Genomic DNA, 56,056 nt, shown 5'->3' on the forward strand with positions numbered 1-56,056 from the left:
GATTTGAATATGTTCCCGCAATGTATTTCAATCGCTTCGTTCAATAAATTTGAGGTGACGTTTTTTTAAAAAATATAAGTTAAATAAGTTTAAAGGAGTGTCAATAAACGTCAGCACGAACTTTCAGAAGAATACAATATAGATAACGTCAATGATCGCCAGCAGCGACCAAAGAACAATGTAGAGCATGAAATGCTCGCGGATGTTATTGATAAGGTAATTTACCAGTCTGCGCATCATGCCCCTCTCGCTAAACAGGCTCCGGTTATTCGGAGCCTGTAGAGGTATTATCGGTTAAAGCGCGAGAGCGCGAAGGGCTTGAGATCAAACGAAGGCGCGATCCCCTGCGCAAACTGGGCGGCGATTTCACCTAACACAGAGGCAAATTTAAACCCGTGACCGCTGAGCCCGGTTACGAGCAGGGTGTTGTCGTGTCCCGGCAGGGTGTCGATGATAAAATCTTCATCCGGGGTGTTGTCGTAGGTGCACGCTGCGCCGTAAAGCAACCCGCCTACGCCCGGCAGGATATTACGCAGGAACGTGAAGGCTTCGGAACCATCCTGCGGATAAGCGCCGTACGGCTTGCGTTCTTCCGCAGAGGAAATTACCTGTCCGCCGTTATGTTTGCCAATCTTGAGCGCGTCTTTTTCCGAGGGGAAACCATAGAACTGGTCGCCGTTGGGTAACTCGCCTGTAAACGCCGGGAATTTGTTCTGACTGCTGTAACGCCCGTCAGACTGGAACCAGGAGAAGACTTTTCGCACCGGCTGGATGGGCAGGTCCGGCAGCAGTTTCGTCACCCACGTTCCCGCACTCACCAGCAGGCGCGTGGCGGTATATTCACCTTCAGCGGTGGTGACGGTTGAACCCTCTGCATGGTGGGTGATGCCCGTGACCGGACAGTTGAACAACTGCGCGCAGCCCGCTTTGGCGGCGAGATCAATCCAGGTCTTAATGGCCGTTTCGCTGTGCAGCACGCCAGAGTTGGCTTCAAACAACCCAATGTAGTCGTCAGGGACAGAAATTTCCGGCCAGCGCGCCATGATGCCGTTCGCATCCAGGCGCTCGACGTCCAGGCGGTAGGCTTTCGCGCTCTCCTCGACGGTCGCCAGAAAGGTGGAGCTGGCTGGCCCCAGGTTAACGACCCCGGTGCGCTCAAAAATGCGATCTTCGGTGAGTGTGGCCAGCTCATCCCACAGCGTCTGAGCCCGAAGCACCAGCGGTACATAACGTTCACCTTCACCGTAAGCGTGACGGATCAGACGGGTATCGCCGTGATGGCTTCCTTCAGAGTGGGGGGGAAGGTGGGCGTCAATCATCAGCACTTTCAGACCCGCCTGCGTGGCGTAATAACCGGCGGCAGATCCTACGGAGCCGCTTCCGATAATGATTAAATCGTATTTCATAGGCTTCTCTTTACTAACGCTTTGTTAGCAGAGTAATTAACTATGTGGGCTTATACAAGAACGAAATAAATAAGGCACCGCGAGGGTGCCTGTTGAGTGAAAAGGGGCATAAGGTCAATGCCGTTTATACTCATTTTCCTGATAGTCGCCAGATTCTATTTTTGCGATGCCTGCTTCTAAAATAGAGATAAACTGACGGGCGACGTCTGTTGTAAGCCACAGCGTCTGTCCAACTTCCGCTTCATCACGGTTTTGCTGATTTGGGGTCTGGTAGTGCAAACGCAGCATCAGCGCATCGTAGCTGTCTACGGTGCTGATATCCCAGCCAACAAGCGGATGGGTCTGGATGACTTCACTATTCTTTTCCATTATAACCCCCTTAATGCGTGTTAGAAGACAACGACTTTGAGGTTCAATGCATGTTTTTCTGAAAGCAATTTCAGTATATCAATTAATAAGGGTTCAGAAGGAAAAAATAAACGGGTAGCAACACATTTTTATGCTTTTTAGGATTGTTCGAACAATAAAACGCCATCTTGTTCACGATTTTCTAAGAAGATGCTGAAATATTTTGAACTTTCAGGAGACGAAACGAAAAAAAGCCGGGGCGACCCGGCAAAAAAACACAATGAGGGAGCAAATTTTAATCAGTGATGAACCAGTCGTCGGCGCTTTCCCATGTTTCCTGCAAAATTTCGCTGATGCGTTCTTTGTCTTCTTTCGCGCCGCCGATGACGGAAAGATGGTTTGCTGTCGCATAACGTACCGTTACGGCGCCATCGTTTTCAGGAAAAGTGCTGTTAATACGTCGGGATAGTTCACCCGCCAGAGCGTCGAGTGCGCCAGCAGGCAGGACGGTGGATTTGGCTATGGTGACTTCGATACGCATAAATGCCCCCTGTGTAATATACTGTTTATTTATACAGTTATATTGTCGCTTTGACAACAGGGGGCGCGATTTTTTTAGCGTTTTACCGTCCAGTTTACGGTTTCACCGGCCAGGAAGGGGATCAGCGTATCGTCGGTGAGCGCAATCGACGCTTCAACCTGGCTTTCTTTGCGCTCAAGCTCAATGAACGTGTCATTAACCGGCAGACCGTAGAAACGCGGGCCGTTAAGGGAGCAGAAAGCTTCGAAATGGGCTAACGCATTCATCTCTTCAAACACGGTTGCGTAACTTGCCAGGGCGGTCGGGGCGTTAAAGCAGCCTGCACAGCCGCAGCTCGCCTCTTTACGGTGACGGGCATGCGGGGCGGAATCCGTGCCGAGGAACGCGCGTGGAAAGCCGCTGGCGACCAGCTCACGTAGCGCCTGCTGGTGGATGTTGCGCTTGAGGATCGGCAGACAATACAGATGTGGACGAACGCCGCCCACCAGCATGTGGTTACGGTTAAACATCAGGTGCTGCGGGGTGATGGTGGCGGCAATCAGCTCGTTTCCATCCCGGACATACTCTGCGGCATCTTTAGTCGTAATGTGTTCAAACACCACTTTCAGCCCCGGAAGACGCTGGCGCAGCGGTTCCATGACCGTTTCGATAAAACGTGCTTCGCGATCGAAAATATCAATGTCAGCGTGGGTCACTTCCCCGTGCACCAGCAGCGGCATGCCCAGTTTTTGCATACGCTCCAGAACGGGCATGATGGCATCAATGCTGGTCACTCCATGGCTGGAGTTGGTGGTGGCATTCGCCGGGTAGAGCTTCGCGGCGGTGAATACACCTTCGTTAAACCCGCGCTCAACTTCATTCGGATCCAGCGAGTCCGTCAGGTAGCAGGTCATCAATGGGGTAAAATCGTGTCCGGCCGGAACGGCGTCAAGGATACGCTGGCGATAGGCAATCGCGGCCTCGACGGTAGTGACTGGCGGAACCAGGTTAGGCATAACAATCGCACGGCCATAAATTTCGCTGGTATACGGCACGACGGTTTTCAGCATGTCGCCATCACGAAGATGGATATGCCAGTCGTCTGGGCGGCGGATTTTGAGAACCTGGGATTGTACAGTCATGGAAGCTCCGGCTTGAAAGAGATCAGTCATTAGAGGGCTGTTTTTGCCGGACACAAATCATAAGCGGAAACGTTTTCGTTTGCACACTATTCCGTTAAAAAAAACGGGCGCCTGAGCGCCCGGAGTGTTTAGTCGGTGAAAGGGATGATGATTTCACCCGGTTTCACCTCTATCCCTTTGGCATATTTTTTCGCCAGAGATTCGCCTTTGCTCTTGTCTTCGCTCAGAACATAGGCAGGCTGTTGGTTAAAGTAGTTCTGCAAGGACTGGTTGAGATACGGCATCAGCGTTTGCAGCACCGGTTTCATTTTTTCCGGCGTCACAACCGCATCGACGATTTCCATCTCTTGCAGGAATATTGCCCCTTTCTCTTTATTAAAGACCGGCAGCGCCTTGAGCTTCAGCTTGATATCCGCTTTCTGATTGCCGAAGAGCGAGGTCATATCGAGGCTGGCATCGCCGGAAAGGGTGACTTTGTTAGGCTCCTCGCGCCCAATCTGGCTGGCGAGCTTCGTCAGGACGATATGCGCGTCAGCAAGGCCGGGCACGCCGATATCTTTTGAAAAGTTATTATGTTTTTCCAGCGCCTGATTAATTTCCTGCTCACTGACGGTGTACTGCGTAAGCTGGTTACATCCCACCAGCAGACCACTGACAATTAACGCAGCGGCAATAACGATCTTTTTCATGGCGTTCCTCAACATAAAATCGGCGCATCTGTCCTGATACGCCAGTATGTCAGGGTGATCCAACAGAAACCAGCAGAAAAAACTGATAGTGAAAGAGGGTCAGGCGCCAGGCTCCAGCATCCCGCGGGTGCTGCGTTTATCACTGAACTGCCACCAGAGGGCAATCAGCGTCATAAAGCCGACCATGCCGAGCATGACCCACGGCAGCTCCGGCTGATGGAGCGCTTTTCCGGCATCAAACAGCCAGCCGCCACCGGTGTAACCCAGTGCGCCGCCAAGCGCCAGCCCGAGACGGCTGAAGCCCATGTAGCTGCCCCGGGCCCGGGCATCGGCAAGTGACGCGCTCAGCGTTTCACGGGCTGGCTCGGCAATGATTGAGCCAATATAGAAGGTGCAGATCAGCATAAACAGTTGCTGAAGCGAACTCACCAGGCCGATGGGCATCATGCTCAGCGTCATCAGCAACAGCCCGGCCATCAGACGGTGCTCAAGCCGGAAACGGCGCTCGCTCCAGCGGGCAATCGGATAAAGCAGCGTCAGTGAGAGGCAGGCCTCTATGGCATACATCCACTTCACTGCCGCTGGCGTGCCGGCAATATCGTTAACCATAATGGGCAGCATCAGCATGACCTGCACGGTGAGCATGTAGTAGCCGGTCAGGGTTAACACATAGGTGACGAAGCGTTTATCGCTCAGCACGCGGTCAAGCCCTTCCCGCACAGGCGCCTTCACCGTCGACAGCTTCCACGCGGGCAGAAACAGACCGTTAAACAGCGCGCAGAGAATAAACAACATCGCGCCGGTGGCGCAGACCAGGCGGAAATCGTATTGCAGCAGCCAGCTTCCCAGCAGGGCGCCCACCACCGCGCCAGCGCTGTCCTGCATCATCAAAATCGAGAAGAAGCGCCCCCGGTGTTGCGGACGGATAAGCTTAACCACCAGCGCGGTACGCGGTGGGTCGAAAAGGGTGCCGCCAATCCCGGAAAGGAAACAGGAGAACCACAGCAGCCAGGGTTCATGAGCGATAGCCATGGTGGCGAATCCCGCCGCACGTAACAGCATGCCGGTGACGATCATCGGTTTCGCGCCGAAGCGGTCGGCTATTGCGCCGCCAAACACGCCCAGACCCTGTTGTACAAACTGGCGTAGACCCAGCGCGATCCCGACCATCAATGCCGCCCAGCCCATTTGATCGACAAAACGAATCGATATAAGCGGAAAAACGACAAAAAAGCCGAGCACGACCAGCATGTTATCGACGAGCAGGAAATATTTACCCAGGCTCCTGGCCTGTGATACGCGGGACATTTTCCCTCCAGGGAAAATAAAAGGTGAGCACGCTAACATTCTGCGGTGTCGCCGGGCTTTTTCCCATACCCGCCGGCGACAATATTTTTTTATCAAAAAGGTGCTTTGATAGAGAGTTCTCATCGAAAAATGTGAAAAGCGATCAAAATGGTATGTCACTGTTTTCACAGAAGGCACAGGCGCAGGTATAGTAAAGCTAACAGGCAGAGCAGAAGCGACGGGAAGGAGTGGTAACGATGTTTGGCTATCGCAGTAATGTGCCAAAAGTGCGTCTGACGACGGACAGGCTGGTCGTTCGTCTGGTGCATGAGCGTGATGCCTGGCGTCTGGCGGATTATTACGCCGAGAATCGCCAGTTTTTAAAACCCTGGGAACCCGTTCGGGACGAGAGCCACTGCTACCCCTCTGGCTGGCAGGCGCGCCTCAGTATGATTGCGGAATTTCATAAACAGGGAAGTGCGTTTTATTTCGCGCTTCTCGATCCGGAAGAGAAAGAGATCGTTGGCATCGCCAATTTTTCAAACGTGGTACGCGGGTCGTTTCACGCCTGTTACCTCGGGTATTCCATCGGTCAGAAATGGCAGGGGCAGGGGCTCATGTTTGAGGCGCTGACGGCGGCGATTCGCTACATGCAGCGCACGCAACATATCCATCGCATTATGGCCAACTACATGCCGCACAATAAGCGCAGCGGCGATCTGCTGGCCCGCCTGGGGTTTGAGAAAGAGGGCTATGCCAAAGATTATCTGCTGATTGACGGCGAGTGGCGGGACCATGTGCTCACCGCGCTCACCACGCAGGAGTGGACCGCGGGTCGTTAAGGAGAAAAAATGAAATATCAGTTAAATGGCGCCGAAGCGCGCGTGGTCGGCTGCCTGCTGGAAAAGCAGGTCACCACGCCGGAACAGTATCCTCTGTCCGTGAATTCCGTCACGATGGCCTGCAACCAGAAGACGAACCGTGAGCCGGTGATGAACCTTGGCGAGCACGAGGTGCAGGATACCCTTGACGAGCTGGTGAAGCGCCACTACCTGCGCACCGTCAGCGGCTTCGGCAATCGCGTCACTAAATATGAACAGCGCTTTTGTAATTCCGAATTTGGCGATTTAAAACTCAGCGCCGCAGAAGTGGCGGTGATCACCACGCTGCTGCTGCGCGGGGCGCAGACACCGGGGGAACTGCGCACGCGCGCCTCCCGCATGTATGAGTTTCAGGATATGCAGGACGTTGAAAAGACGCTGGAGGGGCTGGCCTCACGCGAGGACGGTCCTTACGTGGTGCGTCTGCCCCGCGAGCCGGGCAAGCGTGAAAGCCGCTACATGCACCTGTTTAGCGGCGACGTTGAGCCCTCTGCGCTGGCCGTAGAATCCGACACGCCAGCATCAAACGACAGCCTGACCGCGCGCGTGGCAGCCCTGGAGGACGAGGTTGCCGGGCTGAAGCAGCGTCTTGATGCGTTACTCGCACATTTGGGAGATTAATCGTGACAACATTACGCATTGGTGTTGTGGGGCTGGGAGGGATCGCGCAAAAAGCCTGGCTGCCCGTTTTAGGCGCCGCGTCCGACTGGACGCTGCAAGGGGCGTGGTCGCCCACCCGCGAGAAAGCAGAGTGCATCTGCAAAACCTGGCGCATCCCTTATGCCGGTTCGCTACAGGATTTAGCCCGTGAATGTGATGCGGTATTTGTGCATACCTCAACCGCGACGCACTATCAGGTGGTGAGCGAGTTGCTGAACGCAGGCGTTCACGTCTGCGTGGATAAACCCCTGGCGGAAAATGTACAGGATGCTGAACAACTGATTGAGCTGGCCGCGCGTAAAAAGCTGACGCTGATGGTCGGCTTCAACCGCCGTTTTGCGCCGCTCTATCAGCAGCTTAAAGCGCAGTCCGGCTCGTTTGCTTCTCTGCGTATGGATAAGCACCGTACCGACAGCGTGGGGCCGAACGATCTGCGTTTCACGCTGCTGGATGATTATCTCCACGTCGTGGATACGGCCCTGTGGCTGAGTAATGGAAAAGCCCAGCTGCAAAGCGGCACGCTGCTGACCAACGAGCAGGGCGAGATGGTTTACGCCGAACATCATTTTGCCGTTGAGCATTTGCAGGTGACGACCAGCATGCATCGTCGGGCGGGCAGCCAGCGCGAGTCCGTGCAGGCCGTTACGGATGGCGCGCTGTATGACGTCACCGATATGCGAGAGTGGCGGGAAGAGAAGGGCAATGGCGTGGTCGCGTTACCCGTTCCCGGCTGGCAAAGCACCCTGGAGCAGCGTGGCTTCGTGGGCTGCGCGCGTCACTTCATCACCTGCGTGCAGAATCAGACGGTTCCTGAAACGTCCGGGGAGCAGGCTATTCTGGCGCAGCGCATTGTGGAACGACTCTGGCGCGAAGCCATGTCGGAATAACGCGTTGTAACATCTGCCGATAGTAATTCGTTGAAATCCGGTTAGACTAAGCGCCGCTTGTTGGCTTTGCCGGGTGGCGCTAACGCTTATCCGTCCTGGAAATCCGTAGGGTTGTGGAACTTCACGTTAATGAACTTATTAAAATCGCTGGCGGCCGTCAGCTCGATGACCATGTTTTCCCGCGTGCTTGGCTTTGCGCGCGATGCCATTGTGGCAAGGGTTTTTGGCGCCGGGATGGCGACTGACGCCTTTTTCGTCGCTTTTAAGCTGCCAAACCTGCTGCGCCGTATTTTTGCCGAAGGGGCCTTCTCACAGGCATTCGTTCCGATCCTCGCAGAATATAAAAGCAAGCAGGGCGAAGATGCCACCCGCGTCTTTGTGGCCTACGTTTCCGGATTACTGACGCTGGCGCTGGCGATCGTGACCGTCCTGGGGATGCTGGCAGCGCCCTGGGTGATCATGGTGACGGCGCCGGGTTTTGCTGACACGGCGGATAAATTTGCCCTGACCACGCAACTGCTGCGTATAACCTTCCCCTATATTCTGCTGATTTCGCTGGCGTCGCTGGTGGGTGCCATCCTGAATACCTGGAACCGCTTCTCCGTTCCGGCCTTTGCCCCCACGTTCCTCAACGTCAGCATGATTGGCTTTGCGCTGTTCGCCGCGCCGCATTTTAACCCACCGGTGCTGGCGCTGGCCTGGGCCGTGACCGTCGGCGGCGTGCTACAGCTTGCTTACCAGCTTCCGCATCTGAAAAAGATCGGCATGCTGGTTCTGCCGCGCATTAATTTCAAAGATGCGGGCGCCATGCGCGTTATTAAACAGATGGGACCGGCAATACTCGGCGTGTCCGTCAGCCAGATCTCGCTGATCATCAATACCATCTTCGCCTCTTTCCTGGTGTCGGGCTCGGTGTCCTGGATGTACTACGCCGATCGTCTGATGGAGTTTCCATCCGGGGTGCTGGGCGTGGCGCTGGGGACTATTCTGCTGCCGTCACTGTCGAAAAGTTTCGCCAGCGGCAACCACGATGAATACTGCCGCCTGATGGACTGGGGCCTGCGTCTCTGTTTTCTGCTGGCGCTGCCAAGCGCGGTGGCGCTGGGGATCCTGGCAAAACCGTTGACGGTGTCGTTGTTCCAGTATGGAAAATTCACCGCCTTTGATGCCGCCATGACCCAGCGTGCACTGGTCGCCTACTCGGTGGGGCTGATGGGGCTGATTGTCGTGAAGGTGCTTGCGCCCGGTTTCTATTCACGTCAGGACATCAAAACGCCGGTTAAGATTGCCATTGTGACGCTGATCATGACGCAGCTGATGAACCTGGCGTTTATTGGACCGCTGAAACACGCGGGGCTGTCATTGTCGATTGGTCTGGCGGCCTGTCTGAACGCCGGGCTGCTGTACTGGCAGCTGCGCAAGCAGGATATCTTCACACCGCAGCCGGGCTGGGCAGGCTTCCTGCTGCGTCTGGCGATCGCGGTAGTGGTGATGGCGGCCGCGCTGGTTGGCATGTTGTATGTCATGCCTGAGTGGGCGCAGGGCACCATGCCTTACCGCCTGATGCGTCTGATGGCCGTGGTGGTGGTCGGGGTGGTGGCGTACTTTGCCACGCTGGCGGTGCTTGGCTTCAAGGTGAAAGAGTTTACCCGCCGCACGGTATAAACGCCAAAAGGGGAGTTCACCAGAAGGTGCTCCCCGCTTCATGACGTGCCGCTACTGCGTCAAATCGAAATCTTTTTCCCGCCCGTGATACGTGCCGTGGCCGTCTGACCATCCGCACCGTACAGCCCCGGCTCTTTATAGGGCTTTAACACCTCAAGCGCCTGCTGATTACGGATAATCTGACCTTCCAGCAGCCAGCCGTTATGCTGGTTGAGATCGCGAAGATGCTGGGTTTTTTCTGTAATGGTCTGCCAGCGTTCGTTGATCTCATCATTGGCGCTGCGTTTCGCGTCTTGCTCAGCGCGTCGCTGTTTTTCCAGATAATCCAGGGTCGCCAGCAGCGAACTTTTATCTTCAGTAATGCGTTGCAACGCGCTGCCGTTGATTTGACCAGAAGAGAGGTGGTGCTGTTCGGCATCCATCACCGTTTTCAGGTCGTTCAGGACCACCGTCATCTGATCCAGTATTTCTGACAGTCGACTCATACGGTTAGTTACTCTGGAGGAAACTCTGTGCGTCCTGAATCAGCGCATCAGCGATTTTGCTGGTATCCATTTTCAGTTCGCCGTTACGGATAGCCGTTTTCAGCGCTTCAACACGTTCCATGTTGATATCGCTGCTGCCTGGCTGCATCAGCTTCGACTGGGCATCGCTCAGCGTGACGCTGGTGCTGTTAGCCGTCGACGTTTTTTCCAGACGCGTTTTTTGCGGGGCAGCCTCATTCGTTTCGCGAGGTTGTACAGTGCTAACCGGCTTCAGGGCTGATGTACGATCAATGCTCATAGTGTTGTCCTCATCGAGGGTTCGCGGCGTTTGCGCCTGACATCATCATTTGTTGAATATTTATCGGCAGTCGCCGCGAAATCTTTAAAAAGATTACAGGTTAATCAGAATATTCCCATCAGGACCGACCGTGCCGCTGACCACCTGGCCTGAGGACATTCTGACCCGGGCATTTTGCGCCACTGCGGCATTATTCAGCGCTTTTCCTTCACTGTTGATACTAAAGCCTTCGCCATTGGCGACCACCATCACCTGTTGTCCCGCTTTCACCCGCCACGCCTGGCGCAGCATGGATAGCTGTATCGCCTGTCCAGGAGCGACATCGCGCAGGCTGACCGCCTCCTGAGCCTGGTTGATATCCAGCATCGTCCGCGGTGGAAGCTGATCCAGACGGCCTCGCTTCAGCGTTACGCTGTCAGGTTGCAGCAGGCTGCCCCGGGGAATGGGAACGGCGGCGACAACATAATTGCCCGTCGCCTGAACCGCAACCTGTAAATAGCGTTTTTCATTGGCGCAACGCGCCAGCACGTTCACGTTGCCCCACAAGCGGGTGCTGCCGGTCACGCTAAATGACGGGGCTTCGCAGGAAGGGTAAAGGTTAGGCGGGGTGCGCACGGTCACGCGTACGTCATCGCTGAAACCGGCCAGCTTCTGCGCAAAGAATGCATTGAGCTGATCCTCTAACCCCTCAGCCTGCACCAGAGGGCTCAAAAGCAGTAGGGCCGCCGCCAGGCCACGTTTAAAAGTCCGCATCGCACGTTCCACCATGTCCAGAATTTAGCAAATTCTACCCGCAGTGGTTTTCCATCAACGCAACAAATAGCGACGCATTTTGCGCTTATTCCGTCGATAGGGGAGACGGGGTGAGATTTAAGCTGTGAACTGAAATTTTCTCATCAGCGGAGGAGACATGCTCGATAAACTCGACGCCGCGTTACGTTTTCAGCAGGAAGCGCTCAACTTACGCGCCCAGCGGCAGGAGATTTTAGCCGCCAATATCGCCAACGCGGATACTCCCGGGTACCAGGCGCGCGATATTGATTTTTCCAGTGAACTCAAAAAAGTGATGGAGCGTGGACGTGCCGAAGGAACGGGTGTCTCACTGGCCCTGACATCCTCACGTCATATTCCCGCTCAGGCGATGACCGCGCCAACGACCGACCTGCTTTACCGTATTCCCGATCAGCCCTCGCTTGATGGCAACACCGTCGACATGGACCGGGAGCGCACACAGTTTGCCGATAACAGCCTGCAATACCAGACAGGTCTGACGCTACTCGGCGGGCAAATTAAAGGCATGATGACCGTCCTACAGGGGGGCAATTAGTAAATGGCCTTGCTGAATATTTTTGATATCGCCGGTTCGGCATTAACGGCGCAGTCCAAACGACTGAACGTGGCCGCCAGTAACCTGGCCAACGCCGACAGCGTGACCGGCCCTGACGGGCAACCGTATCGCGCTAAACAGGTTGTCTTCCAGGTTGATGCTGCACCGGGTGCGGCAACGGGCGGCGTAAAAGTGGCGGACGTGGTTGAGAGCCAGGCACCCGACAAGCTGGTTTACGAGCCAGGCAACCCGCTCGCGGATGCCAGCGGCTACGTGAAAATGCCGAACGTGGATGTGGTCGGGGAGATGGTGAACTCTATGTCCGCGTCGCGCAGCTACCAGGCAAACGTCGAAGTGCTCAATACCGTGAAGAGCATGATGCTCAAAACACTCACTCTCGGCCAGTAAAGGAGACACGCATGTCCATCGCCGTAAACGTGAATGACCCGACAAATACCGGCGTCAACAGCACCAGCAGTGCGACCGGTTCCAGCTCTCTCACCGGGAGCAATGCCTCCGATTTACAGAGCAGCTTTCTGACCCTGCTGGTGGCGCAGCTGAAAAATCAGGACCCGACCAATCCGATGCAGAACAACGAACTGACCACGCAGCTTGCGCAGATCAGTACCGTCAGCGGCATTGAGAAACTGAACACCACGCTCGGCTCGGTCTCCGGTCAAATCGATAACAGCCAGTCCTTGCAGGCCGCCAACCTGATCGGTCATGGGGTGATGATCCCGGGGACCACGATTCTGGCGGGCACCAGCACTACCGATGGCACGTCCACCACCACCACGACGCCGTTTGGCGTTGAGTTGCAGCAGCCGGCCGACAAAGTCACCGCCACAATCAAAGACGCCAGCGGCAACGTGGTGCGCACGATTGAGATTGGCGAGCTTAAAGCGGGCGTTCATACCTTTACCTGGGATGGCAGCCTGACCGACGGCACTAAAGCGCCTAACGGCTCGTATCAGGTTGCGATTAGCGCCAGCAACGGCACCACTCAGCTGGTGGCTCAGCCGCTACAGTTTGCCCTGGTTCAGGGCGTCATCAAAGGTAGCGATGGCAACAAACTGGATTTGGGTACCTCCGGTACCACCACACTCGACGAAGTTCGGCAGATTATCTAAGCCTTCATACTTATCAGGAGTAAGTCATGGCCTTTTCTCAAGCGGTCAGCGGCCTGAATGCTGCGGCCACCAACCTGGACGTCATTGGCAACAACATCGCCAACTCCGCGACCTATGGTTTTAAATCCGGTTCTGCGTCTTTTGCAGATATGTTTGCAGGCTCTAAAGTGGGCCTGGGCGTGAAGGTTGCGGGTATCACCCAGGACTTCACCGACGGGACGACCACCAACACCGGTCGCGGTCTGGACGTCGCCATCAGCCAGAACGGTTTCTTCCGTATGGTGGATGCCAACGGTTCCGTGTTCTACAGCCGCAACGGCCAGTTCAAGCTGGATGAAAACCGTAACCTGGTGAACATGCAGGGACTTCAGTTAACCGGTTATCCGGTTGCCGGCACGCCGCCTACGGTGCAAACCGGTGCGAATCCGCAGGCGATCTCCATCCCAACGACGCTGATGGCGGCGAAGTCCACCACCACGGCCTCTCAGCAGATCAACTTGAACTCCACCGATACCGCGCCAACCGTCGCCTTCGACCCGGCCAACCCTGACTCTTACAACAAGAAAGGTACCGTGACGGTGTTTGACAGCCAGGGTAATGCGCACAACATGAACCTGTTCTATGTCAAAAACGCGACGCCAGCTAACTCCTGGAAGGTGTATTCGCAGGATGGCAGCGTAGCGGGCAGCGCGGTGAAGGAAGAAACTACGCTGATCTTTAATGAGAGTGGTGTACTGACGGATGGCGGGAGTATTGATATCACCACGGGTACCGTTCCGGGCGCGACGCCAGCCACGTTTGCCATGAGTTTCGCCAACTCCATGCAGCAAAACACCGGTGCAAACAACATCGTGGCGACGAGCCAGAACGGCTATAAGCCGGGCGATCTGGTGAGCTACCAGATCAACGATGACGGTACCGTTGTCGGTAACTATTCGAACGAACAGACCCAGGTGCTGGGCCAGATCGTGCTGGCAAACTTCGCTAACAACGAAGGCCTGAAATCCGAAGGGGATAACGTCTGGTCTGCCACGCAGTCTTCCGGTGTTGCCCTGCTGGGTACCGCGGGTTCCGGTAACTTCGGCACGCTGACCAACGGCGCGCTGGAAGCCTCCAACGTCGATCTGAGTAAAGAGCTGGTGAACATGATCGTCGCGCAACGTAACTACCAGTCCAACGCGCAGACCATCAAAACCCAGGATCAGATCCTCAACACGCTGGTTAACCTGCGTTAAGCAGCTGACGGGAAAGCGCAATGGATCACGCAATATATACAGCGATGGGCGCAGCAAGCCAGACGCTCAATCAGCAGGCTGTTACCGCCAGCAACCTGGCAAACGCCTCCACGCCAGGTTTTCGTGCGCAGCTCAACGCGCTGCGTGCGGTGCCGGTAGAAGGGCTGTCATTGCCCACGCGTACGCTGGTCACCGCCTCCACGCCGGGCGCCGACATGACGCCAGGCCAGATGGATTACACCGCGCGTCCGCTGGACGTTGCCCTTCAGCAGGACGGCTGGCTGGCGGTGCAAACGGCGGACGGCGGGGAAGGCTATACCCGCAACGGTAATATCCAGGTGAGCGCCACCGGGCAGCTGACGATTCAGGGGCATCCGGTGATGGGCGAAGCCGGTCCGTTGACGGTGCCGGAAGGGTCAGAGCTGACCATTGCGGCAGACGGGACGATCTCGGCGTTAAACCCGGGCGACCCGGCGAACACCGTTGCGCCTGTCGGTCGTCTGAAGCTGGTGAAAGCGGAAGGCAACGAAGTGCAGCGTGGTGATGACGGGATGTTCCGTCTGACCCAGGCGGCGCAGGCCATGCGTGGCGCCACGTTACAGGCCGACCCGACCATCCGCGTGATGTCCGGCGTGCTGGAAGGCAGTAACGTCAAACCGGTAGAAGCCATGACCGACATGATCGCCAGCGCCCGCCGCTTCGAAATGCAGATGAAAATCATCAGCAGCGTCGATGAAAACGCAGGCAAGGCTAACCAACTTCTGGCTATGAGTTAACAGGACTTCCTATGATCAGTTCTTTATGGATCGCGAAAACCGGTCTGGACGCACAGCAAACCAATATGGATGTGATTGCCAACAACCTGGCAAACGTCAGCACCAATGGTTTCAAGCGCCAGCGTGCGGTTTTCGAAGATTTGCTTTATCAAACGATTCGTCAGCCAGGGGCGCAGTCTTCTGAGCAAACCACGCTGCCGTCCGGTCTGCAAATTGGTACCGGCGTGCGCCCGGTCGCCACCGAGCGTCTGCACAGCCAGGGCAACCTGTCCCAGACCAACAACAGTAAAGACGTTGCCATTAAAGGTCAGGGTTTCTTCCAGGTGCAGCTGCCTGACGGGACCTCCGCCTATACCCGCGATGGTTCTTTCCAGGTGGATCAGAATGGTCAGCTGGTGACGGCGGGCGGTTTCCAGGTTCAGCCTGCGATCACCATCCCGGCGAACGCGCTGAGTATCACCATTGGTCGTGACGGTATCGTCAGCGTCACTCAGCAAGGTCAGGCCGCGCCGGTCCAGGTTGGACAGCTTAACCTGACCACCTTCATGAACGATACCGGACTGGAAAGCATCGGCGAGAATCTCTACACCGAAACGCAGTCTTCCGGCACGCCAAATGAAAGTACCCCGGGCCTGAACGGGGCGGGGCTGTTGTATCAGGGGTATGTGGAAACCTCGAACGTTAACGTGGCGGAAGAGCTGGTGAATATGATCCAGGTCCAGCGCGCCTATGAAATTAACAGTAAAGCAGTGTCGACGACCGACCAGATGCTGCAAAAACTGACGCAACTCTAAGGTGTAGCCCGGTGCGGTAAACGTCGCACCGGCTCCCTGTTTTCGAAGATGAAGGCAATGCAAAAAAACGCGGCGTTTCGTTATCCGATCCTGACTGTTCTGGCCGTCACCCTCAGCGGGTGTGCCTGGATCCCGTCTAAACCATTGGTACAGGGTGCGACTACCGCCCAACCCGTTCCCGGCCCCGCGCCGGTGGTGAACGGCTCTATTTTCCAGACCGCGCAGCCGATTAACTACGGTTATCAGCCGCTGTTTGAAGACCGTCGTCCGCGTAACGTTGGCGATACGCTGACCATTGTGTTGCAGGAAAACGTCAGTGCGAGTAAGAGCTCGTCGGCGAACGCCAGCCGCGACGGCAAAACCAATTTTGGCTTCGACACCGTACCGCGCTATCTGCAAGGGCTGTTCGGCAACGCCCGTGCGGATGTGGAAGCCTCCGGCGGCAACACCTTTAACGGTAAGGGTGGCGCTAACGCCAGCAACACCTTCAGCGGAACGCTGACGGTAACGGTTGACCAGGTTCTGGTGAACGGCAACCTGCACGTGGTGGGCGAAAAACAGATCGCCATTAACCAGGGTACGGAATTCATTCGCTTCTCCGGTGTGGTTAACCCTCGCACCATCAGCGGCACCAACACCGTACCGTCCACCCAGGTGGCGGATGCGCGCATTGAGTACGTCGGCAACGGCTACATCAACGAAGCGCAAAATATGGGCTGGCTGCAACGCTTCTTCCTTAACTTATCGCCGATGTAAGCGAGGTGACCTATGTATAAATTTCTCTTCGCCGTGGCGCTGTCGCTGGTCGCTACCGTTGCGCAGGCCGATCGTATACGCGATCTCACCAGCGTGCAGGGCGTGCGCGAAAACTCCCTGATTGGCTACGGCCTGGTGGTGGGGCTGGACGGGACGGGTGACCAGACGACCCAGACGCCGTTCACCACCCAGAGCCTGAACAACATGCTCTCGCAGCTCGGTATTACCGTACCGGCCGGAACCAACATGCAGCTGAAAAACGTGGCGGCCGTGATGGTGACCGCGTCTTATCCGGCCTTTGCGCGTCAGGGGCAGACCATCGACGTGGTTGTCTCGTCGATGGGTAACGCCAAAAGTCTGCGCGGCGGTACGCTGCTGATGACGCCGCTGAAAGGCGTCGACAGCCAGGTGTATGCCCTGGCGCAGGGCAACATTCTGGTTGGCGGGGCAGGCGCGTCGGCGGGCGGCAGCAGCGTGCAGGTGAACCAGCTGAACGGGGGACGTATTACCAACGGCGCGATCATCGAACGTGAGCTGCCGACCCAGTTCGGTACCGGCAACACCATTAACCTGCAACTGAATAACGAAGACTTCACGATGGCGCAGCAGATCGCTGACACCATCAACCGCAGCCGGGGCTACGGCAGCGCCACCGCGCTGGATGCCCGCACCGTGCAGATCCGCACGTCAACCGGCAGCAGCAACCAGGTGCGGATGCTGGCCGATATCCAGAATATGGAAGTGAACGTGCCGGTTCAGGATGCGAAAGTCATTATCAACTCCCGTACCGGCTCGGTGGTGATGAACCGCGAAGTGACGCTGGACAGCTGCGCCGTGGCGCAGGGCAATCTTTCCGTCACGGTTAACCGCTCGGCCAACGTCAGCCAGCCGGATACCCCGTTTGGCGGCGGTCAGACGGTAGTGACCCCGCAAACGCAGATTGATTTACGGCAGAGCGGCGGTTCGTTGCAGAGCGTGCGCTCCAGCGCCAACCTGAACAGCGTGGTGCGTGCTCTGAATGCGCTGGGTGCAACGCCAATGGATCTGATGTCCATTCTGCAATCCATGCAAAGTGCAGGCTGCCTGCGCGCCAGACTGGAAATCATCTAAATGCTGACCGATAGCAAACTGTTGACCAGTGCCGCCTGGGATGCCCAGTCGCTCAACGAGCTGAAAACCAAAGCGGGCAAGGATCCGGCGGCGAATATCCGCCCGGTTGCCCGTCAGGTGGAAGGCATGTTCGTACAGATGATGTTGAAAAGCATGCGTGAAACCCTGCCGAAAGATGGCATGTTCAGCAGTGATTCCACGCGGCTTTACACCAGCATGTACGATCAGCAGATTGCCCAGCAAATGACCGCCGGAAAGGGGCTCGGCCTGGCGGACATGATTGTGAAGCAGACCGCAGCCGCTCAGGGGCTCCCGCCTGAAGAGGCCCCGCCGCATGTGCCGCTGAAGTTTGATCTGGAAAAGGTGACCAGTTATCAAAATCAGGCGCTGACGCAGATGGTGCGTAAGGCGATGCCGAAGCCGACAGAAACGCGTGACGAGCCGCTCTCCGGTGATAGCAAAGACTTCCTGGCGCAGCTCTCCCTCCCGGCGCGTCTTGCCAGTGAAGAGAGCGGCGTGCCGCACCATCTGATTCTGGCGCAGGCGGCGCTGGAGTCGGGCTGGGGGCAACGTCAGATCCGCAGGGAGAACGGCGAGCCGAGCTTCAACATCTTTGGCGTGAAGGCCACCTCCAGCTGGAAAGGGCCGACCACGGAAATCACCACCACCGAATATGAGAATGGTGCGGCAGTGAAGGTGAAAGCCAAATTCCGCGTCTACAGCTCGTATCTGGAAGCGTTGTCGGATTATGTCGGGCTGTTGAGCCGGAATCCGCGCTACACCGCCGTGACCCAGGCCGCCACGCCAGAGCAGGGCGCTCAGGCATTGCAGAATGCTGGCTACGCGACCGATCCAAACTATGCGCGCAAGCTGACCAGCATGATCCAGCAGCTGAAATCCATGTCTGAGAAGGTCAGCAAAGCGTATAGCACAGATCTCGAAAATCTGTTCTGAAAGTTCTCAAGTCCCGGTGGAGGTTGCCGATAACCTTCATCAGGACTCGTGTCTGAACGTATAAAAGGAACCCCCATGTCCAGTTTGATTAACAGCGCCATGAGTGGCCTCAGTGCTGCGCAGTCGGCACTCAATACCGTCAGTAATAATATTTCAAGCTACAACGTGGCAGGTTATACCCGCCAGACCACCATTCTGGGGGCATCAAACAGCACCCTGACCGGCGGTGGCTGGGTGGGTAACGGGGTCTATGTCTCCGGTGTTCAGCGTGAATATGATGCGTTTATCACCAACCAGCTGCGCGCGGCGCAGAACCAGAGCAGTGGGCTGACCACGCGCTACCAGCAGATGTCAAAAATTGACGACGTGCTTTCTGATACCACGAACTCGCTTTCTGCCAACCTCCAGGATTTCTTTAAAAGCCTGCAAACGCTGGTGAGTAACGCAGAAGATCCGGCTGCACGCCAGACGGTACTCGGGAAGGCGGATGGTCTGGTAAACCAGTTTAAAACCAACGATCAATATCTCCGCGATCAGGATGCGCAGGTCAATACGGCGATTTCTACCAGCGTCGATCAGATCAATAACTACGCGAAACAGATTGCCAATCTTAACGATCAGATCTCCCGGCTGACTGGCGTCGGTGCGGGCGCATCCCCGAATGAACTGCTCGATCAGCGCGATCAGCTGGTGAGTGAACTGAACAAGATTGTCGGTGTGGACGTCACCGTACAGGACAGCGGCACCTACAACATCTCTATCGCCAACGGTTACACCCTGGTACAGGGCAGCAACGCCAGCCAGCTGGCGGCGGTGAAATCCAGTGCGGACCCAGCGCGTACAACAATTGCGTATGTGGATGCCGCAGCGGGCAACGTGGAGATCTCAGAAAAACAGATCACCACGGGGTCGCTTGGCGGGCTGTTAACGTTCCGTTCTCAGGATCTGGATCAGGCGCGAAACACGCTTAACCAGATGGCGCTGGCGTTTGCCGATGCCATGAATACCCAGCACCAGGCGGGCTTTGATGCCAACGGGGATCCAGGCGGCAAGCTGTTTGATTTTGGCTCGCCGGCAGTGCTGAGTAACGGTAAAAACACCGGAAGCGCGTCCGTTACGGCCACGATGACGGACAGTACAAAGGTCCAGGCGACAAACTATAAAGTTGAGTACAACGGTACTGACTGGACAATCACGCGTCTGTCGGACAATACCAGCTTCACGGCCAAGCCTGACGCCAGCGGTAATCTGTCGTTTGATGGTCTCAACGTTAAGATTAGCGGCTCAGCCGATAATAAAGACAGTTTCATCGTCAAACCGGTGAATGACGTCATTGTGAATATGGACGTAGCGATCAGCGACGAATCCAAACTGGCGATGGCCTCCGCGAAAGGAAGCGGCGAAAGCGACAATACCAATGGCCAGAAGCTGCTGGATTTACAGAGCGCCAAATTGGTGGGAGGGAACAAAACCTTTAACGATGCTTATGCCGCGCTGGTCAGTACGGTAGGCAGCACCACGGCGTCGCTGAAAACCAGCAGCGAAACCAAAGTTAACGTGGTAACGCAGCTGACCAAACAACAGCAGTCAATCTCCGGGGTTAACCTGGATGAAGAGTATGGCAACCTGCAACGCTATCAGCAGTACTATCTGGCGAATGCGCAGGTGCTGCAAACGGCGAGCACGCTGTTTGATGCATTGATCAATATCCGCTAAGGCTGAGGCATAAAAAATGCGTATTAGTACTCAAATGATGTATGAGCAAAGCATGCGCGGCGTGACGAACTCCCAAAGTCTCTGGCTCAGCTACGGCGAGCAGATGTCTACGGGTAAGCGCATCAACCGTCCGTCTGACGATCCGATTGCCGCCTCGCAGGCCGTTGTGCTCTCTCAGGCTCAAACGCAAAACAGCCAGTATGCGCTGGCACGCTCCTTCGCTACGACGAAAGTGTCGCTGGAAGAGAACGTGTTATCGCAAGTGACAACCGCCATCCAGGCTGCTCAGGAAAAGATTGTCAATGCGGGCAACGGTACGTTAAGTGACGATGACCGCGCTTCGCTGGCAACGAACCTGCAAGGTATTCGCGATCAGCTCATGAACCTCGCTAACAGCACGGACGGTAACGGTCGCTATATTTTTTCCGGTTACAAGACCGAAGCGGCGGCTTTCGACCAGGCGACGGGTGATTATAAGGGCGGCGGAACGCCAATCAGCCAGCAGGTTGACTCCGCGCGCACGATGCAAATTAGCCATACGGGCACTGAAGTTTTCGATAGCTTCACCAGCAATGCGAAGCCAGAGCCAGATGGTAGTGCGCCGGAAACGAATTTGTTCAAGATCCTCGACGCCGCAATTGATGCGCTGAATACGCCGATTGGGGAGGATGAAACGAAAGCCGAGGCGTTTACGGCGGCTATTGATAAAGCCAACCGTGGCCTGAGCAACTCCCTCAACAACGTGCTGACCGTGCGCGCCGACCTCGGCATCAAGCTGGATGAGCTGGGCAAGCTGGACGCTCTGGGTGAAGACCGCGCGCTGGGTCAGACCCAGCAGATGAGTAACCTGGTTGACGTGGACTGGAACTCGGTGATTTCGTCCTACACCATGCAGCAGGCGGCGTTGCAGGCCTCGTATAAAGCCTTTAGCGATATGCAGGGTATGTCTTTGTTCCAGATGAACAGATAAGACTCAGACCTTTTGGAACATGTCTTGAAACTGGGCATGTTTTGACTGCCCAACCCGTCCGGGTTGGGCATTTTTTTTACACACTTTCAGCCTGTGCGGACAGCACCCTGGCGCTTTCAACCACTCTGATAGCCAGCGCAATGGCACCACACAGGGTTGCCAGAGCCACCACGCCAGACCAGCCTGCCAGCGTATAGATATTGCTGCCTAATGCCGAACCCAGCGCCATTCCGATGAAAATGACGGTAAACAGCAGGGCGTTCAGGCGTCCACGGGCCTGCGGCTCAAGGCTGTAGACCAGGTTCTGGTGGGCCACGAGGCTGGACTGCAAGCCGAGATCGAAACCGACCGCGGAGAGGGCAATCAGGATCAACTGACCGTGTACACCCAGTGCTGGCATCAGGAACATCAGGGCAAACGAGAGGGTCACCAGCGCGGCACCCAGCTGGGTCACTTTACCGGCGCCCAGCTTATCGGCAAGACCACCCGCCAGCGGTGCGGCCAGCGCGCCAGCGGCTCCGGCAATACCAAATCCACCCGCTACGGCGCTGCCAAGGTGATACCGTTCCAGCAGCATGACCGCCAGCGTTGACCAGAATGCGCTAAAGGCAATCGACAGAAAACCCTGAGCCAGCGCGGCCCGACGCAGCGCCGGGTAGCGACGCCAGAGGTGTTCCATGGAGCGCATCAGCGCCGGGTAGCTCAGCGTGGAGTGAACGGCGAAGCGGGGAAGCACGGCCCACATCACCACGCCGACAAAGGCAATACTTGCGGCGGCCAGCTGATACATCACGCGCCAGCCAAAGGCCTCACCCACCACGCCGCTCACAGTTCTGGAGAGCAAAATCCCCAGCAGCAGGCCGGTCATCACCGTGCCGACCGTTTTTCCCTGTTTACCTTCCGGCGCGAGGATCGCTGCGGCCGGGACAATATCCTGCGCCATGGTCGCCGCCATGCCAATCAGCAGGCTGGTGAGCAGTAGGGAGTGCAGCTGTCCGGTCAGGCTACAACCCAGCAGGAACAGCGCCAGGGCCGCACTTTTTATCAGGATCAACGTTCTGCGGTCATGACGATCGCCGAGCGGGAGCAGAAACAGGATGCCTAAGGCATAACCCGCCTGGGTGAGCGTCGGAACCATGCCCATGCCTTCGATGCTCAGGTGCAGGTCTGAGCCCATCAGCGGCAGCAGAGGCTGGGCATAATAGATGGATGCCACGCTGAAGCCCGCACCGAGCGCCAGCATTAAGATGACCCAGCGGCTCACGGCCCGGGTGGTGGTTGTGTTCATAAGATGTTCCTCATTCGTCGTGTGCGGCTATTTTTTATCAGTTCGCCTTGCGACGGTAGCGGGCGCGGTGGTAAAACGCTTATACGTGTGGCGTATGGGTAAAAATGGTATGAAAAGGTCTGAGCGTATAGATCGGGTAGAACTGATGCGAACGTTTGTTCGCATTGTGGAGGCGGGGTCTCTTTCTGCGGCGGCACGTCAGCTGGCAACAACCCAGGCCACGGTGAGCCGACGGTTGCAGTCGCTTGAGACCATGCTGGGAGTACGCCTGATGCTGCGCACGACCCATACGACCCGGCTGACCGATGACGGCGAACGCTGCTATCAGCATGCCCGACGGGTGATTGACAGCTGGCTGGCGCTGGAAGACGAGGTAGGGCAGACGGAAGATGAACCGGTTGGGGTGCTGAGGGTGCGCGCCCCGCACGCGTTTGGCCAGGATCAGCTTCTGAAACCGTTAACCGAATTTTTGCAGCGCTATCCCCAGCTTTCTGTTGAGTGGATGCTTAACGATCGCTCGGTTGATTTCCTCGGCGATAACCTTGACTGTGCTATTCGGGTGGGTGTGGAAGTCGATCCGGCAACCGTGTCCGTGCTGCTGGCTGAAGTGCCGCGCTCGGTGGTGGCGTCACCGGAATTACTGGCCCGTTATCCCGCGGTTAAAACGCCGGAAGATTTGCAACAGCTTCCCTGGATTGCCATCAGCTCTTTTTATCAACGCCATGTGGAGCTTTTCCACGATGCATCATCCGCCCCGGCGCGGGTTACCATTACGCCACGCCTGAGTACCGACAGCCTGTATGTGGCGCGCAATACTGCACTCACCGGGCTTGGCGTTGCGGTGGTATCCAGCTGGACGGTACAGGATGATATTCGGGAAGGAAGACTGGTGCATTTACTGCCAGAGTGGCAGCCGGCAGCGTTACCGGTACATCTGGTTTACCCCTGGTCTCGTTATTATCCGGCGCGCTTGCGGCGTTTTCTGGAGCTGATGCGGCAGATAATGCCGGAGGTCACCGGAATGAGAAAGCCCCTGCAACAGCCATAAAAAAGCCGACCCGAAGGTCGGCTTTCAGTCTTACTTAGCGTGCGTTATTCAACAGGCTGAGGACGGGTCGCTGGCGCAGTAGCCATGTGCGTCGCACTGTGACCACCGGCAGCACCTTTGCCTTCGAAGTTGAATGCCGGACGAACCCAGTCGCTATGGCGTGGCGCTTCAGGTACATACTCAGGTGCCGGGGCGCGAGTCATCGGCGCGGTAGCTACGTGAGCAGGCGCTGGAGCGGCAACGACCTCAACCGGCTCGGATTTCACTTCAGGCGCTTTGACCTCTTCGACAACAGGTTCAACCTGAATCTCGACGTCCTGAACAACCTCTTCCGTCACCGTCTCGACGGCAACGTCTGCGGGCTCTTCTGCTGCGGAGACCGGTTCAGCTTCCTCCGCGACTTCTTCAGCCACCACGGTATCTTCTTCGGCAATGATCTGCGGGGCGGCATCAACCGGCGCAGCAATCACTTCAGGATGGGTCGTTTCCACTTCCACAGCCTGCGGTGCCGCCGTGTCAACAACCTGCGGTTCAACCACGGTTGCTGCTTCAGTCACGACATCTTCCACCGCTGCTACCGGTGCAATCACCTCTTCGGTCACAGCCTGTTCTTCAACAGCCTGCTCCGGGCGAGCAACTGGATAACGGATCCAGACTTTACCGGATGCCATCTCAGGTGACGCGCACGCCACGGTCAGCGGCATTGGCGACTGAGTCGGGTAACGCTCGTCACGGTAACGACGACGACGCTGACCGCTCACGCGCAGATGACGCGGAGAACGACGGGAGCGACGCGGCATACCTGCGTTGTCACGGTTTTCGCTGCTTTCGTCCTGCTCAACCTGATTTTCCACTACGGCTGGCATGTCAACTTTTGCAACCTGGGTACCCGTTGTGCTTTCTGCTGCTTCAACCGCGATAACGTCGTTTTCTTCCGTCTGAATAGCACCCACACGTACTTTCTGGGTCAGCTGACGCTGCTTACGACGCGGCATAACCTGAGTACGCTCTTCCTGCTCCGTGTCCTGCTGTTCAACAGGCGCTTCGCGGTTCAGGTTTTTGACTTCCTGCTGGGCCTGGCGTTTCTCGTCGTTACGACGACGGTTACGCTCGCGGCGAGGCTGCTGCTCGTCACGCTGTTTGCTCTTCTCGGACTCATCGCCCGCCTGCTGGCGAATCTCACGATCTTCAACGTTCTGCTGTTGCTTCTCGCGACGGTTGCGACGGTTGTCCTCGCGTTGTTCACGACCTTCGTTGTTCTCGGAACGATTATCACGGCGCTCGTTACGATCGCTACGGTCGTTGCGGTCGTTGCGGTCATTGCGATCGCGACGATTGTTCTGACGCTTACGACGATCCTGCTGACGCTCTGGTTTCGCTTCTTTTGGCGCTTCTTTCGGCTGCTCAGGCTGAACTTCTTCGCCAGCAAACATTTTTTTCAGCGCGCCGAAGAAGCGGCTCAGGAGACCCGGCTGCTCAGGCTGCGCTTTTGGCGCGGCAGGGGCTGCCTTTTGCACGGCAGGTTTTGCCGCTGGTTTTTCCAGCGTCGCTTCCGGCGGGGCTTCCGGCATGATGAAGGTTGCTAATGCAGGCTGCTCAGGCAGTTTACGCTCGGCAGGCTCTTCATCAGATGGCAGCGCCATTTCTTCTTCATGCAGCTTCGGCAGCAGGTAGCTGAGGGTGCTTGTCTCTTCGCCTTTACGCACGCGCAGTACATGATAGTGCGGAGTTTGCATCTCGTCGTTTGGCACGATGATGCAGCGAACGCCGCCCTGACGCGCTTCGATTGCACTCACCGCTGCACGTTTTTCGTTCAGCAGGTAGGAGGCAATCGGCACCGGAACAATGGCGTGAACCTCTTTGGTGTTCTCTTTCAGCGCTTCTTCTTCAATCAGACGCAGAATAGAGAGGGAGAGCGATTCATTGTCACGCACGGTACCTGTCCCGGAACAGCGCGGGCAGACGTGATGGCTGGACTCGCCGAGTGACGGGCTGAGGCGCTGACGGGACATTTCCAGCAGGCCGAAGCGCGAGATATGGCTAATCTGGATACGTGCGCGATCCTGGCGCACCGCTTCACGCAGACGGTTTTCAACCGCACGCTGGTGGCGAACCGGGGTCATGTCGATGAAGTCGATAACAATCAGACCACCCAGGTCGCGCAGGCGGAGCTGGCGGGCGATTTCATCAGCGGCTTCAAGGTTGGTGTTGAAGGCAGTCTCTTCGATGTCGCCGCCGCGGGTTGCACGCGCGGAGTTGATATCGATAGCGGTCAGCGCTTCGGTGGTATCAATAACGATAGAACCGCCGGACGGCAGACGCACTTCACGCTGGAAGGCAGACTCGATCTGGGATTCAATCTGATAGTGGCTGAACAGCGGGATTTCACCGGTGTACAGTTTAATTTTGCTGGTGAAATCCGGGCGACCCAGCGCGGCGATGTGCTGGCGAGCCAGCTCAAGCACTTTCGGGTTATCAATCAGAATTTCACCGATGTCCTGACGCAGATAATCACGGAAGGCACGCACAATGACGTTGCTTTCCTGGTGGATCAGGAACGGAGCAGGACGGCTCTCAGCCGCTTTCTTAATGGCTTCCCAGTGCTTCAGGCGGAAGCTCAGGTCCCACTGCAACGCTTCGGCAGATTTGCCGACGCCTGCGGTGCGCACGATAAGGCCCATGCCGTCTGGCAGTTCAAGACTTGCCAGCGCTTCTTTCAGCTCGGTACGGTCATCGCCTTCGATACGGCGAGAGATGCCACCCGCACGTGGGTTGTTTGGCATCAATACCAGATAGCTTCCTGCCAGACTGATAAAGGTGGTCAGTGCGGCGCCTTTGTTGCCACGCTCTTCTTTATCGATCTGGACGATAACTTCCTGACCTTCACGCAGAACATCTTTAATGTTCGGACGGCCATGGGAGTTGTAGTTTGCAGGAAAATATTCGCGGGCGATTTCTTTAAGAGGAAGGAAACCGTGACGCTCAGCACCGTAATCGACAAATGCAGCTTCAAGGCTTGGTTCAATGCGGGTGATTTTGCCTTTGTAAATGTTCGCTTTTTTCTGTTCGTGTCCAGGACTTTCGATATCCAGATCGTACAGGCGCTGCCCATCCACAAGGGCGACACGCAACTCTTCTTGCTGAGTTGCGTTGATTAACATTCTTTTCATCGTAACTTACTCGTTATTCTTACATTGACGACAAAGCTGCGGGCAAGGTGACGCTTTCCGGGGTATGAACCGATGGCCTCGTGTCTATTCACGTCGCCAACCTCACGGTTGTCGCTCGCTTAAGAGGCGCAGAGTGTCGGTTGCCTGTGTTTCATACGGAAACACAGCGCAATTATCAGGGGAATTGCCTGGGAAAACTCTCCAGAGAACAATCCTTATACCGGGAAGTACTGCAACCCGCAGCCCGCTAACTGCCTGAAAGATCAATACGTCTTACGCCATTGCTGCGTGGATGATCGGTCAGACAAAATTGGTCATTCCGTCGACATCCTTACAAAACCCGGATTTAACGCGGAAAACGGATTCATTATTCCACTGCTCGCCGGGTTATAGCAAGATGACTTTTACCAATTATCACCCGGTTACTCACAGTTTCTTCACTTCAACGGGGTGATTGGTTTAATAACCACCAAATCGATTGCGCGAAAGGGGAGTGGTCCGGATAAAAGTAAATATAAGCATAGAAAAATGAGTGGCGCTAATGTCTGACGCTATTTAGAATCGCCAACCATGAAAACAGAGACTCCAGCCGTAAAAATGGTTGCCATCGCCGACGATGAGGCGGGGCAACGTATCGATAATTTTTTGCGCACCCAGTTGAAGGGCGTGCCAAAAAGTATGATTTATCGCATCTTGCGTAAGGGCGAGGTGCGGGTGAACAAAAAACGCGTGAAGCCCGAGTATAAGCTCGAGGCGGGCGATGAAGTCCGTATTCCACCGGTACGTGTTGCAGAGCGTGAAGAAGAGGTCGTTTCTCCGAAGCTGCAAAAAGTCGCGGCCCTGAGCGACGTTATCCTTTATGAGGACGACCACATTCTGGTGCTGAATAAACCGTCCGGAACGGCGGTACACGGGGGGAGCGGCCTGAGCTTCGGCGTGATTGAAGGGTTACGCGCGCTGCGCCCGGAAGCGCGTTTCCTCGAACTGGTTCATCGTCTTGACCGTGACACCTCCGGCGTACTGCTGGTGGCGAAAAAGCGTTCTGCGCTGCGTTCACTGCATGAACAGCTGCGCGAAAAAGGGATGCAGAAAGATTATCTGGCGCTGGTGCGCGGCCAGTGGCAGTCCCACGTGAAAGTGGTGCAGGCGCCGCTGCTGAAAAATATTCTGCAAAGCGGCGAGCGCATTGTTCGCGTTAATCAGGAAGGGAAACCGTCTGAGACGCGCTTTAAAGTCGAAGAGCGCTACGAATTCGCCACGCTGGTGCGCTGTAGTCCGGTGACGGGGCGTACCCACCAGATTCGCGTCCATACCCAGTTTGCGGGCCATCCGATTGCGTTTGATGACCGCTATGGCGATCGTGAATTTGATAAGCAGCTGGCGGGGACGGGGCTATCGCGTCTGTTCCTGCATGCGGCAGCGCTGAAGTTTACCCATCCTAATACCGGTGAAGTTATCCGTATTGAAGCGCCGCTGGATGAGCAGCTTAAACGCTGTCTTAAGGTTTTGCGCGGCTAAGGTAAACGTCAAACGGCAACGAATGTTGCCGTTTTTAATGTTTGCTCCCTCTCCCTGTGGGAGAGGGCCGGGGTGAGGGCATCAGGCCGCAGCGTAGTAGGCCCATGCAAGCGAAGCGCCGCTGGGCAAAAGTCACATCGTCAGTGGATTACACTCTTCTCGCCTTAACATCTGGCACAGCGCAATCAGCGGCAACCCCACCAGCGTGTTGGGATCGCGTCCATCCAGCTTATCGAACAACGCAATCCCCAGTCCTTCACTTTTAAAACTCCCCGCACAGTTCAGCGGACGTTCCCGACGCACATAATCCATAATCTCCTGCTCGCTGAGATGACGGAAGTGCACGTCGAAGGGTTCACATTCCGTTTGCAGATGGCCTGAGGCGGAGTTGTAGAGCGCAAGACCCGTATAAAAGGTTACGATAGTGCCACGTGCTCGCATCAACTGCTGGCAGGCGTTTTCTTCCGTATGCGGTTTACCGGTGATTTCGCCGTCCAGCACACAAACCTGATCGGAGCCTATAATCAGATGAGCGGGGTAACGTACGGCCAGCGACTGTGCTTTCTCTTTCGCGAGACGGGTCACCAGATGACGCGGTGACTCGCCCGGCTGTGGCGTTTCATCCGCCTCCGGCGTGGCGCATTCAAACGGGATCCCGAGCTTTTCCAGCAGCATTCGGCGATAAGGTGAAGTGGAAGCAAGGACGAGATTTGGCATATTTTTATCACCAGATATAGCGTATCGATGCCAGCCATTTTAAACTACAGGCCGCAATGTGTGCGAATAATTGGCAAAAGGCAGCTCTGGTTGCCTTTTTCTTTGACTCTATGACGTTACAAAGTTAATATGCGCGCCCTATGCAAAAGGTAAAATTACCCCTGACTCTTGATCCGGTTCGTACGGCTCAAAAACGCCTCGATTACGAAGGAATCTATTCTTCCGATCAGGCTGAGCGTATTGCCGAATCTGTAGTCAGTGTGGACAGTGATGTAGAATGCTCCATGTCGTTCGCTATCGACAACCAGCGTCTCGCCGTGTTAACCGGTGATGCAAAGGTGACGGTAACGCTCGAATGTCAGCGTTGCGGGAAACCGTTTGTACAGCATGTTCACACAACGTATTGTTTTAGTCCGGTTCGTTCTGACGAACAGGCTGAAGCACTCCCGGAAGCGTATGAGCCGATTGAGGTTAACGAATTCGGTGAAATCGATCTTCTGGCGCTGGTTGAAGATGAAGTCATCCTCTCCCTGCCAGTCGTTCCGGTGCATGATTCTGAACACTGTGAAGTGTCCGAGGCGGACATGGTCTTTGGGGAACTGCCTGATGAAGCGCAAAAACCAAACCCATTTGCCGTATTAGCCAGCTTAAAGCGTAAGTAATTGAGGAGTAAGGTCCATGGCCGTACAACAGAATAAACCAACCCGTTCCAAACGTGGCATGCGTCGTTCCCATGACGCGCTGACCGCAGTTACCAGCCTGTCTGTAGATAAGACTTCTGGTGAGAAACACCTGCGTCACCACATCACCGCTGACGGTTTCTACCGCGGCCGCAAGGTTATCACTAAGTAATCACGCGTCAGCGTGATTAGGCTTAGTGAGGAACTTCCCCGTGCAAACGGGGAGTTTACCGAACCAGGCTGCGACGATACCTTGACACGTCTAACCCTGGCGTTAGATGTCATGGGGGGAGATTTTGGCCCTACCGTGACAGTGCCTGCAGCATTGCAGGCACTGAATTCTAATTCGCAACTCACACTTCTTTTAGTCGGTAATCCCGACACAATCACGCCATTACTTGCAAAAGCTGACTTTGAACAACGTTCGCGTCTGCAGATTATTCCTGCGCAGTCAGTTATTGCCAGTGATGCCCGGCCATCGCAGGCTATTCGTAATAGCCGCGGTAGCTCTATGCGAATGGCGCTGGAGCTGGTGAAAGAAGGGCGAGCGCAGGCTTGCGTCAGCGCGGGAAATACTGGCGCGCTGATGGGGCTGTCGAAATTATTGCTCAAGCCGATTGAGGGCATTGAGCGTCCGGCGCTGGTGACGGTGTTACCGCATCAGCAGAAGGGCAAAACGGTGGTGCTGGATCTGGGCGCTAACGTGGATTGTGATAGCACAATGCTGGCTCAGTTTGCCGTTATGGGGTCGGTGCTGGCAGAAGACGTGGTCGGGATTAACAATCCCCGCGTTGCGTTATTGAATATTGGTGAAGAAGAGACCAAAGGCCTGGACAGTATCCGCGACGCTGCGGAAATACTCAAACAGGTTCCCTCCATCAACTATATTGGTTATCTCGAAGCCAATGAGTTGCTGACGGGCAAAACGGATGTATTAGTGTGTGATGGCTTCACCGGAAACGTGACGTTGAAGACCATGGAAGGGGTCGTGCGAATGTTCCTTTCTCTGCTGAAATCGCAGGGAGAAGGTAAAAAAAGGTCCTGGTGGCTGATTTTATTAAAGCGTTGGTTACAAAAAAGCCTGACGCGGCGATTCAGTCACCTCAACCCCGACCAGTATAATGGCGCCTGTCTGTTAGGATTGCGCGGCATCGTGATTAAGAGTCATGGCGCCGCCAATCAGCGAGCATTTACCGTCGCGATTGAACAGGCAGTGCAGGCGGTGCAGCGACAAGTCCCTCAGAGGATTGCCGCTCGCCTGGGATCTGTATTAGCTAAAAGTGACTGAGCGTACATGTATACGAAGATTTTAGGTACCGGCAGCTACCTGCCAAAACAAGTGCGTACCAACGCCGATCTTGAAAAAATGGTAGATACGTCTGACGAGTGGATTGTCACGCGCACAGGTATCCGTGAACGTCGTATCGCCGCGCCAGACGAAACTGTGTCCACCATGGGCTACGAAGCCGCTCAGCGAGCGCTTGAGATGGCTGGCATTGATAAAGAACAGATCGGGCTTATTGTGGTGGCGACCACCTCTGCCACGCATGCCTTCCCAAGCGCAGCGTGCCAGGTGCAGAACATGCTCGGTATCAAAGGCTGCCCGGCATTTGATGTTGCAGCAGCGTGCGCGGGTTTCACCTATGCGCTGAGCATCGCCGATCAGTATGTAAAATCGGGCGCCGTAAAATATGCGCTGGTGATCGGTGCTGACGTGCTGGCGCGTACCTGCGATCCAACCGATCGCGGAACGATCATTATTTTTGGCGATGGCGCGGGCGCGGTGCTGCTGGGGCAGTCCGAAGAGCCGGGCATCATCTCCACGCACCTGCATGCCGATGGCCGCTACGGCGAGCTGTTAACGCTGCCTAACGCCGATCGCGTTAATCCGGACAGTTCGATTTACCTGACAATGGCGGGTAACGAAGTGTTTAAAGTGGCCGTGACTGAACTGGCTCACATCGTTGATGAGACGCTGGAAGCGAACAATCTGGACCGCGCCGCACTCGACTGGCTGGTACCTCATCAGGCTAACCTGCGTATTATCAGCGCGACGGCGAAGAAGCTGGGCATGTCTATGGATAACGTTGTGGTGACGCTCGATCGCCACGGCAACACCTCTGCGGCATCGGTACCGTGCGCATTTGACGAAGCGGTACGCGATGGACGAATTAAACGGGGCCAACTGGTCTTGCTTGAAGCCTTTGGTGGCGGGTTCACCTGGGGTTCCGCGCTGGTTCGTTTCTAGGATAAGGATTAAAAAATGACGCAATTTGCTTTTGTGTTCCCGGGACAGGGCTCGCAAACTGTTGGGATGTTGTCTGAAATGGCAGCAAACTATCCGGTTATTGAAGAGACTTTCCGTGAAGCCTCTGACGCGCTGGGTTATGATCTGTGGGCGCTGACCCAACAGGGCCCCGCTGAAGAGCTGAACAAAACCTGGCAGACTCAACCGGCACTGCTGGCAGCCTCCGTCGCATTGTGGCGCGTATGGCAGCAGCAGGGCGGCAAAGCGCCGACGCTGATGGCGGGTCATAGCCTGGGTGAATACTCTGCGCTGGTCTGCGCAGGGGTGATTGCCTTCGCTGACGCGGTACGCCTGGTTGAATTGCGTGGTAAATTCATGCAGGAAGCGGTGCCAGAGGGCACGGGCGGCATGTCTGCCATCATCGGTCTGGATGATGCGTCTATCGCTAAAGCCTGTGAAGAATCTGCTGAAGGTCAGGTCGTTTCTCCGGTAAACTTTAACTCGCCAGGCCAGGTGGTTATCGCGGGTCATAAAGAAGCGGTTGAGCGTGCAGGCGCTGCCTGTAAAGCTGCGGGCGCAAAACGTGCACTGCCCCTGCCGGTGAGCGTGCCGTCTCACTGCGCGCTGATGAAGCCCGCTGCCGATAAGCTGGCGGTTGAGCTGGAAAAAATGACCTTTAACGCACCGACGATTTCCGTTGTGAATAACGTCAATGTGCAGTGCGAAACCGCGCCGGAGGCTATCCGTAACGCGCTGGTTCGCCAGCTCTACAGCCCGGTTCAGTGGACTAAAACCGTTGAATTTATGGCCTCTCAGGGCGTTGAACATCTGTATGAAGTTGGTCCAGGTAAGGTACTTACCGGTCTGACAAAACGTATTGTAGACACCCTGACTGCCTCGGCGATTAACGAGCCGGAAGCCATGAAAGCGGCACTCTCGCAATAAAAGAGGAATACCATGAGTTTTGAAGGAAAAATTGCCCTGGTGACCGGCGCAAGCCGCGGTATTGGGCGCGCTATTGCTGAAACACTGGTTGCGCGCGGCGCGACGGTGATCGGGACTGCGACCAGTGAGAATGGCGCACAGGCCATCAGCGACTATCTGGGTGCGAACGGTAAAGGTCTGGTACTGAATGTGACTGAACCAGCATCTATCGAATCTGTTCTGGAAAATATTCGCGCAGAGTTTGGCGAAGTGGATATTCTGGTCAATAATGCCGGGATCACTCGCGACAACCTGCTGATGCGAATGAAAGACGACGAGTGGAACGATATTATCGAAACCAACCTGTCATCTGTATTCCGTCTGTCAAAAGCGGTAATGCGCGCTATGATGAAAAAGCGTCATGGTCGTATTATCACTGTAGGTTCTGTGGTTGGTACCATGGGAAATGCTGGTCAGGCTAACTACGCTGCGGCGAAAGCAGGTCTGATCGGTTTCAGTAAGTCGCTGGCGCGTGAAGTCGCGTCCCGCGGAATTACTGTAAACGTTGTTGCTCCGGGCTTTATTGAAACGGACATGACGCGTGCGCTGACTGATGAGCAGCGTGCGGGTACGCTGGCGGCAGTTCCGGCGGGTCGTCTTGGCGACCCTAAAGAAATCGCCAGCGCGGTTGCATTTTTAGCCTCTGACGAAGCGGGTTACATCACTGGTGAAACCCTCCACGTCAACGGCGGGATGTACATGGTTTAATCACGATCGAAAATATTTGCGTTATTTGGGCAAATGGCCTCAAAATAACGTAAAATCGTGGTAAGACCTGCCGGGATTTAGTTGCAAATTTTTCAACATTTTATACACTACGAAAACCATCGCGAAAGCGAGTTTTGATAGGAAATTTAAGAGTATGAGCACTATCGAAGAACGCGTTAAGAAAATTATCGGCGAACAGCTGGGCGTTAAGCAGGAAGAAGTTGTGAACTCCGCTTCCTTTGTTGAAGACCTGGGCGCAGATTCTCTTGACACCGTTGAGCTGGTAATGGCTCTGGAAGAAGAGTTTGATACTGAGATTCCGGACGAAGAAGCTGAGAAAATCACCACCGTTCAGGCTGCCATTGATTACATCAACGGTCACCAGGCGTAAGTGAACATCTCCAGGCGGTCATTCGACCGCCTGAGTTTTATCTTTTGTTGTCCCACGAATCTCTTTTTTTATCCCTCCCTGGAGGACAAGCGTGTCTAAGCGTCGTGTAGTTGTGACCGGACTTGGCATGTTGTCTCCTGTCGGCAATACCGTAGAGTCCACCTGGAAAGCTCTCCTTGCCGGTCAGAGCGGCATCAGCCTAATCGACCATTTCGATACTAGCGCCTATGCAACGAAATTTGCTGGCTTAGTAAAGGATTTTAACTGTGAAGAGATCATCTCGCGCAAAGAACAGCGCAAGATGGATGCCTTCATTCAATATGGAATTGTCGCTGGCGTTCAGGCCATGCAGGATTCTGGCCTTGAGATTACGGAAGAGAACGCGACCCGTATCGGCGCCGCTATCGGCTCCGGGATTGGCGGTCTTGGTCTGATTGAAGAAAACCATACATCTCTGATGAATGGCGGCCCGCGTAAAATCAGCCCGTTCTTCGTTCCGTCTACGATTGTCAACATGGTGGCAGGTCACCTGACCATTATGTTCGGCCTGCGTGGCCCAAGCATCTCAATCGCGACAGCCTGTACGTCTGGCGTGCATAACATCGGCCAGGCCGCGCGTATCATTGCGTACGGCGATGCAGATGCTATGGTTGCGGGCGGCGCTGAAAAAGCCAGTACCCCGCTGGGCGTCGGTGGCTTCGGTGCAGCGCGTGCGCTCTCTACCCGAAACGATAATCCTCAGGCGGCGAGCCGTCCGTGGGATAAAGACCGTGATGGTTTCGTGCTGGGTGACGGTGCAGGCATGATCGTACTGGAAGAGTACGAACACGCGAAAAAACGTGGCGCGAAAATTTATGCTGAAGTTGTTGGCTTTGGCATGAGCAGCGATGCTTATCACATGACGTCTCCTCCAGAGAACGGCGCAGGCGCTGCGCTGGCGATGGAAAACGCCATCCGTGATGCGGGCATTACCCCGGCACAGATTGGCTACGTTAACGCGCACGGGACGTCTACCCCTGCGGGCGATAAAGCAGAAGCGCAGGCTGTTAAGTCTATCTTCGGTGAATCTGCCAGCCGTGTGCTGGTGAGCTCCACGAAATCCATGACCGGTCACCTGCTGGGTGCTGCGGGGGCAGTAGAATCAATCTACTCTATTCTCGCGCTGCGCGATCAGGCTGTACCGCCAACCATCAACCTGGATAACCCGGATGAAGGTTGCGATCTGGACTTCGTTCCTCACGAAGCGCGCCAGGTTAGCGGTATGGAGTACACCCTGTGTAACTCCTTCGGCTTCGGTGGGACTAACGGTTCTCTGATCTTCAAAAAGGTCTGAGTCTGATTAGTCGCTGACGATAAAAAAGGTCCGCTTGCCGGGCCTTTTTTATTAGGTGAAATCCCCTTGTCCGGCTGCTCACATCCTGCCAGACTGAGCCTCCACGCATAAGGAGCCACCATGTTTTTAATTAATGGCCTTGAGCAACAAACGCTGCCAGCCAGCGACAGGGCGACCCAGTTTGGCGATGGCTGTTTCACGACTGCGCGTATTCTCGACGGTGGCGTGTGTCTGCTCGGGGCCCATATCCTTCGTTTACAAAAAGCCTGCGAAGCATTACTGATCCCCTTTTCGCAGTGGGACATTCTTGAAAGTGAAATGCGTAGGCTGGCCTCAGATAAAGCAAGCGGCGTCCTGAAAGTCATTATCAGCCGCGGGAGCGGTGGCCGGGGTTATGGCGGATCTGCCTGTCTGCATCCTACGCGGGTCCTTTCCGTTTCAGATTATCCTTCCCATTATGCGCACTGGCGTGAAGAGGGCGTAGCCCTGGCGCTAAGTCCGGTACGTCTGGGGCGAAACCCGATGCTCGCGGGTATAAAGCATCTCAACCGCCTTGAACAGGTGCTTATTCGTACTCATCTTGAGCAGACGGAGGCCGGGGAGGCGCTGGTTCTTGACAGCGAAGGGTACATTACGGAATGCTGTGCGGCTAATTTACTCTGGCGGAAGGGCAGTGACGTGTTCACGCCTTCGCTGGAGCAGGCCGGCGTCAACGGCATTATGCGGCAGTTTTGTCTGCACCAGCTGGCACGCGCAGGCTTTCGCGTTGTCGAAGTCAACGCTAAGGAAGAGGCGCTGCTGACTGCTGATGAAGCCGTTATCTGCAATGCGCTGATGCCCGTTGTCCCCGTTCGCGCTTATGGCCGAAAATGCTGGTCATCCCGCGAGCTGTTCCAGTTTCTGGCCCCGTTATGTGAGCAAACCAGGTAGTCATGAAGAAAATGTTACGCTTTGTCCTCCTTCTTATCGTTGCGTTCGGTATCGCTGGCGGAGCGGGAGTGTGGAAAGTTCGTCAGCTGGCGGAGAGTCAGATCCTGATTAAAGACGAGACGATTTTTACCCTGAAAGCGGGGACCGGGCGGCAGGCGCTTGGTCAGCAGCTGTATGACGACAAAATTATCAATCGCCCACGCGTATTCCAGTGGCTGCTGCGTATTGAACCGGACCTGTCCCATTTCAAGGCCGGTACCTATCGCTTTACCCCTGGCATGACCGTGCGCGAGATGCTGCAACTGCTGGAAAGTGGTAAAGAAGCCCAGTTCCCGCTGCGTTTTGTGGAAGGTATGCGTCTGAGCGATTACCTCAGGCAGCTGCGTGACGCGCCGTACATCAAGCATACGCTGAAAGATGACCGCTACCAGACCGTGGCTGACGCCTTAAAATTCGAACATCCCGAGTGGGTGGAAGGCTGGTTCTGGCCCGATACGTGGATGTATACGGCAGGCACGACGGATGTGGCCATTCTGAAGCGCGCGCATAACAAAATGGTCGCGGCGGTAGACGCTGCCTGGAAAGGGCGAGCAGAAGGCCTGCCTTATAAAGATCAAAACCAGTTCATGACGATGGCCTCGATCATCGAGAAAGAGACGGCCGTTGCTGCCGAACGTGACCAGGTTGCCTCGGTGTTTATTAACCGTCTGCGCATCGGCATGCGTTTGCAAACCGATCCTACCGTCATCTACGGCATGGGCGAAAATTACAACGGCAGGATTTCCAGAAAAGATCTGGAGACGCCAACGGCGTATAATACCTACGTGATTAGCGGCCTGCCGCCTGGACCGATTGCGACGCCGAGTGAAGCATCGTTGAAGGCCGCCGCGCACCCGGCCAAAACGCCGTATCTCTATTTTGTGGCTGACGGAAAAGGGGGGCATACCTTTAATACCAACCTGGCCAGCCATAATCGCTCCGTTCAGGACTATCTGAAGGCACTTAAGGAAAAAAATGCGCAGTAAATACATTGTCATTGAGGGACTCGAAGGGGCGGGCAAAACCACCGCCCGTAACGTGGTGGTGGATACGCTTACGTCGCTTGGCGTCGCCGACATGGTCTTTACCCGCGAGCCGGGCGGTACGCAGCTGGCGGAAAAACTGCGCAGCCTGGTTCTGGATATCAAATCCGTTGGTGATGAAGTTATTACCGACAAAGCGGAAGTGCTGATGTTCTATGCGGCGCGCGTTCAGCTGGTGGAGACGGTGATCAAACCCGCTCTGGCAGAAGGGAAATGGGTGATTGGCGATCGCCACGATCTCTCAACCCAGGCGTATCAGGGCGGTGGCCGGGGTATCGACCAGACCATGCTGGCTACGCTTCGCGACGCGGTTCTGGGCGATTTCCGTCCTGACCTGACGCTGTATCTGGACGTGACCCCTGAGGTGGGCCTGAAGCGCGCCCGTGCCCGCGGCGAACTGGACCGCATTGAACAGGAGTCTTTTGATTTCTTTAACCGCACCCGTGCGCGTTATCTGGAACTGGCCGGGCAGGACAAGACCATTCGTACCATCGATGCGACGCAATCCCTTGAAGACGTTACGCGTGACATTCAGCAGACCGTTACGCAGTGGCTACAGGAGCAGCAGGCATGAAATGGTATCCATGGTTGCGCCCACACTTTGAACAGCTGATCGGCAGCTATCAGGTTGGTCGGGGGCATCATGCGTTACTGATCCAGGCGCTGCCGGGAATGGGTGATGATGCGTTGATTTACGCCATCACCCGTTTTCTGATGTGCCAACAGCCAGAAGGCCATAAAAGCTGCGGTAAGTGCCGGGGTTGCCAGCTCATGCAGGCGGGCACGCATCCTGACTATTACACCCTCGAACCCGAGAAGGGTAAAAATACGCTCGGTATCGACGCGGTACGTGAGGTCAGTGAGAAACTGTACGAATATGCACGTCTGGGCGGGGCGAAAGTGGTGTGGCTGAAAGACGCCGCGCTGCTCACGGAAGCCGCCGCCAACGCCCTGTTAAAAACCCTGGAAGAGCCGCCAGAGAATACCTGGTTTTTCCTCTCCTGCCGCGAGCCGGAACGCTTGCTGGCGACACTACGCAGTCGCTGCCGCCTTCACCACCTTGCTGTCCCTCAGGAATCCTGGGCGCTCGCCTGGCTTGAGCGAGAAGTGACAGTGTCACAAGACGCGGCGCGCTCGGCGTTGCGGCTGTGCAGCGGTGCGCCTGCGGCTGCGCTGGCCTTATTGCAGCCGGAGGTGTGGTCCCAGCGTGAAACGCTGTGTCGTGCGGTTGAATCAGCCCTCGACAGCCATGACTGGCTGAGCGTGCTGCCAGCGCTGAACAGCGATCAGGCTCCGGAACGGCTACACTGGCTGGCCGCACTGCTGCTGGATGCGCTCAAAATCCAGCAGGGGGCGACGCTTCTGACTAACCCTGACGCGTGGACGCTGGTCACCACGCTGGCGAATCGCCTTTCAGGGCAGTCGCTGCACGCTATCCTTCATGATATCTGCCAGAGTCGTGAACAACTATTGACAGTGACCGGTCTCAATCGCGAGCTTTTACTGACCGACCAGTTACTGCGTATCGAACACCACCTGCAACCGGGCGTCATACCGCCGGTTTCCCACCTCTGAGAGAGACATTATGTTTTTAGTCGACTCACACTGCCATCTCGATGGCCTGGATTATCAATCCCTGCATAAAAATGTGGACGACGTGCTGGCGAAAGCCGCCGCGCGCGATGTGAAATTTTGCCTGGCCGTGGCGACCACGCTGCCGGGTTACCGCTCCATGCGTGAACTGGTAGGCGAGCGCGATAATGTCGTCTTCTCCTGCGGCGTGCATCCGCTGAATCAGGATGAAGCGTACGACGTTGAGGATTTACGCCGTCTTGCCGCAGAAGAGGGCGTAGTGGCGATGGGCGAGACCGGCCTGGACTATTTCTACACCCCGGAAACGAAACCTCGCCAGCAGGAATCTTTCCGCAACCACATCCGTATTGGCCGTGAGCTGAATAAGCCAGTTATCGTTCATACCCGCGATGCGCGCGCCGACACGCTGGCGATCCTGCGGGAAGAAAAGGTGACGGATTGCGGTGGCGTACTACACTGTTTCACAGAAGACAGAGAAACGGCGGGTAAGCTGCTTGATTTAGGCTTTTATATCTCGTTTTCGGGGATCGTCACGTTCCGCAATGCTGAACAACTGCGTGATGCGGCGCGCTATGTTCCGCTGGATCGTATTCTGGTGGAAACCGATTCCCCGTACCTGGCGCCGGTGCCTCATCGCGGCAAAGAGAATCAGCCAGCGATGACCCGGGATGTCGCTGAGTATATGGCCGTTCTGAAAGGCGTCAGTATTGAAGAGCTGGCTCGCGTGACAACGGAAAACTTCGCCAGCCTGTTCCATATCGACCCCGCCCGCCTGCAATCTGTCTGATACACCTGTTATTTTTAGGCTCGTAATTAATACGTAAAACGAGTAAAGTTCACCGCCTCATTTGGGGCGGTGATGGCGTTTTTAGACACATCCAGACATGCTTTATGTAAATATCTGCAAGTTTTTTGGCCGTCTTGAACTGAAACGTGATAGCCGTCAAACAAACTCAGAGGGAATTATTTTACTCTGTGTAATAAATAAAGGGCGCTTAGATGTCCTGTCCACGGCGCGGTACTCCCCCCGGGCCAATGCGTGAAAACGTAAAAAAAGCACAAATACTCAGGAGCACTCTCAATTATGTTTAAGAATGCATTTGCTAACCTGCAAAAGGTCGGTAAATCGCTGATGCTGCCAGTATCCGTACTGCCTATCGCAGGTATCCTGCTGGGTGTCGGTTCTGCAAACTTCAGCTGGCTGCCAGCCGTAGTGTCCCACGTGATGGCCGAAGCAGGCGGTTCTGTTTTTGCTAACATGCCGCTGATCTTCGCTATCGGTGTTGCTCTGGGCTTCACCAATAACGACGGTGTATCCGCTCTGGCGTCTGTTGTTGCTTACGGCATCATGGTGAAAACCATGGCTGTGGTTGCGCCGCTGGTACTGCATTTGCCTGCTGAAGAGATTGCCGCTAAGCACCTGGCGGACACCGGTGTTCTCGGTGGTATCATCTCCGGTGCGATTGCAGCGTATATGTTTAACCGCTTCTATCGCATCAAGCTGCCTGAGTATCTGGGCTTCTTCGCGGGTAAACGTTTTGTGCCGATCATTTCTGGTCTGGCCGCGATTTTCACCGGTGTGGTTCTGTCCTTCATCTGGCCACCAATCGGTACGGCAATCCAGACCTTCTCCCAGTGGGCGGCTTACCAGAACCCGGTTGTGGCGTTCGGTATCTACGGCTTCATTGAGCGCTGCCTGGTACCATTTGGTCTGCACCACATTTGGAACGTTCCATTCCAGATGCAGATTGGTGAATACACCAACGCAGCAGGCCAGGTGTTCCACGGCGACATCCCACGCTACATGGCGGGTGACCCAACGGCAGGTAAACTGTCTGGTGGCTTCCTGTTCAAAATGTACGGTCTGCCGGCTGCCGCAATTGCGATCTGGCACTCTGCTAAACCAGAGAACCGTGCAAAAGTGGGCGGTATCATGATTTCCGCAGCGCTGACCTCGTTCCTGACCGGTATCACCGAACCGATCGAGTTCTCCTTCATGTTCGTTGCCCCGATCCTGTACATCATCCACGCAGTACTGGCAGGTCTGGCATTCCCAATCTGTATCCTGCTGGGTATGCGTGACGGTACGTCCTTCTCTCACGGTCTGATCGACTTCATCGTTCTGTCCGGTAACAGCAGCAAGCTGTGGCTGTTCCCAATTGTGGGTGCGGGCTACGCAGTGGTGTACTACACCGTCTTCCGCGTGCTGATCAAAGCACTGGACCTGAAAACGCCGGGTCGTGAAGATGCAACGGAAGACAGCAAAGCCGGTGCGACCAGCGAAATGGCGCCTGCTCTGGTAGCTGCCTTCGGTGGTAAAGAGAATATCACTAACCTGGACGCGTGTATCACTCGTCTGCGTGTGAGCGTTGCCGACGTGGCGAAAGTAGACCAGCCGGGTCTGAAAAAACTGGGCGCAGCGGGCGTCGTTGTTGCAGGTTCTGGTGTTCAGGCAATCTTCGGTACGAAATCCGATAACCTGAAAACCGAAATGGATGAGTACATCCGCAACAACTAAGCTGTGACCTGGGGAGACTAAGGCAGCCGAACGGCTGCCTTTTTTATTACTCGGTTTGTGGCGCCGGGTGGCGGCTGCGCCTTACCCGGCCTACGTGATGGGTAGGCCCGGTAAGCGCAGCGCCACCGGGCTTCTGTCACTCAGAAATCGTAGCTCGCGCTCACCGAGACGTTCAGCGGCGCGCCATACACTACATAAGAGCCGACATAGTCGTAATACTCTTTGTCGAACAGGTTGTTGACGTTAGCCTGCACCGCAAAATCTTTGGTGACCTGATAACGGCTGAACAGGTTCACCAGCCCATAGCTGCCTTGCTCCGCGCGGGAACGTCCTGCCGGACCGCCTTCCACGTCCGTCCACACTTTGTTCTGCCAGTTTACGCCACCGCCCACGGTCAGTTCCGGCAGCATTGGCAGCTGATAGCGGGTGAAGAGCTTCATGGTTGTGCGCGGCTGATCGGAACTGACGGCGTTGCCATTCTTATCTTCTGCGATGTAACGCGTCGCGCCGAAGGTCAGCTGCCAGTTATCGGTCAGAGCACCGTTGAGCTCGAACTCGACCCCTTTGCTGACCACCCCGTCCAGCGATTCATAGATCGATTCACCGCTCGGCATGTAGGTATAGGTGTTGCTGGCGACGTTATCCTGCTCAATGCGGAAAATCGCCAGCGAGGTGGTGAGGCGGGTATTGAACCAGTCCGCCTTCACCCCGGCTTCGTAGCTTTTGCCCGTGGTAGGGTCGAGATAACGTCCGCTGGCATCGCGTTTATCCTGCGGCTGGAAGATAGAGGTATAGCTGACGTAGGTCGACCAGTCCTCATTGATGTCATACACCAGACCGGCGTACGGCGTGACATCATCTTTAGTACTTTCCAGACGGGTATTCGGCGATCCTGCCGGGTTATAACGAATGTTATATTGGGTGTAGCGCGCGCCCAGGATCAAGTGCAGCGGATCGGCCAGCGAGAAACGAGCCGACGAATAGGCTGAAGACTGGCGAATATCATCCTTGCTATAGAGTTTCCACGGCGTCCACTGCGGATCGGCGATGTTCCCGTTCCAGTTCTTAAAGTTGCCGACATCAACCATGCCGTATACTGCATCCGGCATAGAGTTGTCGTAATGGTTACGCTGACGGCTGAAGCTGCCGCCGAACATCATTTCGTGCTGACGGCCAAAGAGATCGAAGCCGCCGCGCAGGAAGGCGTCAACCGCATCCTGTTTACGTTCCCCACGGTTCCAGCCGCCGTAACCCACCAGGCCCGCACCGGTCTCTTTATCCGGATAGCCGGACATATACATCAGTTTGGAGTCGAAGTTGGTTTCAGCATGCATACCGTTAATGTGCGCTTCCCAGCCATTATCGAAACGCTGTGTCAGGTTAGCGAAGATGCGGGTGCTGTCTTTATCTGAATAAGCCCAGTCAGGCGCGACGGTCTGGCTGCGATTGTAGTGGGTCTTACTTCCGTCGCTGTACCAGGTCGGCAGCCCGCCCCATGTCGGGTCGGCGGTATGGCTTTCCTGATATTCATACCCTACCGAGAGGGTGGTGCTGTCGGTGACATCCGCGTCCATCACACCGTAGAGGAATTTCTTCCGGTAGTGGTAGTTATCCACGAAGCTGTCGTTATCCTGATAACCGGTGATCAGACGGCCCCGTACCTTACCTGACTCCACCAGCGGCGCCTGGAGATCCAGCACGTAGCGCTGCTTGTCCCAGCTGCCGTAGCTGGCGGAGACGTTACCTTTAAATTCCGGGCTGTCCGCGTGCTTACGCACCATATTAACGTACGCCGCCGGGTTGCCCGTGCCGGACATCAGGCCGATGGCGCCGCGAACCACTTCGATGCGGTCATAAATTGCGGTATCGGCGGCGGTATCACCAAAGTTCCACACTTCACTGATGGAGGTTGGCAGGTCGTCATAGGCGTAGTTGCTGACGAAAAAGCCGCGTGAGTAAAACACAGTGCGGTCGCTGTCCTGCACCTGGGCCGTAATGCCCGTGGTGTTCGTCAGCACCTGTCCGATGGATTGCAGATTCTGGTCAGCCATACGCTGCTGGCTAATGACGCTGACGGACTGTGGGATGTCGCGGGGAACCAGCAACAGTTTGGTGCCGGTGGTGGTGGTTTTTACGCTGTAATCCTGATCCTGGCTGGCAGAAAGATCCTGTGTGTTGTCAAAACCCCCGTCTACGACGACGGTATCTTCGGTGGTTGAAGCAGCGAAAGCGGCGGTTGGCGTCAATGCCATAGCAATGCAGGCGGCCAGCAACGAAGGTGTTGCGGCAGGCTGACGTTGCCCATCCCTGGTGTGATTAATGAAAGACATCATCAAACCCTTAGTGAATGGTGAAGGTAATTCGCGACAGTCCCGCTAGCACGGGCTGACGTCGTTTTCTATGTTAAAAATGCGCATGAAAATGCAAATGCGAAATATACGCATTGTGATTAACGCTGTAAACAGATGTTTCGGGATGAACTGAAATAAGGTTTCAGAAAAGAAATGTCCTAAAGCGATGCCTCTTCAGCCAGATGGGGGACAATCAGGAAAGAAATCACGGGAGAAGGTTGAAAGGACAGGAGAAACTCGCTCATACTCTTGTCTTGTGTCACGCAGTAAATCAGACAATGTGTGTTAACAACGGACGCACGACGCCAGATTAAACTTAAAAGGAAAAGGTCATGGCTGAAGAAACGATTTTCAGTAAAATTATCCGCCGCGAAATTCCGTCGGATATTGTCTATCAGGATGAACTGGTCACGGCTTTCCGCGACATTTCTCCCCAGGCGCCGACGCACATCCTTATTATTCCCAATATTCTGATCCCGACCGTTAATGACGTTAAAACCGAGCATGAAGTGGCGCTGGGCCGTATGCTTACGGTGGCCGCGAAAATCGCTGAGCAGGAAGGGATTGCTGAAGACGGATACCGTCTGATCATGAACTGTAATCGCCATGGCGGCCAGGAAGTCTATCATATTCATATGCATCTGCTGGGTGGACGTCCACTGGGACCGATGCTGGCACATAAAGGTCTTTAATATGTTAACTGGGCGTATTGCAGCGCTGATCGTGACGCTGGTAATGGTTGGGTGCAGCGCGCGTCCTGCCATCCCGGTCAGTGAAGAACAGACGCTGGTGATGGAGTCCTCAGTGCTTGCTGCGGGCATCACGGCGGAGAAGCCTTCGCTGACCATAAGCGAAATCCAGTCTTCAGCCTCCTCTACGCTCTATAACGAAAGGCAAGAGCCAGTGACGGTGCATTATCGCTTCTACTGGTATGACGTGAGAGGTCTTGAGATGCACCCGCTTGAGGCGCCGCGCAGCGTGACCATCCCGGCAAGATCGTCGGTCACGCTCTACGGCAGCGCCAGCTATCTGGGTGCACATAAGGTGAGACTTTATCTTTATTTGTAAGGAGTGAACCTTGATTAAAACAATGAGCCGTTATGCGCTCCTGAGTGCCTTTGCACTCTTTCTGGCGGGTTGTGTGACGCGAACGGAAGAACCTGCACCGGTGGATCAGGCGAAGCCGGGAACGGAACAGCCAACAACGCCAGCGCAGCCTGTTCCAACCGTGCCGTCTGTACCAACCATTCCGGCGCAGCCTGGCCCGATCGAACATCCGGACGACACCGCACAGCCTGCGCCGCGAGTGCGCCACTATGACTGGAACGGCGCAATGCAGCCGATGGTGGGCAAAATGTTGCAGGCACAGGGCGTTACGCCTGGCAGCGTGCTGCTGGTGGACAGCGTGAACAACCGTACAAACGGTTCCCTGAATGCGGGAGAAGCGACGGAAACCCTGCGCAACGCGCTGGCAAACAACGGTAAATTTACGCTGGTCTCAGCCCAGCAGCTCGCGGTCGCCAAGCAACAGCTTGGTCTGTCGCCTCAGGACAGCCTGGGTTCGCGCAGTAAAGCGATTGGTATCGCCCGCAACGTTGGCGCGCAGTATGTCCTTTATTCTAACGCGACAGGCAACGTGAACACGCCGTCGTTGCAGATGCAGTTAATGCTGGTTCAGACCGGCGAAATTATCTGGTCAGGTAAAGGTGCCGTTACGCAACAATAAGCGCACGCGTCATGATGTCCTGACGCGTTATTTCCCTCAGTACCGTGTTATCGCGCCGCAAGCCCCCGCCGGGCTTGGCGGCGCGAGTTGCATTATTGAGCGTGGCGACCATCGGCTGGTTTTACGTCAGCATCACGATGCCGCCGCGCCTGCCTCCCATTTCCGCCGCCAGTTCCGCGCCCTGAAGCGCCTGCCCGCCGACCTTGTGCCACAACCTCATCTTTTTATCAGAGACTGGATGGCGGTGGCGTTTATTGCGGGTGAGATCAAAAGCGAGCTTCCCGATACGCCTGCGCTGGCAGCCATGCTGTATCATCTGCATCGCCAGCCGCGTCTGGGCTGGCGGGTAACGTTACTTCCTTTGCTGGATCGCTACTGGCAGCAGGCTGCGCCTGGACGACGCACGCCCTACTGGCTGGCGCAGCTTAAGCGGCTGCGTAAAGCGGGAGAGCCGCAGGCGTTACGTCTGGCGCCGCTGCATATGGATGTCCACGCGGGGAATATCGTTCATACCACGGCAGGCGAGAAACTTATCGACTGGGAATATGCCGGGGACGGTGACGTGGCGCTCGAACTCGCTGCGGTCTGGATGCCTGATGAGGCCTCGCGCGAGCAGCTGATAACCGCCTATGCCCGAAACGCCAACATCAATGCGCTCACCCTTGCGCGGCAGGTCGCGCGCTGGCGTCCGTGGGTACTGATGCTGATGGCGGGATGGTTTGAAATGCGCCTTCAGCAGACAGATGACAAACAATTTATTGCGCTGGCAAATGATGCCTGGCGTCAGTTACAAACGAAAGGATAAGAGAGGTTGGTGTGGGTCCAGTAATGTTGGATGTCGAAGGGTTTGAGCTGGATGCGGAAGAGCGCGAAATTCTGGCGCACCCGCTGGTAGGGGGGCTGATTCTTTTCACCCGCAATTATCATGATCCGGCACAGCTGCGCGAGCTGGTTCGCCAGATCCGCGCGGCGTCGCGCAATCGCCTGGTGATTGCGGTTGACCAGGAAGGTGGACGCGTGCAGCGTTTCCGCGAAGGGTTTACCCGTTTACCCGCCGCGCAATCTTTTGCTGCGCTGCTGGGTACTGAAGAGGGCGGTCAACTGGCGCAGGACGCCGGCTGGCTGATGGCCAGCGAGATGATCGCCATGGATATCGATATCAGCTTCGCCCCGGTGCTGGACGTAGGACACATTAGCGCGGCAATTGGTGAGCGTTCGTATCATGACGATCCGCGTATCGCGCTGGCGATGGCGACGCGCTTCATCGACGGTATGCACGCTGCGGGCATGAAAACCACCGGCAAACATTTCCCGGGCCACGGGGCGGTAACGGCGGATTCCCATAAAGAAACCCCGCGCGATCCGCGCCCTGAAGCAGACATTCGCGCGAAAGACATGTCGGTTTTCCGCTCGCTGATCGCCGATAACAAGCTGGACGCCATCATGCCTGCGCACGTCATCTACAGTGAGGTCGATCCGCGTCCGGCCAGCGGCTCTCCACACTGGCTGAAAACCGTGCTGCGTCAGGAATTAGGCTTCAATGGCGTAATTTTCTCTGACGATTTATCCATGGAAGGGGCGGCGATCATGGGAAGCTATGCTGAACGTGGGCAGGCTTCGCTGGATGCGGGTTGCGATATGATCCTCGTCTGCAATAATCGTAAAGGGGCGGTGAGCGTGCTGGATAACCTGTCGCCGATCAATGCTGAACGTGTTACACAATTGTATCATAAAGGTTCATTTAGTCGTCAGGAGCTGATGGACTCGGCGCGCTGGAAAACGGTAAACGCGCGGCTTGAAGCCCTGAACGAGCGCTGGCAGGCACATAAAGCAGCCCTTTAATTCATCCCGGAAGGCGTAGCGTGGTGAGACGATGATCATCTATTTACACGGTTTTGACTCAAACAGTCCTGGTAATCATGAGAAAGTGCTGCAATTGCAGTTTATCGATCCGGATGTCCGGCTGATCAGTTACAGCACGCGTCATCCGAAGCATGATATGCAGCATCTGCTTAAAGAAGTGGACAAAATGTTGCAGCTCAATATCGACGATCGCCCGCTGATCTGCGGCGTGGGGCTAGGTGGATACTGGGCAGAGCGCATCGGTTTTTTGTGCGATATCCGTCAGGTCATTTTTAATCCTAACCTGTTTCCGAACGAAAACATGGAAGGCAAGATTGACCGTCCGGAGGAGTACGCCGATATCGCAACCAAATGCGTGAGCAATTTCCGTGAAAAGAACCGCGACCGGTGTCTGGTGATCCTCTCCCGCAACGATGAAGCGCTGAACAGCTCTCGCGCCGCCGAGCTTCTGCATCATTACTACGAAATTGTCTGGGACGAAGAGCAGACCCACAAGTTCAAAAACATTTCCCCGCACTTGCAGCGTATTAAAGCCTTTAAAACGCTGGGCTGATCTCCCTGAACCTGATAAAGGCCCGGTACGTGAAAGCGTACCGGGCCTCTTTTTTGTCAGAGTTGTCTACTTTTAAACCATCAAAACTTGATACATATCAATTTTGGTATGACCAATGCGCCTGACGTGCTATTCTCAATGAATCTGAATGGTTTCAGCGCAGTAACCTGTTGTTAATTAAGGGTTATTTATATAAATTTTAATTAACAATTGGTTAATAATTTGAGGGGGTCACGTTGACTACGCCATTGAAAAAGATAGTGATTGTCGGCGGTGGTGCTGGCGGACTGGAGCTGGCGACACAGCTGGGTAAGAAGCTGGGGCGCGGTAAGAAAGCCAAAATCACGCTGGTGGATCGTAACCACAGCCACCTGTGGAAGCCGTTACTGCACGAAGTGGCGACCGGGTCGCTGGATGAGGGCGTGGATGCGCTGAGCTATCTGGCGCACGCGCGTAACCACCACTTCCAGTTCCAGCTGGGTTCGGTGGTGGACATCAATCGTGAAAACAAAACCATCACGCTGGCTGAGCTGCGTGATGATAAAGGCGAGCTGCTGGTTCCTGAGCGCAAGCTGGCTTATGACACGCTGGTGATGGCCCTGGGCAGTACCTCCAATGATTTCAACACTCCAGGCGTGAAGGAGCACTGCATCTTCCTCGATAACCCGCATCAGGCGCGTCGTTTCCATCAGGAGATGCTTAACCTGTTCCTGAAGTACACCAACAACATGGGTGCTAACGGCAAGGTTAACATTGCTATCGTGGGCGGCGGGGCAACGGGCGTTGAATTATCGGCGGAGTTGCACAATGCGGTCAAACAGCTGCACAGCTACGGCTACAAAGGGCTGACTAACGAAGCGCTGAATGTGACGCTGGTGGAAGCAGGTGAACGTATTCTGCCTGCGCTGCCGCCGCGTATTTCCGGCGCGGCGCACAACGAGCTGACCAAACTGGGCGTGCGCGTGCTGACCCAGACTATGGTGACCAGCGCGGATGAGGGCGGCCTGCATACCAAAGACGGCGAATACATCCAGGCCGACCTGATGGTCTGGGCTGCGGGGATCAAAGCGCCTGATTTCATGAAAGATATCGGTGGGCTGGAGACGAACCGCATTAACCAGCTGGTGACAGAGCCGACGCTGCAAACCACGCGCGATCCGGACATCTTCGCCATTGGCGACTGTGCCTCCTGCGCACGTCCGGAAGGCGGATTTGTACCGCCTCGCGCTCAGGCCGCGCACCAGATGGCAAGCCTCGTGCTGCATAACATCCTGGCGCAGATGAAAGGCAAACCGATGAAAGCCTATGTCTACAAAGACCACGGCTCTCTGGTGTCGCTCTCAAACTTCTCCACCGTGGGCAGCCTGATGGGTAACCTGATGCGCGGCTCCATGATGGTGGAAGGGCGCATCGCCCGCTTCGTGTACATTTCTCTGTATCGTATGCACCAGATTGCGCTGCACGGCTACTTCAAAACCGGCCTGATGATGCTGGTTGGCCGCATCAACCGCGTGATCCGTCCACGCCTGAAGCTGCACTAATTTCTCTCTCCCTCCGGGCCCGCCGGAGGGAATTCTTAGCACATCATGCTGTACATTTCCCTCCTGACGCTTAAGAGTTCTCTTAAACCCTCGTTGTCCCGGCCAACAACCCTGATTTTGATCCTTTATCTTATTGGCGAAGCGTTTATTGCGCTGCAAAATTGCTACCAATTGCAACAAAGGAGGAAGTCCCGTGAATAAATCAATGTTGGCGGGTATAGGGATTGGCGTCGCAGCTGCGTTAGGTGTGGCTGCCGTTGCCAGTCTGAACGTACTTGATCGTGGCCCGCAGTATGCGCAGGTGGTTTCCGCTACACCGATCAAAGAGACGGTCAAGACGCCTCGTCAGGAGTGCCGAAATGTTTCTGTCACCCATCGTCGTCCGGTTCAGGATGAAAACCGTATCGCGGGCTCCGTGCTCGGCGCGGTTGCTGGTGGGGTGATTGGTCATCAGTTTGGTGGCGGCCGTGGTAAGGATGTCGCGACGGTGGTTGGTGCGCTGGGTGGCGGTTATGCCGGTAACCAGGTGCAGGGCGCGATGCAGGAAAATGATACCTACACCACAACGCAGCAGCGCTGTAAAACCGTGTATGACAAGTCTGAAAAAATGTTGGGCTACGACGTAACCTACAAAATTGGCGATCAGCAGGGCAAAATCCGCATGGATAAAGATCCTGGTACGCAGATCCCTCTCGACAGCAATGGTCAGCTGATACTGAATAACAAAGTGTAAAAAAGATGTTCTCTGAACTTAGCTCCTCATGCGCTCAGGCTGAGGAGCTTTTTTTTGCGTCAGAGTTTAAGAAGTTCAGGCCACAGGCGCAGCGTTGTTTGCGTAATCCCCTGCAATTTTTCCAGCGTCGCGCCTTCACGGGCGCTGATGGACATTCCCTGTAAAATACAGCTCAGATACTGGGCCAGTTCCTGCGGGCGGCAATGCGCCGGGATTTCGCCGCGCTGCTGACGCTGAGCCAGAAACGTGCTGAGCGTCTCCTCCTGCATCGCATGTCGCGATTTGACCGTGTTGGCAATCTCTTTAGAGGATGCCGCGAGGGTCGCGGAGGTGTTGATCATAAAACAGCCCGCAGGCGTGTCTTTGCTGGTATAGCAGGTCGCGATTGCCGAGAAATAATCCTGCAATGCCTGCTCAACCGTTTTTTCTTCGCAGAACAGCTGGGCTTCATGTTTTGCCGCGAAGCGCGAGATGTATCTGTCCAGAACGGCCCGGAATAAGCCTTCTTTGTTGGTGAACTCTGCGTACAGGGTAGGGGCTTTCGCGCCCGTTGCTTCCACGAGATCGGAAAGCGACGTAGCTTCATACCCATGCTGCCAGAAGAGCGTCATGGCCTTATCGAGCGCCGCATCCCTGTCGAACACTTTTGGTCGGCCACGGCTTTTCTTTGCGCAACGCGTGACATCGGTTGTCATGTGCCGTTGGTCCTCTGTTGTTTTGTTGAATAGTCATTATAAAAATAAACGTCTGCAACGACCAGCGGTGATTTCTGAAAAATAATTTAATTTTATCTTTATGAAATATAAGGCAAATGAAATTAATTTAACGACCATTATAAAAATGAGTTGACGTGTGACCTGGATCACATCTATCATTTACCTATCGATCGTTAACTAAATAACTAACGACCACTACATCATCTGCCTAAAGGTATAAAATCATGAAAAACGTTAAAACCCTCATCGCTGCCGCCGTTCTGAGCTCACTCTCTTTCGCAAGCTTCGCTGCTGTTGAAGTGCAATCCACGCCAGCAGACCAGCAGAAAGTCGGTACCATCTCTGCCACTGCCGGGACTAACCTGGGCTCTCTGGAAGATCAGCTGGCGCAAAAAGCTGACGAAATGGGTGCGAAATCATTCCGCATCACCTCTGTGACCGGTCCTAACACCTTGCACGGTACCGCAGTTATCTACAAATAAGCGTAACGCAACCCTCCGTTATGCCACTGCAATAAAAAACGCCCTGCTGATGCAGGGCGTTTGTCGTTATTACTGCTTTACATTGACTGCTGAGCAACCTCATGATGCCGCGTGACATCGGTTGGCATCCCCGAGCGCGCTTCCATCGCCCGCTCCATCACCGCGCCATCGGTGTTGGCATTCGTTTTAAAACTCACCATCGAGGCATTCAGATTAATCGGCAGCGTCTGCGGATCGTCATTGATGTTTTTCGATAGCGGCTGGTGGATCTCAACCAGACGGACGCCACCCGGCTCTTCAGACACTTTAATCGGCGTATTGATGATATTCACTTTCGTGCCAGGGGCGATCACGCGGTAGAGCGTTTTGATATCGTCATCGCGCAGGCGAATGCAGCCGGAGCTGACGCGCATCCCGATCCCGAAATCCGCATTCGTTCCGTGCAGAAGATAAACCCCACCGTATGCCGCCAGGCGAATTGCATGGTGCCCCATTGGGTTATCCGGACCAGCAGGCACCACGGCGGGCAGGTCGATACCTTGAGCTTTATAACGGGCGCGAATGTTTGCCGTCGGGGTCCAGGTAGGATTAGCGCGCTTATCAGAGACGGTGGTGACCATGGTAGGCGTGAGCGTATCGCCCCCCAGCTGACCAATACCGATAGGGTAGACGGTCACTTCGTTCTTGCCCGGCGGGTAGTAATACAGACGCAGCTCGGCGAGGTTAATCACAATGCCCTGACGCGGCGCGTCCGGCAGGATGGTTTGCAGCGGGATCGTCAGTACGCTGCCCGCCCGGGGCACGTACGGATCTACCCCCGGGTTGGCCTGCAACAGCGCCAGGAACCCGACGTTATATTTTTTGGCAATCGCTTCCAGCGAACCGCCATCGTTTTCAACCACGTGAAAGCGGTTTTCACCTACGACGTTGCTGCCGGCAGGCGGAAGAGGCCAGGTATTGGCGCGAGCAGGGAGCGCGACGGCAACCGTCGCGGCCAGCGCAAACAGAGTTAACCAGCGGGTAAAACGCGAAGAAATCATCATTATCATAATCCATACAAATGATAAGGTTATTGTTTTATAAGGCGTTAATGATAATTATGGCGAATGTATAGTCGGGAAGTTCGGGCGAAGTGCAAAGAGTTTGTAAATTGTCCCCCCGCCAGCCGGGCGCTGGCGGGGAAACCGTTATGCGATGGCGTTCTCTTCCAGCTGACGCATAAAGTTACGCACCCAGTCCATGCGGGTTTTACGTTCCGTCAGATCCTGAGTAAATTTCAGGCGAGTCGGGCCATCAAGACGGAAATGCTGCGGCTGTTTTTGCAGGAGGCCAATCAGCCACATCGGATCGACGTGGTTCTTCTCGGCAAACTCAATGACGCCGCCTTTCTCATTGCCTTCAAGCTTGCGAATGCCCAGCTTCTGCGCCTGCTGACGCAGGCGGGCAATATCCAGCAGGTTGCGCGCCGCATCGGGCAATATCCCAAAACGGTCAATCAGTTCGACTTTGATCTCTTCCAGCTCGCCTTCGCTTTTCGCGCTGGCAATGCGTTTGTAGAACGACAGACGGGTATTCACGTCAGGAATAAAATCATCCGGCAGCAGAGAAGGCATGCGCAGTTCCACTTCGGTCTGCTGGCTGGTGAGATCTTCCAGAGACGGTTCACGTCCTGCTTTAAGCGCGTCGACGGCATTTTCCAGCAGCTCCATATACAGCGAGAAACCGATGGTTTCCATGGAGCCGCTCTGGTCTTCACCCAGCAGCTCACCGGCGCCGCGGATCTCCAGGTCGTGGGTCGCCAGCGCAAAGCCAGCGCCCAGATCTTCCAGCGAGGCGATAGCTTCCAGACGCTTTTGCGCGTCGGTGGTCATCGCCTTCGGATGCGGCGTCAGCAGCCAGGCGTAGGCCTGATGGTGTGAACGCCCGACGCGCCCGCGCAGCTGGTGCAGCTGGGCCAGGCCGAAGTGATCCGCGCGTTCGATGATGATGGTGTTCGCCGTTGGAATGTCGATCCCGGTCTCAATGATGGTGGTACACACCAGCACGTTGAAACGCTGATGGTGGAAATCGTTCATCACCCGCTCAAGCTCGCGCTCGCGCATCTGGCCGTGACCAATGGCGATGCGCGCTTCCGGTACCAGCTCTGCCAGCCTGTCGGCGGCTTTCTGAATATTTTCAACGTCGTTATACAGGTAATACACCTGGCCGCCGCGCAGCACTTCGCGCAGGATCGCCTCGCGCACCACCAGATTGTCGTACTCGCGAACAAAGGTTTTCACCGCCAGACGGCGCGCCGGTGGGGTGGCGATTATCGACAGATCGCGCATGCCGCTCATCGCCATGTTCAGGGTGCGCGGGATCGGCGTTGCGGTCAGGGTCAGAATGTCGACGTTGGCGCGCATCGCTTTGATGCGCTCTTTGTGGCGCACCCCGAAGCGGTGCTCTTCGTCGACGATCAGCAGCCCCAGATCTTTCCACTTCACGTCGCTTTGCAGCAGCTTGTGAGTGCCGATCAGAATATCAATTTTGCCTTCACTGGCCTGTTCCAGGATCTGCGTCTGCTCTTTGGCGCTGCGAAAACGCGACAGCATCTCTATGCGTACCGGCCAGTTGGCGAAGCGGTCGCGGAAGTTGTCGAAGTGCTGCTGGGCGAGGAGGGTAGTCGGCACCAGCACCGCCACCTGCTTGTTGTTTTCCACCGCCAGGAAAGCGGCGCGCATCGCCACTTCGGTTTTGCCAAAGCCCACGTCACCGCAGACCAAGCGGTCCATGGCCAGCGGCTGGCACATGTCGCTCAGCACGGCGTTGATGGCCTGGGCCTGATCCGGCGTAGTTTCAAACGGGAAGCTGTCGCAGAACAGCTGGTACTGCTCTTTATCATGCTTAAACGCATAGCCCTCTTTGGCCGCACGCTGGGCGTAAATATCCAGCAGCTCGGCGGCCACGTCGCGTACTTTTTCTGCCGCCTTCTGGCGCGCGCGCGCCCAGGCATCGCCGCCCAGCTTGTGCAGCGGCGCATTCTCTTCCGCGCCTCCGGCGTAGCGGCTGATCAGATGCAGGGACGACACCGGCACATACAGTTTGGCGTCGTTGGCGTAGGTCAGCATCAGGTATTCACCTTTGATGCCGCCTGCTTCGAGGGTGGTCATCCCCTGATAGCGACCCACACCGTGTTCCAGGTGAACGATCGGCTGACCGGGGTGCAGTTCGGCCAGGTTGCGGATCAGGGTGTCCGGGTTGATGGTGCGGCGGCTGTCCTGACGACGGCGCGCGACGCGCTCGCCCAGCAGGTCGCTTTCACAAATCAACGCCAGGTTGTTGAGCGTATCAATGAATCCGTGCTCGGCGGCGCCGATCATCAGGTAACGGCCATTTCCGGTCGCTTCGCTCAGACGAAGAATGCGCTTCGGCGCGACTTTGATCCGTCCCAGCAGTTCACCCAGTGCTTCACGGCGACCTTCACTTTCAACGGAGAAGACCACCGGCCCGGTGAAGGACTCAAGAAACTTACGCAGATTATCAAGCGGGGATTTCTGCTGCGCCTGGACGGCCAGGTCAGGCAGTGTCCGGAACGCGAGATTGGTGTTCGCTGCTTTCTCGGCAAGCGCGTCGGTTTTGAGCTGCATGCGCGGCCAGCGCTTCAGTTCGGCGTTGAGCTCGTCGGTACGTAGCCACAGCATGTCCGGTGGCAGCAGCGGACGCATCGGGTCAACGCCCCGATTTTCAAAGCGGGCGCGCGTTTCGCTTTCAAAGCGGCTGGCACTGGCGTCGATATCCCCGGTGTTAACAATCAGCGTATTCGCCGGGAAGTAGCTGAACAGCGCCGGCAGCGGTTCGTTAAAGAACAGGGGCTGCCAGTACTCGATCCCGGCCGGAAGGGTGCCCTTGCTGACCTGCTGGTAGATATGTTCGGCATCGCGCTTCACGTCGAACCTGTCTCGCCACTGGCTGCGGAACAGTTCGATGGCGGTTTTATCCGTCGGGAACTCATGGGCGGGCAGCAGATTAATGGAGTCCACTTCCTCCAGCGTGCGCTGGGTGTCGGCGTCGAACACGCGCAGGCTGTCGATCTCATCATCGAAGAAATCCAGACGATATGGCCGATCGCTGCCCATCGGATAGAGATCAAGCAGCGCACCACGCGTCGCGTATTCGCCGTGCTCCATCACCTGGTCGACATGTCGATAGCCGGCTCCGTCCAGCTGCACGCGCAGGGCATCGCGCGACAGGCGCTGGCCTTTTTTCATCACCAGCGCATGGCCATGCAAATAGCTGTGCGGACAGACGCGCTGCATCAGGGTATTCACCGGCACAATCAGCACACCGCGCTGCATGGTGGGAAGCTGATACAGCGTCGACAGGCGCGAAGAGATGATCTCCTGGTGCGGAGAGAAACTGTCGTAGGGAAGCGTTTCCCAGTCGGCCAGGCTGAATACCAGACTGTCGGTGAACTGACGAATTTCGTCGTGCAGGCGCAGGGCGTTTTGCATGTCCGGGGCAACCAGCACCACCGGCCCTGGATGCCGCTCGGCAATTTCTGCCACCAGCGTGGCGCAGGCCGCGCCTGTCAGTTCGCCCAGCTGGCGTTGGTCACCTGCTTTTACAGGCAAGGAAAAACGATAGTGTTCAGGCATGGCTATGTCAGAGTCTCTTGGGGATATACCAACAGTATTGGGGCATATCACTGATACGCAATGTCTTTATTATCCTCGATCGTTATGCATAAGCAAATCGTAACCGCACAAGAGGGAAAGTGCCCCCGGATGGGGGCCGAGGAGATTAACGGGTAGCAGTCTGTGGCGAAAGCCGCGCGGGAGGGGAGAAGAAAAGATCGCCAAAGAGGGCGG

General features: G+C 55.8%; 58 protein-coding genes (1 of these 58 cut by a window edge). 40 read left to right on the forward strand and 18 right to left on the reverse strand.

The features are described 5' to 3' along the window. Positions 1 to 123 precede the first annotated feature (123 nt). The 7 genes from ACNQ0W_RS14775 to mdtH form a co-directional block, all read right to left on the reverse strand. On the reverse strand, positions 124 to 237 hold the full coding sequence (locus ACNQ0W_RS14775) for a YceO family protein (protein WP_003858014.1): 114 nt from the start codon (positions 235 to 237) through the stop codon (positions 124 to 126). A 50-nt stretch (positions 238 to 287) separates the two neighbouring features. After that, complete coding sequence (gene solA, locus ACNQ0W_RS14780; RefSeq protein ID WP_062932043.1) at positions 288 to 1,406, reverse strand: N-methyl-L-tryptophan oxidase; 1,119 nt, start codon at positions 1,404 to 1,406, stop codon at positions 288 to 290. A gap of 114 nt (positions 1,407 to 1,520) precedes the next feature. Continuing rightward, on the reverse strand, positions 1,521 to 1,775 hold the full coding sequence (gene bssS / locus ACNQ0W_RS14785; protein WP_015570838.1) for a biofilm formation regulator BssS: 255 nt from the start codon (positions 1,773 to 1,775) through the stop codon (positions 1,521 to 1,523). A 274-nt stretch (positions 1,776 to 2,049) separates the two neighbouring features. Next, positions 2,050 to 2,295: a DNA damage-inducible protein I gene (gene dinI / locus ACNQ0W_RS14790; RefSeq protein WP_003858011.1), complete on the reverse strand. Its 246-nt coding sequence runs from the start codon at positions 2,293 to 2,295 to the stop codon at positions 2,050 to 2,052. A gap of 74 nt (positions 2,296 to 2,369) precedes the next feature. Next, on the reverse strand, positions 2,370 to 3,416 hold the full coding sequence (pyrC, locus tag ACNQ0W_RS14795) for a dihydroorotase (RefSeq protein WP_062932042.1): 1,047 nt from the start codon (positions 3,414 to 3,416) through the stop codon (positions 2,370 to 2,372). Between the two features lie 128 nt (positions 3,417 to 3,544). Beyond that, positions 3,545 to 4,105: a lipoprotein gene (locus ACNQ0W_RS14800; RefSeq protein WP_116329899.1), complete on the reverse strand. Its 561-nt coding sequence runs from the start codon at positions 4,103 to 4,105 to the stop codon at positions 3,545 to 3,547. A gap of 99 nt (positions 4,106 to 4,204) precedes the next feature. After that, positions 4,205 to 5,413: a multidrug efflux MFS transporter MdtH gene (mdtH, locus tag ACNQ0W_RS14805; RefSeq protein WP_062939381.1), complete on the reverse strand. Its 1,209-nt coding sequence runs from the start codon at positions 5,411 to 5,413 to the stop codon at positions 4,205 to 4,207. 236 nt (positions 5,414 to 5,649) lie between these two features. Here mdtH and rimJ point away from each other — a divergent pair, with 236 nt between their 5' ends. From rimJ to murJ, 4 genes are all read left to right on the forward strand, one after another. Beyond that, a complete protein-coding gene (rimJ, locus tag ACNQ0W_RS14810) occupies positions 5,650 to 6,234 on the forward strand; it encodes a ribosomal protein S5-alanine N-acetyltransferase (protein WP_003858007.1) in 585 nt (194 codons plus the stop codon). A 9-nt stretch (positions 6,235 to 6,243) separates the two neighbouring features. Then, complete coding sequence (locus ACNQ0W_RS14815; protein WP_062932040.1) at positions 6,244 to 6,894, forward strand: YceH family protein; 651 nt, start codon at positions 6,244 to 6,246, stop codon at positions 6,892 to 6,894. A gap of 2 nt (positions 6,895 to 6,896) precedes the next feature. Beyond that, positions 6,897 to 7,820: a Gfo/Idh/MocA family protein gene (locus tag ACNQ0W_RS14820; protein ID WP_062932039.1), complete on the forward strand. Its 924-nt coding sequence runs from the start codon at positions 6,897 to 6,899 to the stop codon at positions 7,818 to 7,820. 129 nt (positions 7,821 to 7,949) lie between these two features. Continuing rightward, complete coding sequence (murJ, locus tag ACNQ0W_RS14825; protein WP_045349245.1) at positions 7,950 to 9,485, forward strand: murein biosynthesis integral membrane protein MurJ; 1,536 nt, start codon at positions 7,950 to 7,952, stop codon at positions 9,483 to 9,485. Between the two features lie 59 nt (positions 9,486 to 9,544). Here the strand turns inward: murJ and flgN are convergent, their stop codons facing one another. From flgN to flgA, 3 genes are all read right to left on the reverse strand, one after another. Continuing rightward, positions 9,545 to 9,970 (reverse strand): flagella biosynthesis chaperone FlgN, encoded by a 426-nt coding sequence (gene flgN / locus ACNQ0W_RS14830; RefSeq protein WP_003858003.1) that lies wholly within the window; start codon positions 9,968 to 9,970, stop codon positions 9,545 to 9,547. Between the two features lie 4 nt (positions 9,971 to 9,974). Further along, positions 9,975 to 10,268, reverse strand: coding sequence for a flagellar biosynthesis anti-sigma factor FlgM (gene flgM, locus ACNQ0W_RS14835; RefSeq protein ID WP_003858002.1), 294 nt, complete (start codon positions 10,266 to 10,268; stop codon positions 9,975 to 9,977). Positions 10,269 to 10,361: 93 nt separating this feature from the next. Continuing rightward, positions 10,362 to 11,021, reverse strand: coding sequence for a flagellar basal body P-ring formation chaperone FlgA (flgA, locus tag ACNQ0W_RS14840; RefSeq protein ID WP_045344268.1), 660 nt, complete (start codon positions 11,019 to 11,021; stop codon positions 10,362 to 10,364). 157 nt (positions 11,022 to 11,178) lie between these two features. Here flgA and flgB point away from each other — a divergent pair, with 157 nt between their 5' ends. The 11 genes from flgB (at position 11,179) to flgL (ending at position 21,036) form a co-directional block, all read left to right on the forward strand. Next, positions 11,179 to 11,595: a flagellar basal body rod protein FlgB gene (gene flgB / locus ACNQ0W_RS14845; protein WP_003857999.1), complete on the forward strand. Its 417-nt coding sequence runs from the start codon at positions 11,179 to 11,181 to the stop codon at positions 11,593 to 11,595. 3 nt (positions 11,596 to 11,598) lie between these two features. After that, on the forward strand, positions 11,599 to 12,003 hold the full coding sequence (gene flgC, locus ACNQ0W_RS14850) for a flagellar basal body rod protein FlgC (protein ID WP_003857997.1): 405 nt from the start codon (positions 11,599 to 11,601) through the stop codon (positions 12,001 to 12,003). 11 nt (positions 12,004 to 12,014) lie between these two features. Then, the gene (gene flgD / locus ACNQ0W_RS14855) at positions 12,015 to 12,725 is read left to right on the forward strand and encodes a flagellar hook assembly protein FlgD (RefSeq protein ID WP_003857994.1); all 711 of its coding nucleotides are present in this window, start codon (positions 12,015 to 12,017) and stop codon (positions 12,723 to 12,725) included. A 26-nt stretch (positions 12,726 to 12,751) separates the two neighbouring features. Then, entirely contained in the window at positions 12,752 to 13,960 is a 1,209-nt protein-coding gene (flgE, locus tag ACNQ0W_RS14860) for a flagellar hook protein FlgE (protein WP_062932038.1), read from the forward strand. Positions 13,961 to 13,980: 20 nt separating this feature from the next. Continuing rightward, complete coding sequence (locus tag ACNQ0W_RS14865; protein WP_062932037.1) at positions 13,981 to 14,736, forward strand: flagellar basal body rod protein FlgF; 756 nt, start codon at positions 13,981 to 13,983, stop codon at positions 14,734 to 14,736. Between the two features lie 11 nt (positions 14,737 to 14,747). Further along, complete coding sequence (gene flgG / locus ACNQ0W_RS14870) at positions 14,748 to 15,530, forward strand: flagellar basal-body rod protein FlgG (protein WP_000625853.1); 783 nt, start codon at positions 14,748 to 14,750, stop codon at positions 15,528 to 15,530. A gap of 57 nt (positions 15,531 to 15,587) precedes the next feature. Beyond that, positions 15,588 to 16,286, forward strand: coding sequence for a flagellar basal body L-ring protein FlgH (gene flgH, locus ACNQ0W_RS14875; RefSeq protein WP_003857987.1), 699 nt, complete (start codon positions 15,588 to 15,590; stop codon positions 16,284 to 16,286). Between the two features lie 12 nt (positions 16,287 to 16,298). Continuing rightward, positions 16,299 to 17,396, forward strand: coding sequence for a flagellar basal body P-ring protein FlgI (locus ACNQ0W_RS14880; RefSeq protein WP_015570830.1), 1,098 nt, complete (start codon positions 16,299 to 16,301; stop codon positions 17,394 to 17,396). Next, the gene (flgJ, locus tag ACNQ0W_RS14885) at positions 17,397 to 18,350 is read left to right on the forward strand and encodes a flagellar assembly peptidoglycan hydrolase FlgJ (RefSeq protein WP_062932036.1); all 954 of its coding nucleotides are present in this window, start codon (positions 17,397 to 17,399) and stop codon (positions 18,348 to 18,350) included. A gap of 75 nt (positions 18,351 to 18,425) precedes the next feature. Beyond that, complete coding sequence (gene flgK / locus ACNQ0W_RS14890; RefSeq protein WP_062939384.1) at positions 18,426 to 20,066, forward strand: flagellar hook-associated protein FlgK; 1,641 nt, start codon at positions 18,426 to 18,428, stop codon at positions 20,064 to 20,066. A gap of 16 nt (positions 20,067 to 20,082) precedes the next feature. Further along, on the forward strand, positions 20,083 to 21,036 hold the full coding sequence (flgL, locus tag ACNQ0W_RS14895; RefSeq protein ID WP_062932034.1) for a flagellar hook-associated protein FlgL: 954 nt from the start codon (positions 20,083 to 20,085) through the stop codon (positions 21,034 to 21,036). Between the two features lie 76 nt (positions 21,037 to 21,112). Here flgL and ACNQ0W_RS14900 read toward each other — a convergent pair whose 3' ends face one another. Next, on the reverse strand, positions 21,113 to 22,324 hold the full coding sequence (locus ACNQ0W_RS14900) for an MFS transporter (protein ID WP_062932033.1): 1,212 nt from the start codon (positions 22,322 to 22,324) through the stop codon (positions 21,113 to 21,115). A gap of 94 nt (positions 22,325 to 22,418) precedes the next feature. Between ACNQ0W_RS14900 and ACNQ0W_RS14905 the strand changes: the two genes are divergently transcribed. Beyond that, complete coding sequence (locus ACNQ0W_RS14905) at positions 22,419 to 23,372, forward strand: LysR family transcriptional regulator (protein WP_062939385.1); 954 nt, start codon at positions 22,419 to 22,421, stop codon at positions 23,370 to 23,372. Between the two features lie 44 nt (positions 23,373 to 23,416). Here ACNQ0W_RS14905 and rne read toward each other — a convergent pair whose 3' ends face one another. Next, positions 23,417 to 26,542 (reverse strand): ribonuclease E, encoded by a 3,126-nt coding sequence (gene rne / locus ACNQ0W_RS14910; RefSeq protein ID WP_417933211.1) that lies wholly within the window; start codon positions 26,540 to 26,542, stop codon positions 23,417 to 23,419. Positions 26,543 to 27,112: 570 nt separating this feature from the next. On the opposite strand from rne, the gene rluC reads away from it, so the two are divergent. After that, positions 27,113 to 28,060 (forward strand): 23S rRNA pseudouridine(955/2504/2580) synthase RluC, encoded by a 948-nt coding sequence (gene rluC, locus ACNQ0W_RS14915; RefSeq protein WP_003857970.1) that lies wholly within the window; start codon positions 27,113 to 27,115, stop codon positions 28,058 to 28,060. Positions 28,061 to 28,192: 132 nt separating this feature from the next. Here the strand turns inward: rluC and ACNQ0W_RS14920 are convergent, their stop codons facing one another. Further along, positions 28,193 to 28,777: a Maf family protein gene (locus ACNQ0W_RS14920; protein WP_062932031.1), complete on the reverse strand. Its 585-nt coding sequence runs from the start codon at positions 28,775 to 28,777 to the stop codon at positions 28,193 to 28,195. Between the two features lie 140 nt (positions 28,778 to 28,917). Here ACNQ0W_RS14920 and yceD point away from each other — a divergent pair, with 140 nt between their 5' ends. The 14 genes from yceD to ptsG all read left to right on the forward strand — a co-directional run bounded on the left by yceD (position 28,918) and on the right by ptsG (position 41,244). Further along, positions 28,918 to 29,439 carry a 23S rRNA accumulation protein YceD gene (yceD, locus tag ACNQ0W_RS14925; RefSeq protein WP_003857966.1) on the forward strand — a complete coding sequence of 174 codons (522 nt, stop codon included), beginning with the start codon at positions 28,918 to 28,920 and terminating at the stop codon, positions 29,437 to 29,439. Between the two features lie 16 nt (positions 29,440 to 29,455). Continuing rightward, a complete protein-coding gene (gene rpmF / locus ACNQ0W_RS14930) occupies positions 29,456 to 29,629 on the forward strand; it encodes a 50S ribosomal protein L32 (protein WP_003857964.1) in 174 nt (57 codons plus the stop codon). An 81-nt stretch (positions 29,630 to 29,710) separates the two neighbouring features. After that, positions 29,711 to 30,745, forward strand: coding sequence for a phosphate acyltransferase PlsX (gene plsX / locus ACNQ0W_RS14935; RefSeq protein WP_017693638.1), 1,035 nt, complete (start codon positions 29,711 to 29,713; stop codon positions 30,743 to 30,745). 6 nt (positions 30,746 to 30,751) lie between these two features. Next, positions 30,752 to 31,705, forward strand: a complete 954-nt coding sequence (locus tag ACNQ0W_RS14940) for a beta-ketoacyl-ACP synthase III (RefSeq protein WP_003857960.1) — start codon at positions 30,752 to 30,754, stop codon at positions 31,703 to 31,705. Between the two features lie 15 nt (positions 31,706 to 31,720). Continuing rightward, complete coding sequence (fabD, locus tag ACNQ0W_RS14945; protein ID WP_062932030.1) at positions 31,721 to 32,650, forward strand: ACP S-malonyltransferase; 930 nt, start codon at positions 31,721 to 31,723, stop codon at positions 32,648 to 32,650. Positions 32,651 to 32,662: 12 nt separating this feature from the next. Further along, positions 32,663 to 33,397, forward strand: a complete 735-nt coding sequence (fabG, locus tag ACNQ0W_RS14950) for a 3-oxoacyl-ACP reductase FabG (protein WP_003857956.1) — start codon at positions 32,663 to 32,665, stop codon at positions 33,395 to 33,397. A gap of 154 nt (positions 33,398 to 33,551) precedes the next feature. After that, positions 33,552 to 33,788, forward strand: a complete 237-nt coding sequence (gene acpP, locus ACNQ0W_RS14955) for an acyl carrier protein (protein WP_003857954.1) — start codon at positions 33,552 to 33,554, stop codon at positions 33,786 to 33,788. Between the two features lie 91 nt (positions 33,789 to 33,879). Continuing rightward, positions 33,880 to 35,121 carry a beta-ketoacyl-ACP synthase II gene (gene fabF / locus ACNQ0W_RS14960; protein WP_003857950.1) on the forward strand — a complete coding sequence of 414 codons (1,242 nt, stop codon included), beginning with the start codon at positions 33,880 to 33,882 and terminating at the stop codon, positions 35,119 to 35,121. Between the two features lie 120 nt (positions 35,122 to 35,241). Next, positions 35,242 to 36,051: an aminodeoxychorismate lyase gene (gene pabC, locus ACNQ0W_RS14965; protein WP_062932029.1), complete on the forward strand. Its 810-nt coding sequence runs from the start codon at positions 35,242 to 35,244 to the stop codon at positions 36,049 to 36,051. Between the two features lie 2 nt (positions 36,052 to 36,053). Continuing rightward, positions 36,054 to 37,076, forward strand: coding sequence for a cell division protein YceG (yceG, locus tag ACNQ0W_RS14970; RefSeq protein ID WP_017384722.1), 1,023 nt, complete (start codon positions 36,054 to 36,056; stop codon positions 37,074 to 37,076). Beyond that, a complete protein-coding gene (gene tmk / locus ACNQ0W_RS14975) occupies positions 37,066 to 37,707 on the forward strand; it encodes a dTMP kinase (RefSeq protein ID WP_003857946.1) in 642 nt (213 codons plus the stop codon). Before yceG ends, tmk begins: the two co-directional genes overlap by 11 nt. Next, positions 37,704 to 38,708, forward strand: a complete 1,005-nt coding sequence (holB, locus tag ACNQ0W_RS14980; RefSeq protein ID WP_062932028.1) for a DNA polymerase III subunit delta' — start codon at positions 37,704 to 37,706, stop codon at positions 38,706 to 38,708. Before tmk ends, holB begins: the two co-directional genes overlap by 4 nt. Before the next feature lie 10 nt (positions 38,709 to 38,718). Continuing rightward, positions 38,719 to 39,513 (forward strand): metal-dependent hydrolase, encoded by a 795-nt coding sequence (locus tag ACNQ0W_RS14985; RefSeq protein WP_015570819.1) that lies wholly within the window; start codon positions 38,719 to 38,721, stop codon positions 39,511 to 39,513. Between the two features lie 297 nt (positions 39,514 to 39,810). After that, a complete protein-coding gene (ptsG, locus tag ACNQ0W_RS14990) occupies positions 39,811 to 41,244 on the forward strand; it encodes a PTS glucose transporter subunit IIBC (RefSeq protein ID WP_003857942.1) in 1,434 nt (477 codons plus the stop codon). 140 nt (positions 41,245 to 41,384) lie between these two features. On the opposite strand, the gene fhuE is transcribed toward ptsG, so the two are convergent. Beyond that, on the reverse strand, positions 41,385 to 43,574 hold the full coding sequence (gene fhuE / locus ACNQ0W_RS14995) for a ferric-rhodotorulic acid/ferric-coprogen receptor FhuE (protein ID WP_062932027.1): 2,190 nt from the start codon (positions 43,572 to 43,574) through the stop codon (positions 41,385 to 41,387). A gap of 353 nt (positions 43,575 to 43,927) precedes the next feature. Here fhuE and hinT point away from each other — a divergent pair, with 353 nt between their 5' ends. From hinT to ACNQ0W_RS15035, 8 genes are all read left to right on the forward strand, one after another. Further along, positions 43,928 to 44,287: a purine nucleoside phosphoramidase gene (gene hinT / locus ACNQ0W_RS15000; protein ID WP_006809243.1), complete on the forward strand. Its 360-nt coding sequence runs from the start codon at positions 43,928 to 43,930 to the stop codon at positions 44,285 to 44,287. A gap of 1 nt (position 44,288) precedes the next feature. After that, complete coding sequence (locus ACNQ0W_RS15005) at positions 44,289 to 44,663, forward strand: YcfL family protein (RefSeq protein WP_003857939.1); 375 nt, start codon at positions 44,289 to 44,291, stop codon at positions 44,661 to 44,663. Between the two features lie 13 nt (positions 44,664 to 44,676). Continuing rightward, positions 44,677 to 45,321, forward strand: a complete 645-nt coding sequence (gene lpoB / locus ACNQ0W_RS15010) for a penicillin-binding protein activator LpoB (protein WP_085929697.1) — start codon at positions 44,677 to 44,679, stop codon at positions 45,319 to 45,321. Then, a complete protein-coding gene (gene thiK, locus ACNQ0W_RS15015) occupies positions 45,302 to 46,126 on the forward strand; it encodes a thiamine kinase (RefSeq protein ID WP_062932026.1) in 825 nt (274 codons plus the stop codon). The genes lpoB and thiK overlap by 20 nt, the downstream gene beginning before the upstream one ends. Positions 46,127 to 46,137: 11 nt before the next feature. Then, positions 46,138 to 47,163: a beta-N-acetylhexosaminidase gene (gene nagZ / locus ACNQ0W_RS15020; RefSeq protein WP_062932025.1), complete on the forward strand. Its 1,026-nt coding sequence runs from the start codon at positions 46,138 to 46,140 to the stop codon at positions 47,161 to 47,163. 31 nt (positions 47,164 to 47,194) lie between these two features. Continuing rightward, entirely contained in the window at positions 47,195 to 47,737 is a 543-nt protein-coding gene (ycfP, locus tag ACNQ0W_RS15025; protein WP_006809239.1) for an alpha/beta hydrolase YcfP, read from the forward strand. 236 nt (positions 47,738 to 47,973) lie between these two features. Next, complete coding sequence (locus tag ACNQ0W_RS15030; protein ID WP_017693633.1) at positions 47,974 to 49,278, forward strand: NAD(P)/FAD-dependent oxidoreductase; 1,305 nt, start codon at positions 47,974 to 47,976, stop codon at positions 49,276 to 49,278. 193 nt (positions 49,279 to 49,471) lie between these two features. Next, positions 49,472 to 50,011 (forward strand): glycine zipper 2TM domain-containing protein, encoded by a 540-nt coding sequence (locus tag ACNQ0W_RS15035; RefSeq protein WP_017384715.1) that lies wholly within the window; start codon positions 49,472 to 49,474, stop codon positions 50,009 to 50,011. A gap of 59 nt (positions 50,012 to 50,070) precedes the next feature. On the opposite strand, the gene comR is transcribed toward ACNQ0W_RS15035, so the two are convergent. Next, positions 50,071 to 50,706: a TetR family copper-responsive transcriptional repressor ComR gene (gene comR / locus ACNQ0W_RS15040; RefSeq protein ID WP_047051907.1), complete on the reverse strand. Its 636-nt coding sequence runs from the start codon at positions 50,704 to 50,706 to the stop codon at positions 50,071 to 50,073. 245 nt (positions 50,707 to 50,951) lie between these two features. Between comR and bhsA the strand changes: the two genes are divergently transcribed. Then, positions 50,952 to 51,209, forward strand: coding sequence for a multiple stress resistance protein BhsA (bhsA, locus tag ACNQ0W_RS15045; protein WP_006809234.1), 258 nt, complete (start codon positions 50,952 to 50,954; stop codon positions 51,207 to 51,209). Positions 51,210 to 51,286: 77 nt separating this feature from the next. Here the strand turns inward: bhsA and ldtC are convergent, their stop codons facing one another. The 3 genes from ldtC to ACNQ0W_RS15060 all read right to left on the reverse strand — a co-directional run. Continuing rightward, positions 51,287 to 52,252, reverse strand: coding sequence for a L,D-transpeptidase LdtC (gene ldtC / locus ACNQ0W_RS15050; RefSeq protein ID WP_023303432.1), 966 nt, complete (start codon positions 52,250 to 52,252; stop codon positions 51,287 to 51,289). A gap of 144 nt (positions 52,253 to 52,396) precedes the next feature. Further along, positions 52,397 to 55,843 (reverse strand): transcription-repair coupling factor, encoded by a 3,447-nt coding sequence (gene mfd / locus ACNQ0W_RS15055; protein ID WP_062932024.1) that lies wholly within the window; start codon positions 55,841 to 55,843, stop codon positions 52,397 to 52,399. A 145-nt stretch (positions 55,844 to 55,988) separates the two neighbouring features. Continuing rightward, on the reverse strand, positions 55,989 to 56,056 hold the 3' portion of the coding sequence (locus ACNQ0W_RS15060) for an acyltransferase family protein (RefSeq protein ID WP_116329896.1). It continues 1,006 nt past the right edge of the window; 68 of the gene's 1,074 nt are visible here — the last part of the coding sequence; the start codon falls outside the window, past its right edge — the gene reads right to left on this strand; the stop codon is at positions 55,989 to 55,991.

Source organism: Enterobacter cloacae complex sp. 6730903 (genome assembly GCF_048283985.1).
GTDB lineage: Bacteria > Pseudomonadota > Gammaproteobacteria > Enterobacterales > Enterobacteriaceae > Enterobacter > Enterobacter hormaechei_C.

What these genes read in the sequence shown, in the direction of transcription:
- ACNQ0W_RS14880 (WP_015570830.1), top strand. Translation starts at nt 16,299, where the DNA reads ATGTATAAATTTCTCTTCGCCGTGGCGCTGTCGCTGGTCGCTACCGTT.
- fabD (WP_062932030.1), top strand. Translation starts at nt 31,721, where the DNA reads ATGACGCAATTTGCTTTTGTGTTCCCGGGACAGGGCTCGCAAACTGTT.
- ACNQ0W_RS14985 (WP_015570819.1), top strand. Translation starts at nt 38,719, where the DNA reads ATGTTTTTAGTCGACTCACACTGCCATCTCGATGGCCTGGATTATCAA.
- flgH (WP_003857987.1), top strand. Translation starts at nt 15,588, where the DNA reads ATGCAAAAAAACGCGGCGTTTCGTTATCCGATCCTGACTGTTCTGGCC.
- ycfP (WP_006809239.1), top strand. Translation starts at nt 47,195, where the DNA reads ATGATCATCTATTTACACGGTTTTGACTCAAACAGTCCTGGTAATCAT.
- fhuE (WP_062932027.1), bottom strand. Translation starts at nt 43,574, where the DNA reads ATGTCTTTCATTAATCACACCAGGGATGGGCAACGTCAGCCTGCCGCA.
- flgE (WP_062932038.1), top strand. Translation starts at nt 12,752, where the DNA reads ATGGCCTTTTCTCAAGCGGTCAGCGGCCTGAATGCTGCGGCCACCAAC.
- bhsA (WP_006809234.1), top strand. Translation starts at nt 50,952, where the DNA reads ATGAAAAACGTTAAAACCCTCATCGCTGCCGCCGTTCTGAGCTCACTC.
- tmk (WP_003857946.1), top strand. Translation starts at nt 37,066, where the DNA reads ATGCGCAGTAAATACATTGTCATTGAGGGACTCGAAGGGGCGGGCAAA.
- ACNQ0W_RS14940 (WP_003857960.1), top strand. Translation starts at nt 30,752, where the DNA reads ATGTATACGAAGATTTTAGGTACCGGCAGCTACCTGCCAAAACAAGTG.
- mdtH (WP_062939381.1), bottom strand. Translation starts at nt 5,413, where the DNA reads ATGTCCCGCGTATCACAGGCCAGGAGCCTGGGTAAATATTTCCTGCTC.
- murJ (WP_045349245.1), top strand. Translation starts at nt 7,950, where the DNA reads ATGAACTTATTAAAATCGCTGGCGGCCGTCAGCTCGATGACCATGTTT.
- ACNQ0W_RS14920 (WP_062932031.1), bottom strand. Translation starts at nt 28,777, where the DNA reads ATGCCAAATCTCGTCCTTGCTTCCACTTCACCTTATCGCCGAATGCTG.
- flgA (WP_045344268.1), bottom strand. Translation starts at nt 11,021, where the DNA reads ATGCGGACTTTTAAACGTGGCCTGGCGGCGGCCCTACTGCTTTTGAGC.
- rpmF (WP_003857964.1), top strand. Translation starts at nt 29,456, where the DNA reads ATGGCCGTACAACAGAATAAACCAACCCGTTCCAAACGTGGCATGCGT.
- ACNQ0W_RS14815 (WP_062932040.1), top strand. Translation starts at nt 6,244, where the DNA reads ATGAAATATCAGTTAAATGGCGCCGAAGCGCGCGTGGTCGGCTGCCTG.
- bssS (WP_015570838.1), bottom strand. Translation starts at nt 1,775, where the DNA reads ATGGAAAAGAATAGTGAAGTCATCCAGACCCATCCGCTTGTTGGCTGG.
- ACNQ0W_RS14865 (WP_062932037.1), top strand. Translation starts at nt 13,981, where the DNA reads ATGGATCACGCAATATATACAGCGATGGGCGCAGCAAGCCAGACGCTC.
- flgC (WP_003857997.1), top strand. Translation starts at nt 11,599, where the DNA reads ATGGCCTTGCTGAATATTTTTGATATCGCCGGTTCGGCATTAACGGCG.
- ldtC (WP_023303432.1), bottom strand. Translation starts at nt 52,252, where the DNA reads ATGATGATTTCTTCGCGTTTTACCCGCTGGTTAACTCTGTTTGCGCTG.
- hinT (WP_006809243.1), top strand. Translation starts at nt 43,928, where the DNA reads ATGGCTGAAGAAACGATTTTCAGTAAAATTATCCGCCGCGAAATTCCG.
- flgL (WP_062932034.1), top strand. Translation starts at nt 20,083, where the DNA reads ATGCGTATTAGTACTCAAATGATGTATGAGCAAAGCATGCGCGGCGTG.
- ptsG (WP_003857942.1), top strand. Translation starts at nt 39,811, where the DNA reads ATGTTTAAGAATGCATTTGCTAACCTGCAAAAGGTCGGTAAATCGCTG.
- pyrC (WP_062932042.1), bottom strand. Translation starts at nt 3,416, where the DNA reads ATGACTGTACAATCCCAGGTTCTCAAAATCCGCCGCCCAGACGACTGG.
- ACNQ0W_RS14775 (WP_003858014.1), bottom strand. Translation starts at nt 237, where the DNA reads ATGCGCAGACTGGTAAATTACCTTATCAATAACATCCGCGAGCATTTC.
- yceD (WP_003857966.1), top strand. Translation starts at nt 28,918, where the DNA reads ATGCAAAAGGTAAAATTACCCCTGACTCTTGATCCGGTTCGTACGGCT.
- rluC (WP_003857970.1), top strand. Translation starts at nt 27,113, where the DNA reads ATGAAAACAGAGACTCCAGCCGTAAAAATGGTTGCCATCGCCGACGAT.
- dinI (WP_003858011.1), bottom strand. Translation starts at nt 2,295, where the DNA reads ATGCGTATCGAAGTCACCATAGCCAAATCCACCGTCCTGCCTGCTGGC.
- rimJ (WP_003858007.1), top strand. Translation starts at nt 5,650, where the DNA reads ATGTTTGGCTATCGCAGTAATGTGCCAAAAGTGCGTCTGACGACGGAC.
- ACNQ0W_RS15005 (WP_003857939.1), top strand. Translation starts at nt 44,289, where the DNA reads ATGTTAACTGGGCGTATTGCAGCGCTGATCGTGACGCTGGTAATGGTT.
- flgK (WP_062939384.1), top strand. Translation starts at nt 18,426, where the DNA reads ATGTCCAGTTTGATTAACAGCGCCATGAGTGGCCTCAGTGCTGCGCAG.
- flgD (WP_003857994.1), top strand. Translation starts at nt 12,015, where the DNA reads ATGTCCATCGCCGTAAACGTGAATGACCCGACAAATACCGGCGTCAAC.
- mfd (WP_062932024.1), bottom strand. Translation starts at nt 55,843, where the DNA reads ATGCCTGAACACTATCGTTTTTCCTTGCCTGTAAAAGCAGGTGACCAA.
- ACNQ0W_RS14900 (WP_062932033.1), bottom strand. Translation starts at nt 22,324, where the DNA reads ATGAACACAACCACCACCCGGGCCGTGAGCCGCTGGGTCATCTTAATG.
- holB (WP_062932028.1), top strand. Translation starts at nt 37,704, where the DNA reads ATGAAATGGTATCCATGGTTGCGCCCACACTTTGAACAGCTGATCGGC.
- comR (WP_047051907.1), bottom strand. Translation starts at nt 50,706, where the DNA reads ATGACAACCGATGTCACGCGTTGCGCAAAGAAAAGCCGTGGCCGACCA.
- solA (WP_062932043.1), bottom strand. Translation starts at nt 1,406, where the DNA reads ATGAAATACGATTTAATCATTATCGGAAGCGGCTCCGTAGGATCTGCC.
- flgJ (WP_062932036.1), top strand. Translation starts at nt 17,397, where the DNA reads ATGCTGACCGATAGCAAACTGTTGACCAGTGCCGCCTGGGATGCCCAG.
- acpP (WP_003857954.1), top strand. Translation starts at nt 33,552, where the DNA reads ATGAGCACTATCGAAGAACGCGTTAAGAAAATTATCGGCGAACAGCTG.
- flgB (WP_003857999.1), top strand. Translation starts at nt 11,179, where the DNA reads ATGCTCGATAAACTCGACGCCGCGTTACGTTTTCAGCAGGAAGCGCTC.
- ACNQ0W_RS14800 (WP_116329899.1), bottom strand. Translation starts at nt 4,105, where the DNA reads ATGAAAAAGATCGTTATTGCCGCTGCGTTAATTGTCAGTGGTCTGCTG.
- yceG (WP_017384722.1), top strand. Translation starts at nt 36,054, where the DNA reads ATGAAGAAAATGTTACGCTTTGTCCTCCTTCTTATCGTTGCGTTCGGT.
- ACNQ0W_RS14905 (WP_062939385.1), top strand. Translation starts at nt 22,419, where the DNA reads ATGGGTAAAAATGGTATGAAAAGGTCTGAGCGTATAGATCGGGTAGAA.
- flgM (WP_003858002.1), bottom strand. Translation starts at nt 10,268, where the DNA reads ATGAGCATTGATCGTACATCAGCCCTGAAGCCGGTTAGCACTGTACAA.
- rne (WP_417933211.1), bottom strand. Translation starts at nt 26,542, where the DNA reads ATGAAAAGAATGTTAATCAACGCAACTCAGCAAGAAGAGTTGCGTGTC.
- pabC (WP_062932029.1), top strand. Translation starts at nt 35,242, where the DNA reads ATGTTTTTAATTAATGGCCTTGAGCAACAAACGCTGCCAGCCAGCGAC.
- flgG (WP_000625853.1), top strand. Translation starts at nt 14,748, where the DNA reads ATGATCAGTTCTTTATGGATCGCGAAAACCGGTCTGGACGCACAGCAA.
- fabG (WP_003857956.1), top strand. Translation starts at nt 32,663, where the DNA reads ATGAGTTTTGAAGGAAAAATTGCCCTGGTGACCGGCGCAAGCCGCGGT.
- flgN (WP_003858003.1), bottom strand. Translation starts at nt 9,970, where the DNA reads ATGAGTCGACTGTCAGAAATACTGGATCAGATGACGGTGGTCCTGAAC.